The sequence below is a fragment of the Mesorhizobium sp. BH1-1-5 genome (assembly GCF_020165615.1).
Taxonomy (GTDB): Bacteria; Pseudomonadota; Alphaproteobacteria; order Rhizobiales; family Rhizobiaceae; genus Mesorhizobium.
On the sequence record NZ_JAIUIM010000008.1, the window covers coordinates 57,202 to 114,311 of the forward strand.

Genomic DNA, 57,110 nt, shown 5'->3' on the forward strand with positions numbered 1-57,110 from the left:
TCAGCGAGCCTTCCGAGCCATGAACCTCGAAGCCGGTGCCGGCGAATTTCGTCGTGAAGCCTTCATGCGATTGCGCGATGACGCCGGATTTGAAGCGCCAGATGCACATGGCGCCATCCTCCAGCCCGCTTCCAGCCATGCCTGCGGACTGCGTGAAGGCCGAAATCTCGACCGGATCGTCGCCGAGCACGAAGCGCAGCGTGTCGGCATCGTGCACGGTGATGTCGAGCACCACGCCGCCGCCGGCTTCCGGCTTTGTGATGCGCCAGCCCTGCAGGTTTTCCGGCAGGAAGACGGAGTGGAAGACGCGCGCCGCGACCGGCTTGCCGATGCGTCCGGCGGCTATCGCCTCGCGCATGGCGCGGTGGGCGCCGGCATTGCGCAGATGATGATTGGTGCCGAAGACGATGCCGGCCTTCCTGGCGGCCGAAACCATTTTCTTCGCATCGGCGCTGGTCAGCGCCAGCGGCTTCTCGCACAGCACATGCTTGCCGGCCTTGATCGCCGCCAGACCCTGCTCGAGATGCAATTCGTTGGTGGTCGAGATGTAGACGGCGTCGATGTCCGCGCCGAGCAGCGCATCGAGGGTCGAGACGGCGGCAGGTATGCCGTTCTCGCGGGCATAGGCCTCCGCGCGCTCGGGATTCGAGCTCATCACGGCCGCGATCTCGCCATCGGCTTGCGCGCGGATGGCGTCGATCATGAACTGTTTGGCGATCGTGCTGGCGCCGATCAGTCCCCATCGCACGCTCATGCCGCGTCTCCCACTTGGTTGTTGCGGTCCGGACCGCTGCTTTCCCGCACCACAAGGCTGACGGCGCCGATATGGTCCTCGGCGCGCGTCGTGCGCGACTGGATCATCTTCAGCATGACGTGCGCGGCGCGCTCGCCGAGGCCCGCGGTGTCGACGGCAACGCTGGTCAGCGCCGGGCTGTAGTGCTCGGCCTCGGCGACGTCGTCGAAACCGACGACGGCGAAGTCCGCGCCGGCCTCCAGCTTGCGCCGGCGCAAGGCCAGCATGGCGCCGAAGGCAACCGCGTCGTTGAAGCACAGCGCCGCCGTCGGCGGCTCGGCTGTCGCAAGCGCCGTCTCCAGGCAGGCCATGCCGCCCTTGCGGCTGGTCTCGCCTTCGACGATCAGCCGGTCGGAGGCCGGAATGCCGAGCGTTTCGCAGGCTTCGAGGAAGCCGCCCAGGCGTTCGTGATAGACGACGAGGTCCGATGAGCCGCCGAAGAATGCCAGGCGGCGATGGCCCCTGCGGATCAGATGCTCGGCGGCAAGCACCGCACCGCGATGATTGTCCGGCGCGATCACCGGGATGCGGCTGTCGGGCAGGCGGCGCATGGCAAAGACGATCGGCACGCCGGCCGTTTCAATGCGGCGGAAGGCGCCCGGCGTTGTGCCGCGCGCCGGCGACACGATCAGGCCGGCGACGCCCTGTTCCATCAGCGACTTCAGCACCTCTTCCTGGCGCACCGGGTTCTCCGCCGTGTTGGCGATGAAGGGCACCACCCCCGCCGCCTGGAAGACGCGCTCCATGCCGACGGCAAGCTCGGCGAAAAACGGGTTGGTGAGGTCGTTGATCACCATGCCGATGACGTTGGAATGCGCCTTGCGCAGATTGGCGGCGCCGCGGTTGTAGACATAGCCGACATCCTCGATCGCCTTGCGCACCTTGACCGCGGTTTCAGGCCGGATCAGCCCGCTGCCCTGCAGCACGAGCGACACCGTCGATTTGGACACGCCGGCCTCGCGGGCGATGTCCAGGATCGTCGCCTTGGCCCGGCTGGCCATCCTCGTCGTGTCTCCGTGTTTTTGAGCAAATTTATTGGAACGTTCTAATCACCGATCTAAATCGGAGTCAATCGCGATTCCAATGGAGGCTAGAAAAATTGATTGAAGCGGTTCAAAATTCCAGAGAATGCAAGGATTCAACCAAGGAGGCGCTGTGCCCGCCGACTTGGACGCCTTGAATCATAAAGCTTCTTGATTTATTGGAACGTTCCATTTATAGCGACCGCAACGGGAGAGCTCCATGGACATCACCTTGCCTGCGGAAACCGGAGACCGGGTCAGCTACCGGCTCGTCGGCAAACCGGTCGCGCCGAGTGAGGGCGCGCGTTTTTCGCGCATCGCCTATGCCGCCGCCCATGTCGTTGCCGACCCGATCGCGATGACCAATCCTTGGTCGCGGCCCGCGATCGATTGGGACAGGACGATGGCGTTCCGCCATCATCTGTGGCGGCTCGGCTTCCGCATCGCCGAGGCCATGGACACGTCCCAGCGCGGCATGGGTTTCGACTGGGCGAGCGCGAAGGAATTGATCCGCCGCTCGATCTCGGAGGCTAAAACCGTGCCGGGCGCCAACCTCGCATCCGGGGCAGGGACCGATCACCTGGCGCCGGCGGCGGCCAAGACGCTCGACGACGTCATCGGCGCCTATGAAGACCAATTCGCCTTCATCGAGGGCGAGGGCGGCAAGGCGATCATGATGGCGAGCCGCGCGCTGGCGGCGGTCGCCACGGGGCCGGACGATTACGCCCGCGTCTATGACAGCCTGCTCTCTCAAGCGTCGGGCAAGGTCATCCTGCACTGGCTGGGCGACATGTTCGATCCGTCGCTCAAGGGCTACTGGGGCAGCGACGATTTCGACGCGGCGCTCGATACGGTCGTCGCCATCATCGAGCGGCATGCAGGCAAGGTCGAAGGCATCAAGATATCGCTGCTCGATGCCGACAAGGAGGTGCTGCTGCGCGACCGATTGCCCGAGGGTGTGGTGATGTTCACGGGCGACGATTTCAATTATCCGGAACTGATCGCCGGCGACGGCAGGCGGCACTCGCACGCGCTGCTCGGCATCTTCGACGCCATCGCGCCGGTCGCCAATGCCGCGCTGGCGAAGTTGGCGGAGGGCGATCGTGCTGGCTACGACGCGCTGATGGCGCCGACCGTGCCGCTGTCGCGCAGGATCTTCGAAGCGCCGACCGAGTACTACAAGGCAGGCATCGTGTTCATGGCCTGGCTGAACGGGCATCAGGACCACTTCACTATGGTGGGCGGCATGCAGTCGGCGCGGGGCATATGCCATTACGCGGATATCTTCCGGCTCTCCGACCAGGCCGGCCTGCTGGCCGACGCCGAGCTTGCCACCGCCAGGATGAAGGCCCTGCTGGCAACGGCGGGCATCTGAGCCGATCCCCCGTGCGGGGGATTTGCGTTCCGCCGGCAAATCGTATTCGCTTACCGAAAATAAGCGCGGACGAATATGGCAATGGCGGACAAGGTCGCCCAGGCAGACAAAGTCGCCCTGATCACCGGTGTAACCGGGCAGGACGGGGCGTATCTGGCCGAGCTGCTGCTCGGCAAGGGCTATATCGTCCACGGCGTAAAGCGCCGGTCGTCTTCCTTCAACACCGAGCGCGTCGACGACATCTATGTCGATCCGCATGAGAGCGGCGCGCGCTTTTTCCTGCATCATGGCGATCTGACCGACGCGACCAATCTGATCCGCCTCGTCCAGGAGACGAAGCCCAGCGAAATCTACAATCTCGGGGCGCAAAGCCATGTCCAGGTGAGCTTCGAGACGCCGGAATACACGGCCAATGCCGATGCGCTGGGGCCGCTTCGGCTGCTCGAGGCCACTCGCATTCTCGGCCTGGAGAAGTCGGTGCGCTTCTACCAGGCTTCGACCTCGGAGCTTTATGGCGAGGTGACCGAAACTCCGCAGAGCGAGAGCACGCCGTTCCGACCGCGCTCGCCCTATGCGGCGGCCAAGCTTTACGCCTACTGGATCACGGTCAACTACCGCCAGGCCTACGGCATGTTCGCCGCCAACGGCATCCTGTTCAACCACGAGAGCCCGACGCGCGGCGAGACCTTCGTCACCCGCAAGATCACGCGCGCCGTCGCCGCGATCCACCACGGGCTGCAGGACACGCTCTATCTCGGCAATATCGATGCCCGTCGCGACTGGGGCCATGCGCGCGACTATGTCGAGGGCATGTGGCGCATCCTGCAGCATGGCGAGCCCGACGATTTCGTGCTCGCGACCGGCGAGGCCCATTCGGTGCGCGAATTCGTGGAACTCGCCTTCGCCGAGGCCGGGCGCACCGTCCGCTGGGAGGGCAAGGGCGCCGAGGAGGTTGGTGTCGATGCGGCAACCGGCGCCGCGCTGGTGCGGGTCGATCCGCGCTATTTCCGGCCGACCGAGGTGAACACGCTGGTTGGCGACGCCACCAAGGCAAGGAAGGTTTTGGGTTGGTCGCACACGGTGGGCTTCAGGGATCTGGTGGCGGAAATGGTCCGGGCCGACCTGGCGCGCATCGGCGGCGCGAGACGTAAGGGTCGTTTCACTTAGAGATAGCGTTATGGACAAGAGCTTCGATCTCAAAGGAAAGCGCATTTTCGTCGCCGGCCATCGCGGCATGGTCGGCTCGGCGCTGGTGCGCCGTCTGGCAGGCGAGGATTGCGAGATCGTGACCGTGGCGCGGAGCGAGCTCGACCTTCTCGACCAAGCCGGCGTGCGCCGCTGGATGGAGGACCGGCGGCCGGACGCGGTGATCATGGCGGCCGCCAAGGTCGGCGGCATCCTCGCCAATGACAGCTTCCCGGTGGATTTTCTTTACGAAAACCTCGTCGTGCAGACCAACGTCATCGAGGCTGCCTTCCGTAGCGGGGTGCAGAAGCTCCTGTTCCTGGGCTCGTCCTGCATCTATCCGAAGCTTGCGCCGCAGCCGATCCCGGAAGACGCGCTACTCACCGGCCCGCTCGAACCCACCAACGAATGGTATGCCGTCGCCAAGATCGCCGGATTGAAACTTTGCCAGGCCTACCGGCGGCAATATGGCGTCGACTACATCTCGGCCATGCCGACCAATCTCTACGGTCCGGGCGACAATTTCGACCTCGACAGCAGCCATGTCGTGCCTGCGCTGATGCGCAAGGCGCATGAGGCGAAGCTTACCGGGCAAAAGACCCTGCAGGTGTGGGGGTCGGGCCGGCCGATGCGGGAGTTCCTGCATGTCGACGACGCCGCCGACGCCTTTGCCTGGCTTTTGCAGAATTATTCCGGCGACGGCCATGTCAATGTCGGGAGCGGCGAGGACGCCACCATCGCGGAGCTTGCCGGCACCATCGTCTCGGTCGTCGGCCTGAACGCGGAGATCACCTTCGATCCGACGAAGCCGGACGGCACGCCGCGCAAGCTGATGGATGTGTCTCGCCTGTTCGCGACCGGCTGGCGCCCGAAATACGCGCTGCGCGATGGATTGAAACAGACCTATGCGTGGTTCCTCGAGCATGTCGAGAAGGGCGGCATCCGTCTTGGCGCCGTCTGATCCAGCCTCGACACTGATTGCCGCCACCAGGATCGACGGGCTGGGCGGCCGCCTTCTGGCAATGGCGAACGCCAAGGCGCTGGCCGACACCTTTGGTTACCGGTTCGGCTTCACCTGGAGCCGAAGGGGCGCGGCCGAGAAAGTGTTCCACAGCGTGGAGGCCGTCGATAGGATTTTTTCGCCCGATTTCATTGAAAGGCATTGGCTGGGCGAAAAGATCAAGACCTCCGGCTTCGGCATTCTCGACGAGGCTGTTCTCGCCGGGCGCAGCCTCGGCGAGGTCGCCAAGGAGAGGAAATTGCGCGGTTGGATTTGCGACGATCTCCGCATCCTGAGGCATTATCGCGGCGAGCCGACGCAGCTTGTCGGCCAGGCAGCGACATTGCGCAGCTTCGACTATTCGACGGCAGTCAAAGAAGCGATCGCCAAGGCCGATGAAAGTCGTTTTCCGAGCCCGATGGCGGCCCTTCACCTGCGCAGTGGCGACATCGTGCATGGCAGATATCGCGCGAGCCTCGTCTATGCCAGAAAGGTCATCCCCGCGACCCTTGCCAGGGCGATCGTCTCGGAGCTTTCGCGATTGGGCATGGCGACCTTGCTGATCGGGCAGCACCGCGCGACGCTCGACTATCTGAAGGCCGAGACCGGGGCGATGCTGACCGGCGATTTCGGCGCCGACGCGTTCGCGGACGAGACCCTGAAAGCGTTCTTCGAGATGGCGCTGATGGCGCGCTGCCGGCGGATCCACGCGGGACTCAGCATCTACGCCGAGATAGCGTCGCTGATGGGCGATGTGCCTCTCATGCCCTCGTCCTCGCTCTACGATGCGCCGCAATCAGCCGGGATCATTCTCAACGAATTGAAGAACCACGAGGCGGACTACGATCCGCGTGAAGCCGCCTTCGGCTATCAGTCCGCGTTCCTGGCCATCGAGCAGACCGCTTCCCCCGGCCAAGCGCGAGAGGTCCTGGAGAAGGCACGCGCCCTCGATCGGGACAATGATGCCTATGCGTTGAAGATAGCGTCGGCCTATTTTCGCGAGCGCGATTACGCTTCGGGCGAGGCCGTGTTGAAATCCGTGGTGACGCGGCAATTTCAGGCGCGCCGCAAGATACCGGTGACGATCATGCGGCTGCTTGGAGAGATGCTGTCGCACAGGTATCCCTATGCCACGGATTTCGAATTCTTCTTTGCCGCCGGTGAAGCAGGCTATCCCTATGCCGCGGCATGTTCGGCCTGGATACTCCAGGAAACGGCGGCGGACCGCGAGAGGGCGGTTGCGATGGCGCATCGGGCGGTCAAGGCTGCTCCGGCCGATCCGATCGTGAGGAAGGTCCGGCAACGCATCGTGCAGGGCAAGAGACCGAGGTCCGGGCTGATTGCCAAGGCAAGGTGGCGGATCGCCTGGCTGCGTGGTCTTGGAGCGAGGTAGTCAGGGGCGCCGCCATATCCAGAATGGCGCAATCGCGCAGTCCGGATGGAAGACCGGCTTCGTTGCTTGCGGCTGCGCGCCCGCGGTTTCGTCATGCCGCGCCAGATCGTCCAGCAAGGGCTCGATGCACTCCTTGTCGAAAGTTTCGCCCGGTATCGTGGTCAGCGTATCGGCATGCGCCGCCACCCAGCGCAGAGCTGCGACCAGCCCCTGTCCGTCCTTCGCCCGATATGCCCAGAGATCGTCGCCGAGCGAGGACAGGATTCGCGCCAGCGATGTCCAGCCCTGCAAGGCAAACATTGCGTAGTGCCTTGGGCGGGTGCGCGACAACTCCTCCGGCAAGGAACCGTCGACCGCGATCTGGTCGGCGATCCTTTCGCGGGCATGGAGGCCTGCCTTCGCAAGCGCCGCGCCGTCACCCAGGAATGCCGCGATGGCGGCCCGCTGCAGGTCGAAGAAAACGCCGTGATTGTTCAGCCGGTAGAATTCGAATTGCGCGGCCGGCGCGGTGTCCAGCCATTCGCAATATGACCGCAGCCATGCCCTTAAGGCCTGACTATCCCGCTCGTCCAGCGCTCCGGCCCGCTCGATGAGCCTGACCGCATCGAGAAAGAAGTAGAGATCCGCGAGCTCGATGATGCCATATCCCGGGCCTTCATTGTTGTCGCGGCCCCAACGCACCTGCGCGTAGCGCATGTTCGGGTTCATTCTCGTTGCGGGGTCCAGGAACCATGTCCGGACGAGCCGCGCGGCATGATCGGCATAGCGTGGCTCGCCAAGCACGGTCGTCGCCAGGGCAAGCACGGTGGTGTCGTCGAGAAGACGTTGCAGGCGTGTCCGGTCATAGGCTTCGCTGCCCGCCGCATACAATGCAGTGCCGGGGGCGTGCTCGCCGTCGCGCCGGATATAGGGAAGCCCATCCGGCCTGCGCGGATCCGGCCACCAATATGGGGCCGGCTGGAAATAGTCGTGCGGGTCGCCGCTGGGTGCACGGCCGCTCTTGTCCATGACGCTGAACGGACCGCGCAGAAGCGCCTGCTCCGCGCAGGCGCGCAGCTCCTGTCGGACATGCGGGTCCTGCCCTTCTCGGGCCGCGGCGAGCCTGGCCTCGTCGTAATAGGCCAGGCGCGCGGGATCGAGCTTTTGGGCGATCGCGGCGGCGTCGCAGCGGTCGAGCATGGCGACGATCGCCTCGTCGCGCTTGCCCAGTCGCGCGCGGAAACCGGCGCGGCCAATTTCCAGATGCGAATGCCCTGAATCCAGGCGCGCAACCCAGCCCGCAGTCTGGAAAAGCCCGGCATCCCTCGAAAAGCCCGGGCGCGGGAAATCCCATGCGTCGTCGCGAAAGCGGTCCCATGGTCCGGGGACGCCGAGCCGCCACAGCATTTCGATCTTCGGCCGGCGCCCATAGCCGTATTGTTCATCGAACAGCTCGGCCGTGTCGCTGCGAAAAATGATCTGCGGCTCTTCCGTCGCGGCCGGCTTGAATGTCTCGTCGAGGACCAGCGCGTTGTCGACGATGCGCGCCATCGGCACGATGACATAGTGAAAATATGGGTTCTGCCCGATCGCCGATCGGATCTCCTGGAAGGCCGACTGTGTCAGATAGCAATTGCCGTCCCAAGGCATCAGCCATTTGGCACGCCCCCGGGCCAGCTCCAATGCCGCGTTGCGCGCGGTGTTGGCGTTCATCACATGGAGGTTCTTGCGGTGGCGGAGATGCGTTTCGTAACGCGATGCATTCTGTCCGCCTGGCCGGCTGTCGGCATTGGTGAACCTGGATTGGTTCCTCGCAAGCCCGTCAGTGTTCCAGGGAACTTGCCGGTAGGCGTCGAGCTCGAACGGGATTTTGTGGAAGCTCTGGCCGCGGCTTTGCAGGAGATCGACGATGCGCGCCTCCTCCTTGGGGTCGACGATGCGGTTGACGATCCAGAATTTCTCGCAGTCCGGGAACTCAGCTTCATTGTCCAGGATGAACCTGACATTGTCGTATGACTGGCCCTTCCTATGCCGCGGCTCCAGGTCATTGCCGATGATGCGGACGAGCATGAAGCTGTCCAGCCCGGGGGCAGACTGCGACGCCTCGTGGGCTCTGCGGGCGGCATCGACGCGCTGTCGTGCCAGGCGATCGCGGGTGGCTTGCCTTGCCGCCCGTTCGCGAATCCGGGCGAGGGTGGCAAGCGGCGCGCCGGCGCGTTTGCCTGCGCGCTTGAGCTCACGATAGAGGCGCAACCAGATACGACGCTTTTTCGGGCCAGAGCTCATATGTCGAGACCCGCGATTGGAAATCGCAGTCCGCAGGCCGTTGCCGGCCGACCAAAGAGCAGAGCCCCTGTTGAAATTAGTGCGACCCCCCGCCTTCAGCCTTGCGTAGCCGGTTATTCGGGCCGTGTCACGGTTCTATCGGCTGCGGACCATGGCGGCTTGCTTCCTGGTGGAGCCTCGGCTTTGGTTGCTCATCTTGCAAAGCGACCGGTCCGAACTGGAGACGGTCCATCAGCGCGATTGTGACCAGAGGTGAGCAAATGGAAGTTCCCGGCTTGAAGGGGCGGGTAGCGGTCATTACCGCGGCCGGTCAAAACATCGGCAAGGCCATTGCCCTGGCGCTGGCCCGAGCGGGGGCGCACATCGTCATAACCGGGGGCAGCGACGCGGCCAAGATCGAGGCCGTCGCTGACGAGGCGCGGTCCCTCGGCGTCGAGGCGCTGGCAGCTGTTTGCGACGGCACCGACGAGATGGCCATGAACGCCTTGATCGAAAGAGCGGTCGCGGAACTGGGCGGCGTCGACATCGCGGTATCCTGCGTGGGGATAAGACCTCATCAGCGTATCGAGGATATTACCTTCCAAGACTGGCAGAAGGTGATCAATACCAATCTCGGATCGGCTTTCATCCTGACCCAGGCGGTGCTGCCGCACATGCGCAGGAGGAGGTATGGGCGCCTGCTCTACATGGCGGGCACGGATGCGCTTTTCCCGCTGGCAAACAGGGCGCATGTCGTCGCCGCCAAGCACGGCATGCACGGACTGGCGAAGGCCGTGGCGCTGGAATGCGGGCCGGACGGGGTGACCGCCAACAGCATTGCCCCGGGATGGCTGGATACCGACAGGAACGCGGCGTGGTATCCCGACCTCGCGGAAACCTACGCGCATGTGAAAGCGACGGTGCCGCTAAGGACGCTCGGCACCGCCGAGGACGTCGCCAATGCCTGCCTCTATCTCGCGTCGGACATGGGCAAGTTCGTCACCGGACATTTGTTGCACATCAATGGCGGCGAGTTCATGGTGTAGGCCGGCAATCATCAGGGAGCGCTTCAGCGTGAAGGGATATTGGCTCATCGTCGGAACCGAAATTTCGGACCAGGAGGCGCAGGCCGAATACAGCCGCCTCTGGAAGCCCATCGGCGAAAAATACCAGGCACGGACCAACACGACCAAGCGGCCGCCCATGCTCGTCGAGGCGCGCGACGCCAAGCGCATGGTCCTTGTGGAATTCCCGTCGCTGGAGATCGCCGACCCGGCCTATGAGGAAGCCATGCGCTTCGCGCTCAAGGCGTCGAATCGTGTGCTCGTCATGTTCGAAGGGGAGCTCGGGTAGCCAGCGGCGTAGGGCCGCTGGAGGATCGCTAAACTCGTCGATTCCGGATAGCTATCGCCATGCGCGGACCGGTCGTCTACTTAAATTATTGGAAGGATGGTGGGCGTGACAAGGATTGAACTTGTGACCCCTGCAATGTCAATGCAGTGCTCTCCCGCTGAGCTACACGCCCATCCGAAGCCGCGCATACACCACTTTTGATCAGGCGCGTCAATAGCGCGAATGTGGAAAGACGGCTTCCGTTTGTCGCATCGGCGAAGTGCTTGCCGACGCAAGCTCCGATGCAGGTCGAAGGCGGCTCAGGCCGCCTGCAACATCTTCTCGACCTCGTTGACGAGATCGCGCAGGTGGAAGGGCTTCGACAGCACCTTGGCGTCCTTGGGCGCCTTGGAATCGGGGTTGAGCGCGACCGCGGCAAAGCCGGTGATGAACATCACCTTGAGGTCCGGGTCGATCTCGGTGGCGCGGCGGGCGAGCTCGATGCCGTCCATCTCGGGCATGACGATGTCGGTCAGGAGCAGCGAGAAAGGCTCCTCGCGCAGCCGCTCATAGGCGCTGGCGCCATTGTCGAAATCGCTCACCTGGTAGCCGGCGCGCTCCAGCGCCTTGACGAGGAAGCGGCGCATATCGTCATCGTCTTCCGCCAGCAGAATGCGTGCCATCGTGTCCCGTCCGAATCACCCGCCCCAAGCCTGCCGCCGGGCAAGGCCGTTAACCATCCTGTATATGAGGTGGAGCCGGTAAACATCAAGTGAATGAAGGGCATCCAACATGTGGTTCGTGGCGTGGTTTCACCGCCTGAAATGCTGGACATGCCGGGCGCAAGGTGGCAAGTTTTGCGACATGATGCAGTGCTGTTTCCTGGTTCGTACAAATTGAAGACGGCAGCCGAGGATTTTTCGGTCGTTCCACCCTTCGAAATCCGATCGGGCGCCGAACAGCGCGTCCCTTTCCTGTTCAATTCACCGCATAGCGGCCGCCACTATCCGGAGCGCTTCCTGGCCATGGCGCGCCTCGACCGCAACGCCATACGCAGGTCGGAAGACTGCTATGTCGAGGAGCTTTTCGGCGGCGCCGTGCCGCTCGGCGCGCCGCTGCTGGCGGCCAATTTTCCGCGCGCCTATCTCGACGTCAACCGCGAGCCCTGGGAACTCGATCCGCGCATGTTCGCGGAGCCGGTGCCGTCCTTCTGCAACATCCGCTCGGCGCGCGTCGCCGGCGGGCTGGGCACGGTGCCGAAGCTGGTCGGCGAGGGGCTCGATATCTATCCCGGCCGCCTGCCGCTGGCCGAGGCCGTGGCGCGCATCGAAGCGGTGTACAAGCCTTATCACGAGACGCTGAAGCGGCTCCTGACCAGGACGCATGCCAGATTCGGCTATGCCGTGCTGATCGACTGCCATTCGATGCCGGCCTCGATCCGCGTTGGCGACAATGGCGTGCGGCCCGACTTCATCATCGGCGACCGGTTCGGCATCTCGGCCTCGCCGGCGCTCACCGAAATGGCGATCAGCCTGCTTGTCGGCATGGGCTACACGGTCGCGCACAACAAGCCCTATGCCGGCGGCTTCATCACCGAGCATTACGGCAGGCCGGCGCGGCATCTGCATGCGCTGCAGGTCGAGGTCAATCGCGGGCTTTACATGGATGAACGGACGTTCCAGAAATCGGCAGGCTTCGACGCCTTAGCCTGCGACCTGACCCGCTTCTCGGCCGACCTGATGTCGATGCCCGACCATCATTTCGTCGATTTGCCGCTCGCGGCGGAGTGACGGCGCGGTCGAGGCGCCGAGTTCTTTATAAACGCAATTCCGGACGGAAAACCGCTTCACACTTTTCCAGGAATTGCTCGAAAAAAAGACCGCATCGTTTTCACGACACGGTCGAAGTCTAGGGAGGAAACGCCCAAGGAGGGCATGGACAGGAAAACCTGTCCGATGACAAAATTATTGTGCGCCGCACAAATGTCAATCGACAGCGGGCTTTTTTAATTCAATATGATGTGGAAATTCCGCTTCGGCGGTTCAGATGTGGCATTCGGGCAACAGAAAGCGGGCGCCTGACCGGTTTTCAGCGCGCCTGTTCTGCGAGAAAGAGCGGCTGGCAAGAGCCGCGATGGTGGAGAACGAGTTGGATATCAGCACCGATTTCATGCGGCGCATCGCGCATGCCGCCGCCGCCGAGACCTTGCCGCGCTTCCGCAGCCAGGGGACGGTCGCCAACAAGGAGGCGGGAAGCTTCGACCCGGTAACGGAGGCCGACCGCGAGGCCGAGCGCGTCATCCGGGCGCTGATCTCCGCCGAATATCCCGAGCATGGCATCCTCGGCGAGGAGCATGGCAGCCAGAACCTTTCCAGCCGGCATGTCTGGGTGATCGATCCGATCGACGGCACCCGCGCCTTCATTTCCGGCATCCCGGTCTGGGGAACGCTGGTCGGGCTGACCGTCGATGGCGATGCGGTCGCCGGCATGATGTCGCAACCTTTCACCGGCGAGTTGTTCTACACCAACGCTTCCGGTTCGCACTATGAGGGACCGGGCGGCCCGCGCAGGCTCGCGACCCGCAAGACGACCGATCTTGCGCAAGCGACGCTGTTCACGACCACGCCGGCCCTGTTCAAGGGCGATGCGCGCAAGCGCTACGACCAGTTCGAGACAAAGGTCCAACTCGCCCGCTACGGCACCGATTGCTATGCCTTCGCCATGCTGGCGGCCGGCAGCATCGACATCGTCGCCGATCCGGGCCTGAAGCCCTACGACATCGTCGCGCTGATCCCGCTCATCGAGAAGGCCGGCGGCGTCATCACCACTTTCGAAGGCGGTCCGGCCGAGAAGGGCGGCGACGTACTGGCGGCCGCGACGCCAGAACTGCACGCGGCGGCGATGGCGGCGCTGCGCGGTTGATCCACGGCGCCGCGACGGCCGGCCGCCGCCGGATTTCGATCGCGCTCAGGGAGCGTCGCCGGTGCCCGGAATGAAGGCGTCGAAAGCGGCCAGGAGCTGCTCGCGATAGATGTCCTTCTCCTGCAGGATTTCGTGCTCGGCGCCGTCGATCATCAACAGCGAGCCGACGCGCAGTTTCCTGGCATAGGCTTCCACCGCCTTGGTCGAGACCACCCGGTCGGCGCCGGCGGCGACGATCAGCATCGGCACCTTGACCCTTGCCATGAAATCCGGATCGCTGACGGCTTCCGCGGCCGCCGCTGCCGCTTTCAGCCAGCGGATCGTCGGGCCGCCGAGCGCCAGCTGCGGCCAGGCCTCGTAGATGCCGACATTGCGCCGGTAGCGTGCGGGATCCGAAGTCACCTTGTTCACTTCGAAGGCGGGCGGAACTTTCGGCCGCGGACCGAGCACGGCGTAGAGCCTGCCGAGGCCCAGCGCGCAGAAAATCGCGCAGACGCGCCGCACCGTGCTTATCGAAACCTGCAGGTCTGGCACGGCGAGGAAGGGTGCCAGCAGCACCATGCGCCGCACGCGATTGACCATCGACGGCGAGGCAAGCAGCGCAATCACCGCTCCCGTGGAATGGGCGAGGATGTAATAGGGGCCGCGGCAGTCGGGCAGCACGATCTCCTCGAAGAATTGCTCGAGGTCGCGCATGTAGTCGCGGAAGCTGCGGACATAGCCGCGCTGGCGGTCGCGCAGCAGGCGGCTGGAATCGCCCTGGCCGCGCCAGTCGAGGACGGCGACGCCGAAGCCGCGATCGGCGAGATCGCGGATGGTTTCGAAATATTTCTCGATGCATTCGTTGCGCCCGGTCAGCAGGACGACAGTGCCTTGAAGCGGACGGGCCACGGCGGCGAAGATGCCGTAGCGGATCTTCTTGCCGTCAGGCGTGGTGAAGAAGCCGCCCGCGGCATTCTGCGGCGCGGGATTGTCCTCGGTCAGATGGAAAAGATCCGTCATTCGGCGCGTCGTTGCTTGTTCTTTGCCCGGACGGGCGAGGCGTCGGCATGGTGATAGACGGCCAGACGGCAAAAGCAAAGGCGTTGCGAGGATTTACGCGGCAACTCCCAAAGGAAGGCCGGAAGTGCCTCCGGCGCACTTCCGGCCTCTGTCGATCCGGGAGGAAGGGACGTTGCACCCGGTTCGGCCCCGTCGCGGCGCGGAAAAAGAGGCGGCGCCGCTTGTCTGTCTGTCTCAACGCAATTCCGGACGGAAAACCGCTTCACACTTTTCCTGGAATTGCTCGAACTTGACCAAAGCTTAAGGCCGGCCGGCTGAACGGATGCCGAAGCCCGAGTTCATCCGCCGTTCATCAACGTGGCCGCATTGCGACCGCGGCGAAAACCTTGAAATGGGTTTTTGAGCTTCCCAAATGAGGGTTGCGGCCGCCGATTGTCGGGGTCGCTGGCCTATCCGGAACGCCTTGCGAGGGTTTCGCACCGGGCCACACGCAAACCATGTTGCTCAACAGGAGAACACCTTATGCGTCACGTTGATTTTTCCCCGCTTTATCGCTCGACCGTCGGCTTCGACCGGCTGTTCACCATGCTCGACTCGCTCGGCCAGCCCGAGACCGCGCAGACCTACCCGCCCTACAATATCGAGCGTACCGGCGAGAACGCCTATCGCATCTCGATGGCCGTTGCCGGCTTCTCGGAAGACGAGATTTCGATCGAAGCCCACCGCAACGTGCTGACCGTCAAGGGCGAGCGCAAGGAAGAGGGTAATGACGAGGGTTCCGAGCTGCTCTATCGCGGCATTGCCTCGCGCTCCTTCGAGCGCCGTTTCCAGCTGGCCGACCACGTCGAAGTGGATGGCGCCACGCTGAAGAATGGCCTGCTCTTCGTCGACCTCAAGCGCAACATTCCCGAGGAGCTGAAGCCGCGCAAGATCGCGATCACCCAGTCCTCGGAAAAGGCCAAGCAGATCGAGGCCAAGGCCGCCGCGTAACCCGCGGACCGCATCAAAGACGACGTCTCCCTCCCGAGACGGAAGCGGCGCCGAGAGGCCCCGCTTTTTGTTGTGCCACCGGCAACGAGCCTTTCTGGCTCTTTTGGAGCGTGCAGCGACGGATCATGAAGGGCGATGTCCGATTTTTCCCTGCTGCTGACAGCCACGGTCGCAATCACTTTCCTGCTCGCCGGCATCGTCAAGGGCGTGACCGGCATGGGCCTGCCGACGCTGGCGATGGGATTGCTGGGCGCCATCATGCCGCCGGTGACGGCGGCATCGCTGCTCATCGTGCCGTCCTTCGTCACCAATGTCTGGCAGCTTTTCGCCGGCCCGAGTTTTTCCGCGATCCTGCGCCGGCTGTGGCTGATGATGGCGGGCATCCTGATCGGCACCGTCGCCGGTTCGCGGCTGCTCGCCAGCGACAACGTCAAATGGACGACCGCCGGCCTCGGCGCGGCATTGATCGTCTATGCCGCCTACAGCCTGCTCGCGCGGCAGCCGACGGTGCCGGCATGCGCCGAGCGCTGGTCGTCGCCGGTCGTGGGTTTCCTCACCGGCCTGGTCACCGGCGGCACCGGCGTCTTCGTGGTGCCCGCCGTCCCCTATATCCAGGCGCTGGGCTTGAGCCGGGACGACCTGATCCAGGCGCTCGGTCTTTCCTTCACCGTGTCGACGATCGCCCTGGCGTTGGGCCTCGCCTCGCATGGCGCCTTCGAGGCCGGACATCTGGCGATGTCCGCGCTTGCCGTGCTGCCGGCCTTGCTCGGCATGTGGCTGGGGCAGGTGCTGCGCCAGAAAATCAGCCCGGCGACTTTCCGCCGCTGGTTCCTGATTTTTCTGATCCTGCTCGGCGTCGAGCTGCTGCTGCGGCCCTTGCTGGCCTAGCGCGCATTACCGGCGCTTGCCGCGAGAACAGCCTCGACATTCTGCCGGTGAACGGCTTCGTATGGCGCGAAATATTCGGTCGCCGTCGTGGCAAACATGTCGTTGCCGAAGGTCCTTAGATCCTGCTTCGCCAGGTCGGGGTCTTGCCGGCAGGCAAGCAGCTTTCGAACATAGGCTTCGGTCGCTTCGATGAAACTTCTGTCGTAGCCGCCCGCTTCGATCGCCTGCAGAGAACCGTGGTTGGGCAGGATGCGGTCGAACTGCCAGCCGGCCATGCGCTCGAGGTCGACCAGATGTTCGCTCAGGCGTTCCGGTTCCGAGACATAGGTGACGGAATCTTCCAGCGTGTCGCCGGCCAGAAGCAGGCCGGCGTCGGGCATCAGCAGCACCGTGCCGTCATGGCTGTGGATTTCGACCTGGCGCAGCTCGACAGCAACAGTGCCCACCGTCAGGCTGAGGCTGTCCTCGAACATCCTGTTGGGCAGCACGAGCGGCCTGATCGGCGGATTGCTGCTTTCGATGTCCGTCCGTCCGCGTTCAAGCGCCGAGGCGGTGAGGTTGTTGGCGATGATCTCGCAATCCTGGAACACTTCGTTGCCGGCGATATGGTCGTCATGCCAGTGGCTGAGAACGACACGTATCGAGGTCGCGCCCATGTCCTCGAGGGTGCGCCGGATGAAGCGGGCATGGGGCAGGGAGACGTGCGTGTCATAGACGAGCGCCTGCGATCCATCGACGATCGCATAGGTGCAGATGCCGAGCATATAAGCGCCGTCGTCGAGCCAGTTCGGCTCGTCCGACCAGATGCGAACGCCATCGACACGACCATCATAGAAGCCCAGCACATTCGGCGCCGGCAGGACCAGCCGCATCGTCGAGCCGAGAGGCGGTCTGGTCATCAGTTTACCCTCAAGCCAGCAACCGGCCGAGATGGTCGATCTCCTGCGCCGTCGTCGCGAAGCTGGCGACGAAGCGGTAGATCGCTTCGCTGTCGCCGATATGACCGTCGAAGCCCTGCGGCAAGCCCCATTCGTGGAATTTGGCGCCGGCCGCCTGCAACTTCCCGGCGGTCTCGCGGTTGAGGATGGCGAACACCTCATTGGCCTGCGGCAGCCAGGCGAGCTTGCCCGCCGGCGCATCCTCGATCGTCTCGGCCAGGTGTGCTGCCATCTGATTGGCGTGGCCGGCCATCCGCAGCCACAGATCGTCGGTGAAATAGGCCTCGAACTGGGCCGAGATGAAGCGCGCCTTTGAGAAGGTCTGCCCGGCGCGCTGGCGCAGCAGGCGCAGGTCCTTGCCGACATCCGGATTGAGGATCACCACCGCGTCGGCCATCCAGCAGCCATTCTTGGTGCCGCCGAAGGAGATGAGGTCGACGCCGCTCTTCCAGGTCATTTCGGCCGGGCTGACGCCGGTCGCCGCAATCGCATTGGCGAAGCGCGCGCCATCCATGTGCAGCGGCAGCTTGTGGCGGCGGCTGACCTCGGCGATCGCCTGGACGTCGTCGACGCTGTAGACCGTGCCGACCTCGGTTGCCTGGGTGACGGTGACCGCCATCGGCTGGCCGGCAGGGGCCAGATCCTGCGAATAGCGTTTGATGGCCCGGTCGAGAGCTTCAGGGTTGATGCGTCCCAGTGGTCCCGGCACCGGCGCCATGCGCGCGCCGCCGGTGTAGAAACCCATCGCGCCGAACTCGTCGACATTCATATGCGCTTCGGAATGGCAGAGCGCGATGCCGCCGATGCGGTTCAGCGCAGCCATCGAAAGCGCGTTGGCCGCGGTGCCGGTCGCGACGAAGAAGACCTGCACCTCGCGCTCGAAGATCTCGCTGAAGCGGCGATAGACGGCGCGGTCCAGATCGCCGTCTCCATAGGCGACAGCGGTGCCGGCGGCATGGCGCGAAAGGTTGGCCGAAATGTCGGGGTGGACGCCCGCCCAGTTGTCGGATGCAAAGAACATCGAGAAGTCCATATCGTGATTGGCAAAAGCGGCGGGACTTGACCGCTTCGCCAGTCGAAGCGCAAGGGCCAATCGTCGGCAAAGCGGTGAAGCCAGCGCGTCGCCTCGACAGGCCTGGACCAAAGCTTGCGTTTCCGGCGCCCGTCACGAAATTTTGTGTCGTGGTGACACCAAGTTTTTTGTGAATCGGTCTTGTGTGCCTCCCTGATTTCTGCCATAAAAAATTTAGGACAGTAGTGCTGTCTTATTTTGTCGCACAAAACAGGCTGGACTGGCGTATCATCATTGCCATTCCGGCCATTGTCGCGAGCGGCGGGTAGACGGCCCGGCTCTGGCCTGTACGATACCGGATGCGAACCGGGCGTATAGCCTTATGGTTCGATGGATTTCGCGAGACGTGCAGCAGGATCAAAGGGGAAGCACTCTCGCTTCCCAAGGCAAACCAGCGCCCTGAGACAGTCGGGGTCAAGGTGGAGAACGGAGGATAGGACGATGACGGAACTGACGCCATCTGCGATCAACGGCCAGGCCGCGCAGACGAAAGCGGCAGCCGTTAAACGCCCGACTCATACCACCGCCAACGGCATGGTTGCGCAGGGCCTCTATGATCCGCGCAACGAGCATGACGCCTGCGGCGTCGGCTTCATCGCCAATATGAAGGGCGCGAAGTCGCACGGGATCGTCGAGGACGGCCTGGCGATGCTGGAGAACCTCACCCATCGCGGCGCCGTCGGCGCCGATCCGCTGGTCGGCGACGGCGCCGGCGTTCTGGTGCAGATCCCGGACGGCTTCTTCCGTGAGGAAATGGCCGCCAAGGGCGTCGACCTGCCGCCGGCCGGCCAATATGGCGTCGGCCACTGGTTCATGCCGCAGGACCCAACGCTGCGCGCCCATATCGAAGAGATCATTGCCGAATCGGCGCAGTCGGAAGGGCTGCCGCTCATCGGTTTCCGCGACGTGCCGGTCGACAATTCATCGCTGTCGAAGGCGCCGGGTATCGTCGCGTCCGAGCCGTTCCACCGGCAGGTGTTCATCGGCCGCACGGCCGACATTCCCGACGACGAGGAATATGAGGCGCGGCTCTATTTGCTGCGCAAGGTGATCTCGGGCCGCATCTACGCCGAGAATGACAACAAGGATATCGGCGCCTATTGCGTGTCTCTGTCGGCGCGCACCATCGTCTACAAGGGCATGTTCCTGGCCTACCAGGTCGGCGCCTACTACAAGGACCTCAAGGATCCGCGTTTCGAGACGGCGCTGATCCTGGTCCACCAGCGCTTCTCGACCAACACCTTCCCGTCGTGGAAGCTGGCGCATCCCTACCGCATGGTCGCGCATAATGGCGAGATCAACACGGTGCGCGGCAACAACAACTGGATGGCGGCGCGCCAGGCCTCGGTCGATTCCGAGCTGTTCGGCAACAACATCTCGAAGCTGTGGCCGATCTCCTATGAGGGCCAGTCTGACACGGCGTGCTTCGACAACGCGCTCGAGTTCCTGTTCCAGGGCGGCTACTCGCTCAGCCACGCCATGATGATGCTGATCCCGGAAGCCTGGGCCGGCAACAAGCTCATGGACGCCGACCGCAAGGCTTTCTACGAGTACCACGCGGCGCTCATGGAGCCGTGGGACGGACCGGCGGCGGTGGTGTTCACCGACGGCCGCCAGATCGGCGCCACGCTCGACCGCAACGGCCTGCGCCCGGCGCGCTACATCGTCACCGATGACGACCGCGTCATCATGGCTTCCGAAGCCGGCGTGCTACCGGTGCCGGAGGAAAAGATCGTGCAGAAGTGGCGGCTGCAGCCCGGCCGCATGCTGCTGATCGATCTCGCGAAGGGTCGAATCGTCTCCGACGAGGAGATCAAGTCGGAGATCGCGACCAGGCATCCCTACAAGACCTGGCTCGCCAACACGCAGCTCATTCTGGAAGACTTGAAGCCGGTCGAGCCGCGCGCGCTGCGCAAGGATGTCAGCCTGCTCGATCGCCAGCAGTCCTTCGGCTACACGCAGGAAGACACCAAGCTTCTGATGGCGCCGATGGCCACCACCGGCCAGGAAGCGGTCGGCTCGATGGGCACCGACACGCCGATCTCGGCGATGTCGGACAAGTCGAAGCTGCTCTACACCTATTTCAAGCAGAACTTCGCCCAGGTCACCAACCCGCCGATCGACCCGATCCGCGAGGAGCTGGTGATGAGCCTGGTGTCGTTCATCGGGCCGCGGCCGAACATCTTCGACCTCGTCGGCACGTCGCGCCGCAAGCGGCTCGAAGTGCGCCAGCCGATCCTGACCAATGGCGATCTGGAGAAGATCCGCTCCATCGGCCACACCGAGGACCGTTTCGACACCAAGACGATCGACATCACCTACGGTTCCAACGAGGGCGCCGCTGGCATGCAGGGCGCCATCGACCGGCTCTGCGAGCGGGCGGAAGCGGCGGTCGCCGGCGGCTACAACATCATCATCTTGTCCGACCGCCAGGTCGGACCGGACCGCATCGCCATCCCTTCGCTGCTGGCGACGGCGGCCGTGCATCATCACCTGATCCGCAAGGGCCTGCGCACCTCGGTCGGCCTCGTGGTGGAGACTGGCGAGCCGCGTGAAGTGCATCACTTCTGCTGCCTCGCCGGCTATGGCGCCGAGGCAATCAACCCCTATCTCGCCTTCGACACGCTGCTCGACATGCACAAGCGCGGCGAGCTGCCGGAAGAAGTCGACGAATACGAGGTGGTCTCGCGCTACATCAAGTCGATCGGCAAGGGCATCCTCAAGGTGATGTCCAAGATGGGCATCTCGACCTACCAGTCCTATTGCGGCGCGCAGATCTTCGACGCCATCGGGCTGAAGTCGGACTTCGTCGAGAAGTATTTCACCGGCACGGCGACGCTGATCGAAGGCGTCGGCCTGGACGAGATCGCCACCGAGACGCTCAGCCGCCATACGGACGCCTTCGGCAGCGATCCGGTGCTGCGCAACAACCTCGAGGTCGGCGGCGAATATATGTACCGCATGCGCGGCGAGGCCCATATGTGGTCGCCCGATGCGGTCGCCAGCCTGCAGCATGCCGTGCGCCAGGGCTCGTGGGACACGTTCAAGGACTATTCGGCGCAAATCGACAGCGCGACCGCGCGGGCCCAGACCATCCGCGGCCTGTTCAAGATCAGAACAGCGGACGAGACCGGGCGCAAGAAGGTTTCGATCGACGAGGTCATGCCGGCAGCCGAGATCGTCAAGCGCTTCTCGACCGGGGCGATGTCGTTCGGCTCGATCTCGCGGGAGGCGCATACCACGCTGGCGCGCGCCATGAACGCCATCGGCGGCAAGTCGAACACCGGCGAGGGCGGCGAAGAGGCTGACCGCTATCTGCCGCTGCCCGGCGGCGGCAAAAACCCGGAACGCTCGGCGATCAAGCAGGTCGCTTCCGGCCGGTTCGGCGTCACGGCGGAGTATCTAGTCAATTCCGATATGATGCAGATCAAGGTCGCGCAAGGCGCCAAGCCCGGCGAGGGCGGCCAGCTGCCCGGACACAAGGTCGACGCGACCATCGCCAAGGTCAGGCATTCGACGCCCGGCGTCGGCCTGATCTCGCCGCCGCCGCATCACGACATCTATTCGATCGAGGATCTGGCGCAGCTGATCTACGACCTGAAGAACGTCAATCCGGCGGCCGACGTCTCGGTCAAGCTGGTGTCGGAGGTCGGCGTCGGCACGGTCGCGGCGGGTGTCGCCAAGGCGCGCGCCGACCACATCACCATCTCGGGCTATGACGGCGGCACCGGCGCCTCGCCGCTAACCTCGCTCAAGCATGCCGGCAGCCCATGGGAAATGGGCCTCGCCGAAACGCACCAGACGCTGGTGCTCAACGGGCTGCGCTCGCGCGTCGCGCTGCAGGTCGACGGCGGCTTGCGCACCGGGCGCGACGTCATCATCGGCGCGCTGCTCGGCGCCGACGAGTTCGGCTTCTCGACCGCGCCGCTGATCGCGGCCGGCTGCATCATGATGCGCAAGTGCCATCTGAACACTTGTCCCGTCGGCGTCGCGACGCAGGACCCGGTGCTGCGCAAGCGCTTCAAGGGCACGCCCGAGCACGTCATCAACTTCTTCTTCTACGTGGCGGAAGAGGTGCGGGCGCTGCTTGCCGAGATGGGCTTCACGCACATCGACCAGATCATCGGCGACAGCGACCTCCTGGAGAAGCGCGACGTCATCCAGCACTGGAAGGCGCGCGGGCTCGACTTCTCGAAGATGTTCTTCAAGCCGGATGCGCCGCATGAGGCGCTGCACTGGACCGAGCGGCAGAAGCATCCGATCGACGACGTGCTCGACCGCAAGCTGATCGAGCTGGCGAAGCCGGCGCTGGACGCCAAGCAGCCCGTCACCATCGAGCTGCCGATCCGCAACGTCGATCGCTCGACGGGCGCGATGCTGTCGGGCGAGGTCGCCAAGCGCTTCAAGCACAAGGGTCTGCGCGAAGACACGATCCAGGTGAAGCTCACCGGCACCGCCGGGCAGTCGTTCGCCGCGTTCCTCGCGCGCGGCATCTCCTTCGAGCTGGTCGGCGCCGGCAACGACTATGTCGGCAAGGGCCTGTCGGGCGGGCGCATCGTCATCCGCCCGCCGGAAGAGGCTAGAATCGTCGCGGCGGACTCGATCATCGTCGGCAATACGGTGCTCTACGGCGCGACCGAAGGCGAGGCTTACTTCGCCGGTGTCGCCGGCGAGCGCTTCGCCGTGCGCAATTCGGGCGTCGCCGCCGTCGTCGAGGGCGTCGGCGACCATGGCTGCGAGTATATGACCGGCGGCATCGTCGTCGTGCTCGGCAAGACTGGGCGCAACTTCGCGGCCGGCATGTCGGGCGGCGTCGCCTATGTGCTGGACGAGAAGGGCGATTTCGCCGAACGCTGCAACATGGCGATGGTCGAGCTCGAGCCGGTCCCGGAAGAGGACGATTTGATGGAGAAGCTGCTCCATCATGGCGGCGACCTCGACCATAAGGGCCGCGTCGACGTCTCCGGCGACATGACCAGCCATGACGAGGAACGGCTCTACCAGCTGATCTCGAACCACGTGCATTTCACCGGTTCGGTGCGTGGTCGCGAGATCCTCGACGACTGGCAGAATTTCAGGCCGAAATTCCGAAAAATCATGCCGGTGGAATATCGCCGCGCGCTGATCGAGATGGAACGCATGCGCATGAGCGTGGCGGCGGAATAGTTTCGGGCATGGCCGGGATGACGACTTCCCGGCCGGCATCCTCACCAACAATCCTGACCCCGTACCGCGGTTGCCATGGCAGCCCTAAGGGGTTAACGGGTGCGCGACAAAAGCGTGCCTTCGGACAGCAGGGACTGGACTATGGGCAAGGTAACAGGCTTTCTCGAGATCGACCGGCAGGTGCACAAGTACCAGCCAGCCTCCGACCGCATCCGGCATTTCCGAGAATTCACCCTGCCGATGTCGGACAAGGAGGTCGAGAAACAGGCCGCGCGCTGCATGGATTGCGGCATTCCGTTCTGCCACGGGCCGACCGGCTGTCCGATCCACAACCAGATCCCGGACTGGAACGACCTCGTCTACAATGGCGATTGGGACAACGCGATCCGCAACCTGCATTCGACCAACAATTTCCCGGAATTCACAGGCCGCATCTGCCCGGCGCCCTGCGAGGAAGCCTGCACGCTGAACCTCGAGGACATTCCGGTCGCCATCAAGACGGTCGAGCAGGCGATCGCCGACAAGGCCTATGAGACCGGCCATATCCGGCCGTATCCGCCGGAAAAGAAGACCGGCAAGCGGGTCGCCGTCATCGGCTCCGGCCCGGCCGGCATGGCAGCGGCGCAGCAGCTCGGCCGCGCCGGCCACGACGTGCATGTCTATGAGCGCGAGAGCCGCCCCGGCGGGCTGATGCGCTACGGCATTCCGGACTTCAAGATCGAGAAGCACTATATCGACCGACGCATCGAGCAGATGCAGGGCGAGGGCGTGACTTTCCATTGCGGCGTCAATGTCGGCGTCGACATGAAGGTGGCCGATCTCATCGAGGAGTTCGACGCCGTGCTTTATTGCGGCGGCTCCGAAACGCCGCGCCCGGCCGGCATTCCGGGCAGCGACCTCAGCGGCGTCTATGACGCCATGCCCTATCTGGTGCAGCAGAACCGCCGCGTCGGCGGCGAGCCGATCCAGTCGGTGGCGTGGCCCTCGCACCCGATCATCGCGGGCGGCCAGCATGTCGTCGTGGTCGGCGGCGGCGATACCGCGTCCGACTGCATCGGCACCGCCTTCCGCCAGGGCGCGGTACGCGTGACCCAGCTCGATATCCGTCCGCAGCCGCCGGAGAAGGAAGACAAGCTGTCGGTATGGCCCTACTGGGCGACGAAGATGCGCACGTCCTCCTCGCAGGCCGAGGGCGCCGAGCGCGAATTCCAGGTGGCGACGCTCGAATTCATCGGCGAGGAAGGCCAACTGACCGGCGTGCGCTGCTGCGAGGTCGACGACAAGCGCAAGCCGATCGCCGGCAGCGAATTCGTCATCCGCGCCGATCTCGCCTTCATCGCCATCGGCTTTGCCGGACCGGCGGGCGACAGCCTGATGAAAGAGCTCGACGGCAGGATCAAGGTCGTCACCGACAGCCGCCGCTCGAACAATGTCGAGGCCAATGACCGCGACTACCGGACCAGCGTCGACAAGCTCTATGCCGCCGGCGACGTGCGCCGCGGCCAGTCGCTGGTGGTGTGGGCGATCCGCGAGGGTCGCCAGGCGGCGCGCTCGATCGACGAGACGCTGATGGGATCGACGGTGCTGCCGCGCTGAAGGGGGCTAACGAGCCGCAGCCTTTCGCGAAGCGCCGCTCTAGCTGAGCAACAGCTTCATCGCCCAATAGAGGCCGATGGCCATCTGGACCGCGAACGCTGAAAACCGAGCCTTGACTGCGGTCGGGCTCGTCGACGTCAAATGAATGGCCGACTGCACCAGCCGGGCGCCGAGAAACCAATATGCGAGCGGATCGGTAATCGAGGCGCGCGAACTCATCATGGCCACGGCCATGAGACCCCCGAATATGGGAAGGCCCTCGATGCAATTGGCGTGGGCGCGCGCCAGCCGCTGCAAGAAGGGCGAAAGGCCGGCATTGTCCGGTGCGAAGCCATTCGCGGGGACGCGGCCGCTCAGCACAAGATGGGTGCGCAGGATTTCCATCCATGTGAGCAATAAGAGGGACCAAGTCACGAACCCAAGCAAGGCATAGCCCGTTGCCGACATATTCGCCCCCGACTTTGACTTCGGCCAAAATCCAACAATGCCATTGTTCGGCTTGGCGCGAAATTGCCGCAAGAGCGGTTCACCGTTTCGTGGAAACGCCGAACCGCTCTATCCTCTTGTTTTACGCAATTCCGGACGGAAGGTTAGGGCGAAGACGCCGAACTTAACCGCTCACAGTTTTCCTGGAATTGCTCTACGCAGGAATATCGGTCAAGGAGTTGCCGGCGTCTGGCCGGGATCGACAGCCGCGGTCGCCGGCGGCTTCGGCGGCCAGGAGAAATCGTCGGCGCGGCCTGGCGAGGCCGCCGGCGCCTTGCCTTCCAGGATCAGCTTTTCGCCGGGCAGATTCGGATCGGCTCTGGCCGGTTGCGCGGCGCCGAGCAGTTCGGTGCCGCCATCGAGCGACGGATCGCCCAGCAGCATCGGCGCGGTGCGGTCGACGATGACGGGCGCGGCGGCCGGCTTCGGCGCCTCGACTGGGGCACCGGCTGGCGCCGACACGGTCGTGACGCTTCCCGGCGCCGCCAGGCCGAGGATCTTGGCCAACGGCTTTTCGGTGTAGAAGGCGAGCTTGCGCTTGCCGGCCTTGGTGACGTTGATGCCGTCGTCGGAACGCAGGCGAACCGGCTGGCCGTTGATGTCCGGACCGGAGGTGACGAAAGCGCCGTTCTCGTCGACGAAGCCGTCCCAGACATCGACGAACTCGCCGCCGTGACTTTGGGCGGCCGAATGATAGATGTCGTTGAAGGCAAGCATGTCGGAGTTCATCTTCGACACACGGAAAGCCGGCATGCCGACCCATAGGAACGGCACCTTGGTGTCCTGCAGGGCCTTGCCCAGCGCATCGGTGCGGCGCTCATACTCCTTGGTCCAGTTCTCCGAGCGCGGCTGCTCGCGCACGTCGCCGACCTTCATCTGCTGGCGGTCGTTGGAGCCGAGCATGACGATCACGGCGGCCGGCTTCTCGGTCTCGATCAGCGATTTGATCTCGGCCGGCCAGTTGTAGACGTCGTCGCGCACGAACCCGGACGAGCCGTTGGCGCGGGCGACGATCCGGACGGCGGGATTGTCGGCAAAAGCGGTGTCCAGGCCTTCGGCCAGCCCGCCTGCAAGGAAATCGCCGACCACCAGCACGACGCGGGCGTCGTTCGTCTTCTCGACGATCGGCGTTTCGGGTTCGGCCGGCGGGCGCGGCTTGGGCTTCTTCTTCGGTTTCGGCCTTGCCTTCTGGACTTCGACCGGCGGCTCGACGCGTTCGCTGCGGCGCGGGAACAGGAGATCACGCAGCGACCAGCCGCGGCTTTCCTCCTGCGCGAATGCCGGTGCGTGGAAGGCGCCTGCGGCCGTGACGACCAGCACGGCAAGGGCGAGAATCAGGATCGGCGCCCGACGAATGCCCTGCCTGATACGCGCGACCGACACCAAACACCTCTCCATCCCTTGGCGTGGCCCAAGGTCACGCACAGGTGTGAAGCGCTAGAGCATCCGTGCCGCCTTCGAAAGGATGCCTGGCGCTCCCGCGAGCCCTACTGCTTGCGGAGCCATTTGAGCACTTCCATGCTCGGATAGCCATCCTGGGTCAAGCCGACCTTGGCCTGATAGGCCATGATGGCGGCCTTCGAGCCGTCGCCGATCTTGCCGTCGAACTTGCCCTCATAATAGCCGTGATCGGAAAGCCGCTTCTGCAGCTCCTGCCGTTCCTCGAAGCTGAGCTTGGTGAAAGGCCGTTGCCAGTCCTGCACCAGGCCAGTGCCGCCGGCGATCTCGTCGGCCAGAAGGCCGACGGCCAAAGCGTATTTGTCGGCATTGTTGTAGGCCTTGATGACCGAGAAATTCCTGATCATGAGGAAGGCGGGGCCGCCCCGGCCGTCCGGCACTTTCAGCGTCGCCTTGTCGGTCAGGTTCTTGAACGGCTTGCCGCTGGCCCGGGCGACGCCGAGCGCCTGCCACTGCGCGATCGTCTTTGCGCCGCCGGGCAGCTTGCCGGCCGGTATGGTCACTTCATAGCCCCAGGTCTTGCCGGCCTGCCAGCCGTTCTTCTTCAAAAGGTTGGCGGACGTCGCCAGCGCGTCGGGGATCGAATTCCAGATGTCGCGCTTGCCGTTGCCGTCCATGTCGACCGCGTAGCGCTGATAGCTGGTCGGAATGAACTGGGTCTGGCCCATCGCGCCGGCCCAGGAGCCCATCAGATGGCTCTCGTCGATGTCGCCGGTCTGCAGGATCTTCAGCGCCGCGATCAACTGGGTGCGGGCATATTTCGAGCGCTTCGCGTCGCCATAGGCGAGCGTGGAAAGCGAACGGATGACATTGCGCATGATGTCGTCGCGCTTGAGGATCTCGCCATAGTTCGATTCCATCGACCAGATCGCCAGAAGGATATTGCGGTCGACACCGAACCGCGCCTCGATCCGATCGAGCCAAGGCTTCCATTTCTTCGCCATCGCCTGGCCGTTGGCCACCGACTGATCATGCACGCGGTTGTCGAAATAATCCCAGGCGGGGGCGCTGAACTCCGGCTGTGTACGGGCCTTTTCCAGCACGACCGGGTCGGGCTCGATGCCTCTCATAGCCTGGTCGTAGACGGCGCCCGAAACACCGCCCGCCACCGCAGTGGCGCGAAAGCCCGCAACCCACTGGCGGAACCCGGCATCGGCGAAAGCGGGGCCGGCGGGCATCAGCAAGGCCAGCGTGAGGCCGGCGGCGGTCACCAGTGCCGCCAGGCGTCTCGCGGTGTTGCGAACGGACATCATTTCCTCCTTCGTCAAATCAGGAAGGATCATTCAACGCCGAACCGGGTTAGTATTTAGTTTACCATAGGTGCCGCCGGGAACGAAAAGAGGGATCGCGGCTTTAGCTCTCACGCTCACTGCTCGCTCGTCAACCCGACATTCCGGCGTGAAAATGGAATTCCGGAGTGAAAATGAATTCGGGAGTGAAAATGTCCGGGGGGATTGCGAAGCGCGCCGCCGAGCGGATAATTGGCCGAAACGCAAGGGTGGCGCAGCATGAAACGAGTTCGCAAGGCAGTTTTCCCGGTCGCAGGCCTCGGCACGAGGTTCCTCCCGGCCACCAAGGCCATCCCGAAGGAAATGCTCACCGTCGTCGATCGGCCGGTCATCCAATATGTGGTCGACGAGGCGCGCGAGGCCGGCATCGAGCATTTCATCTTCGTGACCGGGCGCAACAAGGCGGTCATCGAGGATCATTTCGACGTCCAGTTCGAGCTCTACGACACGCTCGCCCAGCGCGGCAAGGACGACCAGCTCGCCCGCCTGCAGCGGCTGCAGCCGGTGCCGGGACAGACGAGCTTCACGCGCCAGCAGGTGCCGATGGGCCTCGGCCACGCCGTCTGGTGCGCCCGCGAGCTGGTTGGCGACGAACCCTTCGCGCTGCTTCTGCCGGACATGATCATGCAGTCGGAAAAGAGCTGCATGAAAGACATGGTCGAGCTCTATGCCGAGACCGGCAACAACATCATCGCCGTGCAGGAATGCGACCCGGCCGAGGCGCATAAATACGGCATTGTCGGCCGTGGCGAGGACACCCATCACGGCTTCCGTATCACCCAAATGGTGGAGAAGCCGAAGCAGGGCACGGCGCCGTCCAACCTCTTCATCAACGGCCGCTACATCCTGCAGCCGGAGATCTTCGGCATCCTGGAAAGCCAGGAACGCGGCGCCGGCAACGAGATCCAGCTGACCGACGCGATGCTGAAGCTGGAGAAACAGCAGCCCTTCTACGGCTATCATTACAAGGGACGCACCTTCGACTGCGGCTCGCCGGAAGGTTTTGTGGAGGCCAATGTCGCCTTCGCGCTGTGGCGCAGCGACATGAATGGAAGCATGGCCGGCGTCATCCGCGCGCTGCTCGATGAGATACGGCCGGTAGAGCGTCGCGGGGCGGCGTTCTAGCCTATGCCGATATTCAGCTGAGGCCGGCCTGCGAACGGCAGGTTCCTGCGCCGCCGGTGCTCACGTAGTTCGAGCGCGTTCCGCGCCGGTCCTCGGTAGCTACCGTTCTCGGTGCGGCCGTCGGCGCTCAGCGCTGGACCTTCAGGCCGAGATAGATGCTGTTGGCGGTGTAGTCGCGTCCGGGCAGGTTGCTGGTAAGCTTCTCCGTCCTCACCTTGGTGGTGACCCCGGCATTGCGGTTCAGCCACCAGGTCAGTCCGGCCTCGGCGCTCAGGATCATGTCATGGCCGTCGGAGCCGGTGTAATCGCGCCAGTCGAGGCCCAGCGCCGAATTCGCCGTCAGATTGGCGCGGATCTGGCGCTCGCCGGTCAGACGGCCGGAGTAGAGGATATCGCCGCTCTGGTCTGCCGTCGTGGTGGTCTCTACTTCGGTCTTTCCGGTGAGCCCGATCGTTGTGCCGCGCTCGGGCGACCATTTGAGGTCGGCATTGACGGACGGCCCGGCGATCGCAGGCAGCCGGCTGTCGTCGAGCGCCTCGCGCAGCCAGCCGACGGAGAATTCGCCCGAAAGCTTGTCGCCCATATCGAGTTCGACGCCGACGCGCGCGCCAACCCTCTTCGAGGCGCGGTCGAAGCCGTCGGTGTCGAGGCGCAGATCGTAAACCCGGCGGCCGAGCTCGACTTCCGTGAAGGGCGTCAGCGCCGGCGATATCTGGTAGCCGGTGCGCAAGGTTGCCGTGTAGAGCGTGTTGTCCTGATCCTTCTGCGACAGCGTGGTGCCGTCGGTGAGCTCGGCGTCGCCATAGAAGTCGTGCGAGACCGCGCCGGTCAGCGTGTAACGCATCTTGCCGACATCCTTTTCGATGCCGAGGCTGCCGTCCACCGTCTGGCGCAACGGCTGGTGGTCTACGCCGGCGACAGCATCCGGCGCGGAGGCCGATTCGGGTGCCGCTTCGTAGCCCAGCTTGGCGATGGCCCGCAGCTCGTTGTCGAGGTCGATATTGAGCTGGCCTTCGATGCGGCCCTGCGCATCTTTGATCTTTTCGCCCGAGACGCTGTTGCGGAACTGGCCGTAGCCGGTGATCAAAGCCGAATTCTCGCGCCAGTCGGAGGTCGCGGTGAAATGCAGCGCGGTCTCGGACAGGACCGCCGATTTGCCGGTGCTGCTGGAATCGGCGTTGGAGGTGGCCGTGAAGCCTTGCTCGAGCGTCGGCCGGAAGACAAAGGTGCCGACCTTGACACCGGGAGCGGCGAAAGGATCGACCTCCAGCTTGACCTTCTGGCCATCGATGGATGCCGTGCGTTCCTGGCCCGGGTCGAGCTTCTGCTTGTCGACGCTGTCGATGGTGACGGCGCGGCGGTTGCTGCCGTCGTCGTCGGTCGCTGCCGCATCAGCCTGGTCGTCGGTGGAGGTGGTCGCGCCGGTGGTCGTGCTGTCGGTAGCCTCGCCCGCTTTCTTCTTGGCCTTCTTCTTGTCGGCGGTCTTGGTATTCGACTTGGTGTCGGCCTTGGCGTCCTGAGCACGCTGGGCAGCCGTCGAGGGCCGGCGCGGTTTTGCCGGCGCCTTCGTGCCGGCCAATGGATCGTCTGTCGCCTGCGGCTGGTCGAAGATGCTGTCCGTCGCGCCCGCCGCCTGATCGTCATCGGCAACGGCGCCGGGGCTCGACGGCTGGTAAGTCGTGGGTGCCGTGTCCTGGGCGGCCGCGGCGGCGGGCGGGGTCTGATCGAGCGACCCTTGCGCTCTCAACTGCCTGGCCTTGCGCTGCTGGTCGGCGAGTATGGCCGATTCGGAGACCTCGCCGCGCAGCTCGGTTTCCTGCGAAAATGCAGGCGCCGGGCGCAGCAAGGCAAGCGCGCTTGCCGTCAGCAGCAGTGCTGCAACGGCAATGCCCCTCCGACCGAATTTCGTTTCAGGCTGGCCCCCGGACATCGTCACCACTGCTTGCGCGGCGCGGTTGCGCCATACTTACCGAACCGTAAATGCGGATGGTTAACGGAGGGTTGAGACGGGAGCTCCAGAGCCGCCCGGATCGGCAGACCGCGGCAATTCTGTTGGACAGGGGAGCGGCAAAGCGCTAATCGCTTGCGCCATGCATGCGGGGTCCCCAGAAAGAAAGCAGCCGGACAGGCAGGCTGCGATCGAATCGGCGCTGAGAACGGTAGCGACGGAGCAGCACGGTGTGGCGGCGCTCGCCGCCGCGCTCGCAAACGGGCTGGCAGAGCCTTTTGCCGCCGCGATCGACCTGATCTCGCGGATCGAGGGCCGCGTCATCGTCACCGGCGTCGGCAAGAGCGGCCATATCGGCTCCAAGATCGCCGCCACGCTTGCCTCGACCGGCACGCCAGCCTTTTTCGTCCATTCGGCGGAGGCAAATCACGGCGATCTCGGCATGATTGGCCGCGACGACGCCATCATCGCCATGTCATGGTCCGGGGAAACCAAGGAATTGATGGGCATCGTCGCCTATTCCAGGCGTTTTTCCATCCCGCTGATTGCCATTACGTCCGGCGAAACCTCCGCTCTGGCACGTGCCGCCGACGTGGTGCTGCTGCTGCCTGTCGTGCCGGAGGCCTGCCCGCACGGGCTGGCACCGACGACGTCGACGCTGCTGCAACTTGTCATGGGCGATGCGCTGGCGATCGCGCTGCTCGAGGCGCGCGGCTTCACGCCGGACCATTTCCGCACCTTCCACCCGGGCGGGCAGCTTGGCGCCAATCTGACCCAGCTGCGCGAGATCATGCATGTCGGCGAAAGGCTGCCTCTCGTGCCATCGGGCACCGGCATGCGCGAGGCAATCCTGGAATTGTCGCGCAAGGGCTTTGGCTGCGTGGCGATCACCGCAGCCGACGGCGCCCTGATCGGCATCATCACCGACGGCGATATCCGCCGCCATATCGGCAACGACATTCTGACGATGAGCGTCGATCAGGTGATGACCAAGAAGCCGAAGACGGCAAACCCGGACACGCTGGTGGCGACGGCGCTGCAGACGATCAACACATCCGCCATCACCAGCCTTATGGTCGTCGAGAGCGGACGCCCGATCGGTCTGGTTCATTTGCACGATCTGTTGCGCATCGGCGCTGCCTAAAGCGCGTCGCGATCTTTCAGATTCGCTCCATGCGTTTTAGGTTTTTGATTTTGCGCATGTCTCCCGAAACCGGTTACCACTTTCGGGAGACATGCTTTAGACCCCACCGATGCGCAGGGCACCCGGGGTGCCGTCGCGGATCAAATCGCCTCGACAGTCAGCTCCAGATCGGTATCCGCCGCCCCGGTCACGCGGACCTGCGCGCCGACCGGCAGGTCGGGACCGGAGACGCGCCACAGCGTGTCGCCAAGCCGAATGCGGCCGCGGCCGTTCTTGATCGGCTCGGCCAGCGTCGCCGTGCGGCCGACCATCTGCGCGCCGCGGCGGTTGAGCAGCGGCTGGTCGACGGTGCCCTGACGGCTGACGGCGATCTGCCGGCCGACATAGGCCGAGACGACGGCCAGCACGAGGAAGGCGAGGACCTGGACCTGCCAGGTCCAGAAGGCGGCGTCCCAGATCGCCAGCGACACCGCGCCGATGATGAGGGCCGCGATGCCGATCCACAGCATGAACACGCCGGGCGCCACGACTTCCATCACCAGCAGCACGATGCCGAGAACCATCCAGTTCCACGGGCCGAGTTCGGAAACAATACGGTCAATCATAATGCCCACCTATTGGAGCAATTCCGGGAAAGGTGTGAAGCGGCTTTCCGCCCGGAATCGCGTCAAGACAAAGGGAGAGCGGTTCGGCGTTTCCATGAAACGACGAACCGGTCCAGACATCAGTTCTCGTTCGGGCGTACCACTGGCGGGCGCGCCGCTTGCCGCTGCGTGCCGGTGCTGCCGTCGTTCTTGAACACTTCCTTGGCTATTTCGCCGATACCGCCGAGCGTGCCGATCAGCGACGAGGCCTCCAGCGGCATCAGCACGATCTTGCTGTTCGTAGCCGAGCCGATCTTGGTCAGCGCCTCGGTGTATTTCTGGGCGATGAAGTAGTTCAGCGCCTGGACGTCGCCCTTGGCGATGGCTTCCGACACGACCTGCGTCGCCTTGGCCTCGGCCTCGGCCGAGCGCTCGCGCGCCTCGGCGTCGCGGAAGGCGGCTTCCCTGCGGCCTTCGGCCTCGAGGATCTGCGACTGCTTCAGGCCTTCGGCGGCGAGAATCTGGGCACGCTTGTTGCGCTCCGCGGTCATCTGCCGGCCCATCGATTCAATGAGGTTCGCGGGCGGATTGATGTCCTTGATCTCGACGCGGGTGATCTTGATGCCCCATGGATGCGCGGCCTCGTCGACGACGCGCAGCAGGCGTTCGTTGATGGCATCACGGTTCGACAGCAATTCATCGAGGTCCATCGAGCCCATGACGGTGCGGATGTTGGTCATGGTGAGGTTGAGGATGGCGTTCTGCAGTCCCGCAACCTGGTAGGCCGCCTGAGCGGCGTTGAGGATCTGGTAGAAGGCGATGCCGTCGACGCCGACGATGGCGTTGTCGCGGGTGATGATTTCCTGCGTCGGGACGTCGAGCACCTGCTCCATCATGTTCATCTTGGCGCCGACGCGCTCGAAGATGGGGTTGATGATGTTGAGGCCAGGGGTCAGCGTCTTGGTGTAACGGCCGAAGCGCTCCACCGTGTAGTTGTAACCTTGCGGTACCGTCTTGATACCCTTGAAAAGAAGGATGATAACCAGGAAAACAAGAACAATGATGGCAATGTCGAAACCGCTGAAGCCCATTTCGTATCTCCCTCAATAGGCACCGACTTCACGGAATCACTTAAGTGTGTTTCCGCAGCGTTACAATCAGGTGATCGCGAATATTGGTTAGCGAAGGCTTTTGCGTACCAGTTTTCGCAGCAGCCGCCAAAGGCGGTTAAATCCAGCCCGACAATTCCCGCCGCACCAGCGCCTCGACCACGGCCATGCCCTCGGCGCTGTCGTTGAGACAGGGGATATGGGCGAAATTCCTGCCGCCGGCGTGATGGAAGGTTTCGGCAGCCTCGCGACCGATCTCGTCCAGCGTCTCGATGCAGTCGACGGAGAAGCCTGGATTGACGACGGCGATCGACTTTACGCCGTCCTTGGCCAGCTTCTCGACGGTCACGTCGGTATAGGGCTGCAGCCATTCCTGCGCGCCGAAACGCGACTGGAAGGTGGTGATGAGCTTCTTCTCGTCCCAGCCGAGCCTTGCCCGAAGCAGCCGCGTCGTCTCCAGGCAGTGCGCCCGGTAGGGATCGCCCCTGTCGGAATAGGGTTTGGGGATGCCATGGTAGGAGGTGATCACCGCCTCCGGCACGAAATCGAGCGTCTCCAGATGCTTCTCGATCGAACGGGCCAGCGCCTCGATATAGACCGGTTCGTCATAGTAGGGCGGCACGCTGCGGATCGCCGGCGCATGCCTGATCTTCATCAGCGCGCGGAACAGCTGGTCGTTGGCCGTCGCCGTTGTCGTCGCCGAATATTGCGGGTAAAGCGGAAAGGTCAGTATGCGCTCGCAGCCCTGGTCGACCAGTTTTTGAACGACGCTTGCCGTCGAGGGATTGCCGTAGCGCATCGCCCAGTCGACCACCACATCGGGCAGGTCGGCAAGCGCGGCGGCCAGTTTTTGGCCCTGAGCGCGGGTGAAAGTGCGCAGCGGCGATTCATTCTTCTCCCTGTTCCATATCCGGGCGTAGTTGGCGCCGGATTTCTTTGGCCGGGTGGTCAGGACCAGCCCATAGAGGATCGGGTACCAGATCGCCTTGTTGAGCTCGATGACGCGCGGGTCGGAGAGGAATTCCCTGAGATACCGCCACATCGGCTTGAAGTCGGTGCCGTCGGGCGTGCCGAGATTGACCAGCATGATGCCGATCTTGCCCGCCATGACGGGCGCGGCGTCGGCGGACAGCGAACCGACGGCCTTAGCGGCTTTGGCATCGGTGGGGCTGGCAAGCGTCATGAACAGTCTCCGGTAGCGCCGCGAAACTAGCGATGCCCTGCCGGTTTTCAATGCTGCGTCTGGCCGCACCTTATCGTGTTTGGGCCCGGAAAAGGAACACCCGCCCGGTTGCCCGGGCGGGTGCCATGAATTCGGCTGGTCGATTACTTCGCGGCCGGCGGAATGGTCAACGTCGCGCCGAGCGGCAGGCGGCGTGGTTTATAACCCTTGTTGGCTTCGGAGATGAGCTTCCACTTGGTGGCGTCGCCATAGGCCTTCTTCGCCAGGTCCCAATAGGTATCGCCGGCGGCGACCGTATGGCTGGTTTCGGCCGGCTTGGTTTCGGCGGGCGCAGCCGCTGGCTTGGCCGGCTCGGCGGCTGGGGCCGGAGCAGGGGTCGCCGGGGCGGGTTCAGCCGGCTTCGTGCCCTCCGATGCCGGAGCGGCCTCGGTCGAGACACTCGGCGGCGTGCCGGCGATGTCGCTGGAACCCGAAGGCAGAGCCGGCATTGACGGTTCGCTCGCAGCCGGCGTGGTCTCTGCCGGTTTTGCTGCCTCGGCTGGTTTTGCCGGCTCGGCGGCCGCGGTCGTTGCCGCAACCTCGGTGATGCGGCCGTCGAGCTTCGGCGTGTAGGGCCGATGCGCGCCGAGATAGTCGGCCACCACCTGCTCCAGGCCGGGGCCGTAGTCATAGGCGTCGGTCGCCTTGTCGGCGAAGACCTTGTAGCCGTCGCCGCCCTGGCGGACATAGTTGTTGGTGGCGACGAGGTACTGCTTGTCGGGATTGATCGGCGTCCAGGCGCCGTTTTCCATCACCTCGACCGATTTGACGCGGCCGGCATTGGGCGCGACCGACTTGTCGAAGGAATATTTGATGCCGGCAACCTGCGGGAAACGGCCGGCGCCGTCCTCGATCTGGCTGAGGCCGCTTTCGAGGCCGGCGACCAGGTCCTTGCCCGAGATCTTGAAGGTCGCCAGCGTGTTCTGGAATGGCAGCACGGTCAGCACCTCGCCCATGGTCACGGTGCCCTGGTCGATCGAGGCGCGCAGGCCGCCGCCGTTCGAGATGACGATCTCGACGCCTTGGCCCTTGGTGCGGTCGAGAATGGCGTCAGAGACGAGATTGCCCATCTCGCATTCATGCGCGCGGCAATTCTCGCGGCTGCCGTCGATCGGCTTGGTGGTCTCGGCCACCTCCTTGTTCTTCAGCGCCTCGATCGGCGCCCCGAGTTCCTTGATGCGGGCAAGCACGGCCGGATCGGGGACGATCGACTTGTCGAGATAGATCGGCGCGCCGCTGGCCTCCTTGACGTTGCCGTTGTCGTCGAACACGACCTTGAACTCGCCGAGATATTTCGAGTAGGAGGCCGCCTGCACCACCGGCACCTTGTAGCCGTCGGGGTTGTCGACCATCGTCGGGTAGGGGCCTGCCGCCTTCGGATCGGTGTTGGACAGAAGCGTGTGGCTGTGGCCGCCGACCACCACGTCGATACCCGGGATTTTCGCTATGACGTCGCGCTCGCGGTTATAGCCGATATGCGTCACCGCGATGATCTTGTTGATGCCTTGCGCCTTCAGCTTCTCGACCTCGGCCGTGATCGATTTGACATCGTCGGCGATGGCGATGTTCGGGCCGGGCGAGGCGAGTTCCAGCGTGTCGTTGGTGACGGCGCCGACGATGCCGATCTTCTGGCCGCCGACCTCGACGACGATCGACGGCTTGATCTTGCCCGCGGCGCCGGACTTGTCATTGGGCACGACATTGGCGCTGACGATCGGGAATTTCGCCTTGTCGAGGTAAGGCACAAGCGCGGTCTCGCCGTCGTCGAATTCGTGGTTGCCGAGCGTCACGGCGTCGGGCTTGATCTCATTGAGGAATTCCTCTTCCACGGCGCCCTTGTAGGTGGTGTAGAACAGCGATCCCTGGAAGCTGTCGCCGGCATTGAGCAGCAGCACGTTCTGGCCTTCGAGCTTCTTGCGCTCCTGGGCAATCGCGGTGACCAGCCGGCCGGCGCCGCCGATGCACTCGCCCTTGGTCTCCTCGTCGGCGGAACAGGTCGACTCGTATTTGTTGTTGCCTTCGATGCGACTGTGCCAATCATTGAAATGCAGGATGTTCAGCGTGTAGTCGGCAAAGGACACGCCTGCCGACAGGCCGAGGGTCGAGGCGGACAGGGCTAGGACGGCGGCAATCTTCTTCATTCTCGTCTCCCGGATAAGCTGACCTGGAACGTGCTTAAAGCCCTCGCTTGACTGGAAAATAACAGTCAGCCTCGGGTCATGTTCACATCGGGTTCCGGTCGATGCAAGCACAAATCAGGGAGATGTTTGCCGGCACAAAAAAGGGCGGTGGCCCGCGCCGCCGCCCTTTCCGCTGGATATCGCGGGCCCTCAAGCCCGGCGCGTCAGCACGAAATTCTGGCCGCTGGCGCTGGTGCAGTTGAGCTGGCTGGTGGAGACCATCAGGCAGTTGAAGCTGACCGGCGTCTGGCGGATCAGTGAGGTGCCGTGGATCTCGACCGAGGTCGCTCCGGTCATGGTGTAGCTGCCTTCCGACAGCTTCTGGCCGGTGTCGGTGGCAACGGTGGTGAACTTGCCGCCCGCGAAGGTCGACAGGCCGGTGCCCTTGGCATCGATCCAGTTGCCCTCGACGCCCTTGGGGGCCGCCATGGGCGGGGGCTCCGAGGGACCGGTGGTGGTGCAGGCGGCCGCAGCCAGAAGGCTAGCCGCGGCGCCTGCCGAAAGCAGTTTGCGCGCAATGGTCATTTTGAAAAATCCTCTCCTCAGTCCGCTCCTTTCAATCGCCCGATTTCCGGGCGATTGCAAGGCGGCGAGGCAGAGCGTCTTGCCATTTCACGGAAACGGCGAGGCGCTCTATCTCCTTGTTTTTGCGCAATCCCCGACGGAAAACCGTTTCACGCTTTTCCTGGAATTGCTCTGGCAGGCAGACTGCTATCGCAGCAGAATGTTGCGGAACTGCCACGGATCGTCCTTGTCCAGGTCTTCCGGGAAGAGGCCCGGCCGGTTGTCCAGCGGCGTCCAGTCGGTGTAGTAGCCCCTGACAGGCCCGAGATAAGGCGACTGCACTTCGAGGCAGCGCCGGTAGTCCATCTCGTCGGCCTCGACGATCCCGGCCGTCGGGTTCTCCAGCGCCCAGACCATGCCGGCGAGCACCGCCGAGGTGACCTGCAGGCCGGTGGCGTTCTGGTAGGGGGCGAGCTTGCGCGCCTCGGCCAGCGACAGCTGGGAGCCATACCAGTAGGCGTTCTTGTCGTGGCCGTAGAGCAGCACGCCGAGCTCATCGACGCCGTCGACCAGCTCGTTCTCGTCGAGCACGTGGTGAACCGGCTGCGGCTTGCCGGCGGCGCCGAACATCTCGTCCAGCGACAGCAGGGCGTCGTTGCAGGGATGGTAGGCGTAGTGGCAGGTCGGGCGGTATTGAAGCTTGCCCTTCTTCGAGCGCACGGTGAAGAAGTCGGCGATCGAGATCGCCTCGTTGTGCGTTACCAACAGGCCGTATTGCGCGCCTGGTGTCGGGCACCAGCTGCGCACGCGCGTGTTGGCGCCGGGCTGCTCCAGATAGATCGCCGCCTTGGAGCCGTGCTTGTGCTTCTTGCCGTTCTTCGGCATCCAGTTCTCATGCGTGCCCCAGCCGAGCTCGGCCGGCTGCAGGCCCTCCGAAATGAAGCCTTCGACCGACCAGGTGTTCCAGAACACGTTCATCGGCTTCGGCTTCTTCGTGCGCTGTGTGTCGCGCTCGGCGATATGGATGCCCTTGACGCCGGCCTTCTTCATCAGCCTGGCCCAGGCCTCGCGATCTTCCTGCGCAGGCTCGGAAAAATCGAGGCCGAGATCGGTGGCGAGGTTGACCAGCGCCTTCTTGACGAACCACGAGACCATGCCGGGATTGGCGCCGCAGGTGGAGACCGCCGTCGGGCCGCCGGGCTTGTCCTGCTTTTCCTTGATCAGCGCCTCGCGCAGCGCGTAATTGGTGCGGCTGGCGTTGTCGGCCTCGGCGTCGAAATAGAAGCCGAGCCACGGCTCGACGACGGTGTCGATGTAGAGCACACCGAGCTTGCGGCACAATTTCATCAGGTCCACCGAGCCGGTGTCGATCGACAGGTTGACGCAAAAACCCTGGCCGCCGCCATTGGTCAGAAGCGGCGTGAGCAGCTTCTTGTAATTCTTCTCGGTCACGGCTTCCTGGACGAAGGCGATGCCACGCTCGTCGAGCAGCTTGCGGTCGGTATCGCGCGGGTCGACGACCGTCATGCGCGACTTGTCGAACTTGAAATGGCGCTCGATCAGCGGCAGCGTTCCCCGCCCGATCGAGCCGAAGCCGATCATCACGACAGGACCGGTGATTTCACCGTAAACGGGCCAGTTTTCATTCGCCATTTTTTCGAGCACTCCTTCAAACACGCGCAAAACCGGGCGCTTTTCGCCCGACGGCCAAGCGCTACACCACAGATCATTGTCATAAACCAGCGAAAAGCGCCAATCGCCGGTCAAGCCGACTTGACCTGTGGTTAAGCCGATCTGTCGATGCCGTTGAGGTATGCAACCAGGCGGTCGCGGTCGGCGGTCAGGCCCTTGTAGTCGAGTTGTTGCTGGTCGAGGGCCAGGAGCTGCTCCGCGAACGAGGCCGCCAGCGTCGCCCGGTCCGGATGCCGTGCCAGCACGGCGAGCGGATCGAGGTGGATGCGGATGGTGAACAGGATGTCGCGCGACTCCGGCAACTTGCGCAGCGTCTGGCGTTCGACGCGGATGAAGGCGTGGGCGTCGATATCACTGTCGGGGAAGCGGCTCGGGCGGTTGGTGGCGCGATCGATGCGCTCGACATTGGAAAGCGGATGATAGAGCCTGTCATCCGCCTGGATCGACCAGTTGAAGCGTTCGACCGCCTGGCCCTGCAAGCCGTCGAACATGCGGTTGATGAGTTCGGCTGGCCGGGTGCCGGGTCCGAATCCTGGCACCGGTTCGTGGATTTCCTGCAGCGGCTTGCCGAATTTCTCCTGCAGCGACCAGGACGAAGGGAAGCAGAGCGAGCCGGCGGCGAGCCGCCAGCCGCGCTCGTCGCGGCGCATCAGGATCAGGTCTTCCTGGACGAGCAGCGAAGCCTGTGCGAGCGGCGCCTGGCGCAGGGCAGGAGGCAGTCGGTCGATCGCCGCCTCGAAACCGACGGGCTCGACATCCGCTCCATTGCGGCGGTGCGTGCCGGGATGCGCGGCTTCGAGGTGGGCTACGAGCAGGTCCAGCACTTCGCGCTGAGCGTCGCGGGTGCCGTCTTCCTCGACAAAGACCTTTTCGGGTATCTCCGCATAGAGCCGCCGCTTTTCGGCCAAATGCGGCAACAGGAATTCATCGACTTCGATCCAGAGAGCTAAGTCGAGCGGCTTCAGCCCGATGGTGAAGAGTTTTGAAGACCCGTCATAGGGCGTATGGGTCGGCTGGCGAATGGTCATGCATTCTTCAAACAGAAAATCGTCGGCTGCTCCAGTCAGCCGAGCGTCGCAGGGATCAGCCCGCGCAGCGAATTGCCGACGAAGATCGCCTTCGCCGCCTTCAGGTCGTCGAAGCTGTAGATCGCTTCCACGGCGCGGCCTTCGTCCAGAAGCGCGCCGCGCAATATTCCAGGCAAGAGGCCGCAGTCGAGGCGGGGCGTGGCGAGCAGCCCGTCGCCGAAGTCGGCGAAGAGATTGGTGATCGTGCCCTCGCAGAGCTCGCCGCGCTCGTTGGCCAAAACCACTTCGTCGGCGCGGGTGGCGAGATATTCCGCGCGCGCATGCTGGTAGGTCTCGCGGCGGCTTGTCTTGTGGCGCAGCAGCATGTCGCCGGAATCGAGCCGGATGCGCGCCAACTGCAGCCGCCAGACCTTGTCGACCGGCAGCGGTTCGTAGGCTTGAGCGGCAGCCGTCGCTTCGCCGTTACGCTGCAGGGCAAGGCGCACGCGCAAGGCAGTCCCGTGCCCGCCAACGGTGTTCGACAGCACTTCGCCGATCCGCCCGGGATCGCAGGCGAAGCCGAGTTCGGCGGCGGACGCATAAAGCCTGGCGAGGTGGCGCTCGAAGCGCAGGAAGCCGGAACCCGGTTCCCAGCGCATGGTCTCGATCAGCTCGAAGCCGGCACCGTTCCCGTCGCGAAGCGCGCTTTCAGCAGACACTCCTTGTACTCCTCCTCGGCGGTCGAATCGAAGACGACGCCGCCGCCGACATTGTAGACGGCCTCGCCATCGGCAAAGAGCGAGATGGTGCGGATCGTCACCGAAAAACGCATCCTGCCGCCTGGCGCGATCCAGCCGATGGCGCCGCAATAGACGTCGCGCGGTGCGTCCTCCAGATCGTGCAGGATTTCCATCGCGCGGATTTTCGGCGCACCGGTGATCGAGCCGCATGGAAAGAGCGCTGCGAAGACCTGGCGGATGCCGATGTCGGGCAACAGCTTCGCCCGCACGCGGCTTACCATCTGGTGCACCGTCGGATAGGTCTCGATGCGGAACAGTTCCGGCACGTCCAGCGTGCCGACCTCGCTGATCAGCGAGATGTCGTTGCGCAAAAGGTCGACGATCATCCGGTTCTCGGCCTGGTTCTTCTCGTCGTTGCGCAGGAAGGCTTTCAGCCGCGCGTCCTCGGCCTTGGTCGCGCCGCGCGGCGCGGTGCCCTTCATCGGGTGCGTTTCGATCATGCCGTCGGCATCGATCTCGAAGAACAATTCGGGCGAGCGCGACAGGACGATCGGGTCGCCGAGCGAGACCAAAGCGCCGTATTTCACCGGCTGGCGTTCGGTCAGCGCGTCGAAAGCGGCGAGCGGATCGCCGGACCATTGCGCGCGAACCGCGAAGGTGAGGTTGCCCTGGTAGCAATCGCCCTTGCGGATATGGTTGTGCAGACGCGCGAAGCGGACGGCATAGTCCTCGGCGGACCATGTCGCCCTGGCGTCGAAGATCGGGCCGTTGCGGACAGGGCCCGCGTTTTGCGGCACCGCCTGCTCGACAGGCGCATCGAAGACGCCGAGGCAGACCAACGGCGCACGGCGGCCTTCGGGCAGCAGCGGCACCAGTTTCGGCTCGAGCAGGTAACCGGCTTCGTATGAGAAATAGCCCGCCAGCCATTTGCCGGAGTCCGAGGCAGCCTGCGCCCTTTCAAGCGCCGGCGTGAACTCTTCCGCGTCGTTCGCGACGATGATCTCGCGCGGCCGGTCGAAGACCGTCTGACGAGCGGTCGCGTCGTTGCGGAAAATGGCTGCGGGCAGGGACATGGGCCTCAGGGTGCGGACAAAGCGCCGTCGACCGCTCTATATGGGGGCCCCGCGTGGCGCAATCGAGAGAGCGGCGTCGGGCGGCGCAAAGGCGGCTGGCCCAAAACAAAGACGGCGCCCGTAAGGACGCCGCCCTGCTGCCAACAGGCAGGGTGTTCAGGTGTTGCTTGCGGTTCCGGCCGTCGGGAACTGGCGGGCGAATTCGGCCTCGTTGCCGGCGGCCAGCAGTTTCGCCTGCTCGATCCATTTTTCGCGCGCGATACGGCCGTCGAAATTGAGTACCTCTTCGATGCGTTTGACGTCGTCGGCGGTCCAGGCGGCGATCTGGGCATAGGTGGTGACGCCCAGGCCTTTGAGCAGTCTTTCATTGACCGGGCCGATGCCGATGAGGCGGCGCAGATTGTCGGCCTTGCCGGTCGCGGCCTGCGGCGCGGCGGCTTTCTTGGCCGCGGGCGCTGCCACCTTCTTGGGTGCGGCGGACTTGGCCGCAGGCTTCGCCGACGCAGTCTTCTTTGCCGCGGCCGGCTTCGCCGGGGCGGCCTTCGTCGCTGCCGAGGTCGCGGCAGCGGGCGTCGACATCAGCGCAGCCGCCGGCGCAGCGGTTTTGTCGGTGCCGGCCTTGCCGGAAGGCGCGTCGCGCAACCGGCTTTCGAGATCGGCGCGGGCACGGCCACAGGCGTCGAGCTCGCCCTTCAACCGATCGCTGTCGGCGCGCAGCCTGTCGCGCTCGCTTCGGGTGCGGTCGAGATCGCCACGCAGACTGTCGAGTTCGCCGCGCAAGCGGCCCCAGATGAACCAGCCAACCAGGATGCCCACAACGAACGCCAGGAGCATGTAGAAGAAAGTGCTCATTTCCCTCTCCAGTCCGATCTGTCGGTCGAGGCCCGGAAAGACGAGCTCACGCCAAGGATCGTCAAAGGTTCCGTGGTCGGCGGAACCGCCGGCTTCAATCGAGCCATCGGCGTGCGGCCTTGTCCGGAGCCGACGGCCATCATCGCATTCGCCGTAGCGTAGCGGCCGGCCATCTCTGGCCTGCGCGATGCGTCCGGCTGAGCTTGAGGCCGGACGCTATCATATGGCTTGTCGAAAGCTAGTTGAAAATGCGCCGGAGAGTTATTCAAGAACAGCTATTTAGCGCAAGAATAGATCTTTGCTAATATGCGTTCCGGCTAAACTATTGCGGCCGATGCCTGCGCTGTTGCTGTCGTCAATTGTCGAGCGCCTCCAACTCGTCGATCAGCGAACCGATCACGCCAAGGCCGATCTGCCAGAAAGCGGGGTCGGTGGCGTCGAGGCCGAAGGGGGCCAGAAGCTCGGAGTGATGCTTCGTGCCACCGGCGCGCAGCATCTCGAAATATTTCTCCTGAAACCCGCGCTCGGCATTCTGGTAGACGGCGTAGAGCGAGTTCACCAGGCAATCGCCGAAGGCATAGGCATAGACGTAGAAAGGCGAGTGGATGAAATGCGGGATGTAGGTCCAGAAGACCTCGTAGCCCTCGCGCAGCTTGATCGCCGGCCCCAGGCTTTCGGCCTGCACCTCCAGCCAGAATTCGCCCAGCCTGTCCGAGGTCAGCTCGCCGTTCTTGCGTTCGGCATGCACCTTGCGCTCGAACTCGTAGAAGGCGATCTGGCGCACGACAGTGTTGATCATGTCCTCGACCTTCTGGGCGAGCATGGCTTTGCGCTCGCGCTTGTCGCTGGTCTGCTCGAGCAGCGAGCGGAAGGTCAGCATCTCGCCGAAGACGGAGGCGGTTTCGGCGAGCGTCAGCGGCGTCGAGGCCATCAGCGCGCCCTGGCCCGCGGCCAGCACCTGGTGCACGCCATGGCCGAGCTCATGCGCCAGCGTCATCACATCGCGCGGCTTGCCCATGTAGTTGAGCAGCACGTAAGGATGCGCCGACGGCACCGTCGGATGGGCGAAGGCGCCGGGCGACTTGCCCGGCCGCACCGGCGCGTCGATCCATCTGCGATCGAAAAAGCCGCGGGCGATTTCGGCCATGTCCGGCGAGAAGCGCTGGTAGGCCGAAAGCACCGTGTCCCTGGCGTCGTCCCAGCTGATCACCGCCTGCGGCGTCTCCGGCAGCGGCGCGTTGCGGTCCCAGTGGTTCATCACTTCCATGCCGAGCCAGCGCGCCTTCATCGCGTAATAGCGGTGCGACAGCCGCGGATAGGCCTCACGCACGGCCGCGGCCAGCGCGTCGACCACATCGCGCTCGACGCGGTTGGCGAGGTGGCGCGAGTCGGCAATATCCTGGAAGCCGCGCCAGCGGTCGGAGATTTCCTTGTCCTTGGCCAAAGTGTTGGTGATGAGGGTGAAGGTGCGCAGGTTCTTGCGGAAGGTCGCGGCCAGCGCCTCGGAGGCGCGGCGGCGCACCTCGCCGTTCGAATCCTGCAACCGGTTCAACGCCGGCTCAAGCGTCAGTTCCTCGCCGTCGACCTCGAAGCGCAGGTCCGTCATCGTTTCGTCGAACAGGCGGTTCCAGGCGCCGCGCCCGGTGACCGACTTTTCGTGGAACAACTGCTCGACGCGGTCCTCGAGCTGGTAGGGCTTGTCCTTCCTGAGGTCGAGCACCCAGGGCCGGTAATGGCCGAAGGCCTTGTCGGCGGCCAGAGCGCTCTCGATCGCCGCATCGTCGATCAGGTTGAGCTCGAGCGCGAAGAACAGGAGATGCGCGCTGGCATCCGTCATCTTTTCCTGGACGTCGCCATAGAGCTTGGCGCGCTGCGGGTCGGCGGTGTTGCCGGCATAGACGAGGCCGGCATACGAGACGATGCGACCGATCAGTTCCTCGAGTGCCTCATAAGCTTTCAGCGCCTCGCCCAGCCGGCCGGCGGCGCCGCGCCCGGCTTCCGCGGCCAGCGTGCCTTTCCAGCGGGTCTCGAAGGCGATGGCTTCGCTGGCCGCCCTGGCGATGTCGCGCTTCAACTCGGGCGCTTCCATGCCCGAATAGAGATCGGCAAGATTCCACTCCGGCAGGTCGCCAAGCCCCGCCGCGCCCTGGCCGGACGACGCCGCAAGCCGCTGACCAAACATCATGCGCATCAACGATACCTTTTTTGAACCAAGGAGCCAGAATCAAAGGGAAAGGAGAAGCCGGTCAAATCCTAAGGAATTCGTTCACCGGGTTTTTTGAAACCTTATTTAGAACCCTGTGCCAAGATGATCCATGGGGATTTTCTCGGGCGGACAACTCAAACAGTCATGACAGGTTCCATACTCATAGTCGATGACGATCCGGTGCAGCGCAGGCTGGTCGAGGCCGCGTTGACCAAGTTCGGCCACAGCGCGATCGTCACGGATAGCGGCGAGGCCGGCCTCGACGTGCTCGACGGGCCGAACGCGCGCGAGGTCTCCGTCGTCATTCTCGATCTCGTCATGCCCGGCCTCGACGGCATCGGCGTGCTGAAGGCCATGCGCGAGCGCGCCATCAACATCCCCGTCATCGTGCAGACGGCCCAGGGCGGCATCGAGACCGTCGTCTCGGCGATGCGGCACGGCGCCTTCGACTTCGTCGTCAAGCCGGCGTCGCCCGACAGGCTGCAGACAGCGATCTCGAACGCGCTCAAGGTGGAGGCCGTCGAGGACGAGATGAAGCGCGTATCGCGGCGACGCGGCGGCGGCCATCTCACCTTCAAGGACATGATCACGCGCAGCCAGGCTATGGAGCGGGTGATACGCCTTGGACAGAAAGCGGCGGCCTCCAACATCCCGATCCTGATCGAGGGCGAGTCCGGCGTCGGCAAGGAACTGGTGGCGCGCGCCATCCAGGGCACCGGCGACCGTCGCTCGAAGCCGTTCGTCACCGTCAATTGCGGCGCGATCCCGGACAATCTCGTCGAATCGATCCTGTTCGGCCACGAAAAGGGTTCCTTTACCGGCGCCACCGATAAGCACACCGGCAAATTCGTCGAGGCGAATTCCGGCACGCTGTTCCTGGACGAGATCGGCGATCTGCCGCTCGACGTCCAGGTCAAGCTGCTGCGCGCCGTGCAGGAAGGCGAGGTCGATCCGGTCGGCGGCCGCTCGACCGTCAAGGTCGATATCCGCCTGATCTCGGCCACGCACCGCAACCTCCTGCAGCAGGTCAAGGACGGCAAGTTCCGCGAGGACCTGTTCTACCGGCTGAACGTCTACCCGATCTTCGTGCCGCCGCTGCGCGATCGCCGCGACGACATTCCCTACCTTGTCCGGCATTTCATGGAAAAGGTCGCTCCGACCGATCCGCGCCGCCGCCTTGCCGGCATATCGGCCGCGGCGCTTGCGATGCTGCAGGCCTATGACTGGCCGGGCAACATCCGCCAGCTGGAGAATGCGGTCTTCAGGGCGTCGGTGCTTGCCGAGGGCGATGTGCTGACCGAGGAGGAATTCCCGCAGATCCGGGCGCAGGTGGAAGGAACGGTAAATCTCGGAGCGGAACCGGCATACGCCGTCGCCGAGACGACCGCGGACGTGATCCGCCAGGCGGACGAGGCCGTTTCCGAGGCAATGGCGGTCGGCTTGCCCGATGGCCAGGCGCCAGCCAGGCCGCAGCCGCGGTTCGGAACGCTTCGGGCGTTGGACGAGCGCGGCAATGTGCGGGCGCTGGCCGATGTCGAGCTCGAGATGATCAAGCTCGCGATCGATCATTACAATGGCCAGATGAGCGAGGTTGCCCGCCGGTTGGGCATCGGCCGCTCGACACTCTACCGCAAGTTGAAGGAATATGGCATTGACCCCGAAGCTGGCCGCGTCGACCGGCTCGCCTCATGACAGGCAAGCCTCGAGCCAGCTTACCCGCCTAAAATCCGAGTCAAATTGTCGCTTTTGACGTGAAAACCATGGGTTTTCAGCGGTTGGCGTTGGCGGGGATCACGCATTAACGCTAACGGTAACAGATCGTGTTCTGGCCGAGGCCGGATTCTTGATCTAAACCAGCGGTTTACCACGAAATGCTGTGCATCATTTTTGACGGGATATCGCCACGGTATCACCGCATTTCGGCTTCAATAAACGATGATTAACCATTAGGATCGATATTCGGATGTGAAAACGACGCATCCGTTTGGTCAAATCCGGGGACAAACGGCAGCCTGAAAGCCATTTGATTTGAGCAAAATCGAACGACACAAAAACGGGCGGCATTTTCACATGAGCGTCTGGCCTAGGTGGCTGACGTTCGTGATTTTGGCCGTCGGATTCCTGTCCGCGGTGGCGTCAGGCGCCAGGGCTGAGGTGCGTACGCTCAAGCTCTATCACCTGCACACGCATGAAAAGGCCGAGATCGTCTACAAGCGCAATGGCCGCTACGATCCGGAAGGCCTGCGCAAGATCAACATCATTCTGCGCGACTGGCGCCGCAACGAGCCGACCAAGATGGATCCGCGGCTGCTCGACCTTGTCTGGGAAGCCTATCGCGAAGCCGGTGCGACCGACTATATCCAGGTCGTCTGCGGTTACCGCTCGCCCTCGACCAATGCGTTGCTGCGCTCGCGCAGCCGCGGCGTCGCAGAGAAAAGCCAGCATATGCTCGGCAAGGCGATGGACTTCTACATCCCCGGCGTGCCGCTGAAGAAGCTGCGCAACATCGGCCTGAAGATGCAAGGCGGCGGCGTCGGCTATTACCCAACCTCTGGTTCGCCCTTCGTGCATATGGATGTCGGCAATGTGCGCCATTGGCCGGGCATCAGCCGCCAGGAGCTGGTCAGCCTGTTCCCGAACGGCAAGACGCTGCATGTGCCGAGCGACGGCAAGCCGTTGCCCGGCTATCAGCAGGCCTTGGCCGCCTATCAGTCGCGCAAGGGTTCCGGCACGCCCAACATCGAACTGGCCAGCGCCGGCGGCTCGACCAAGCGGTCCGGCGGCCTGTTTGCCTGGTTCGGCGGCGGCGCCGACGAGGCCGACGACGACGCCGATGAGAGCGCCCCGGCGCCTCAGCAGAAAGCCGTGAAGCAGGTCCAGGTCGCGAGCGCCGCCACGGCACGCAACAGCAGCCTTCCGGGCATCGCGATTGTCTCGCCGAAGGATGCCAAGCGCGCCAACATCCCGCAGATCGCGGATGCCAGCGCCGACGATTCGCAGCAGCCGGAGCAGGATACGCCGGAGACGATCATCGCCGCGCTGCCGCCCAAGGAAATCCCGCTGCCCGACTTCGCGCCGCGTCCTAAGGTCGATGTCGGCCAGCAGGTGCCGCAGAACGTGCCGTTCGCCACGGCGGATGCCTCGGCGACGACGGAGCAAGCGGTTGCGACGGCCCAGGCGCCCGTGCCGGACAAGGTTCCGTTCGGCACAGCCAGCGCCGCGGAGGCCGCGAGCACCGATCCGGTGCGGGTGGCGGTCAACAACATCCCGCTGCCGACCTGGCGTCCCGACCGCTCGACGCCGGCGGAATTCGCGCCGAAGGACAAGAACGTGCTTCTGGCGCTGGCCGAAACGGCTTCGCAGGACAAGAGCGCGACCGACGCGTTCTCCGTGCTGCCGACAGCACGGCCGCAGCCCGGCAAGCAGGATGAGGTCAAAGCCGTTCTCGAACAGGCCAATGCAACCGTTGGGGCCGATGGTGGCGGCGCCGAATACCAGCTCGCGTCGCTGACCGAACCGGAGCCGCGCTCCGCCTTCAACGATCCGTCGGGCGTCGACGCAGCCTCGCCGCGCCAGGCTATCGCCGCCCTCCCGGCCGGGACCAATCCCGCGCAGGCGATCGGCGGCAATGTGAAAACGACGGCCAAGGAAGGCAGGGCGTCCGCCCACGATCTGAAGCCCGGACCCAAGGCCATGGTGGTGGCGACGCCGCCGCAGGCCGCGCGCTGGGCGCTGGGCAGCGGTGCCAACATCGCCTCGGTTTCCGACCCGACGACGGCGCCGCGCTATGCCTACAACATCGTGCACACGCCGCCGAGCGAAGTGTATACCGCCGGCTTCCAGATGGATGGCCAGGTGCCGGACGCAAGCCGCTTCACCGGCAACGCGGTGAAGTTCCTCTCGGTCGCGCGCTTCCAAACGAAATAGGCGAGCCAACGTGCCCGCCGCAAAGCCGCGTTGGTCCGCCAGCGCGGCTTTTATCTTTCATTGGCATGCGCCCTGCCTGTTTGGCCAACCAGTCTTCCCGCTTCGTCTAATGGTAGGACAGCGCCCTTTGAAGGCGTGAATCGTGGTTCGAATCCATGAGCGGGAACCAGATATGGCGACCTGAATCGGCGTTCCCATGTCTGCATGTTCACGCCAGGCTAAACTTCCCGTGAGGTTGGAACGCGATCCCCATTGATGGGTTAAAACGAGTTCGTTCCAAACTGAGGATATTCATGAAGAAGATTGTATTGGCGTCAGCTCTGGCGCTGGCTGCGGCATCGGCGGCGGTCGCTCCCTCGCAGGCCGAGACCGTGATCATCAAGACCCACAAGCATCATTGCGTCACCAAGCTGGTGACGCATTGGCGGCACGGTCACAAGGTGATCGACAAGGTCAAGGTCTGCAAATAACCGCATTCCAGGCAACTGACCCGGTCGGCGCAAGCCGACCGGGTTTTTCATGTTCAGTCGATCTCCAGCGCAGCCGCTTCGCCCTTCGATAGAAGCCGCGCGGCATCTCGCGCGGGCGGCAGTCCGAACTGGCGCGCATATTCGCGGCTGAACTGTGAGGCGCTTTCGTAGCCGACGGTGAAGGCGACATGCGCGGCGCTGCCCGGTTGCGCGATCAGCAGATGGCGCGCCTCCAGCAGGCGGAGCTGCTTCTGGTACTGGATCGGACTCATGGCCGTCGCTGCCTTGAAGTGGCGATGAAAAGCGGCGTTGCTCATATGCGACAGCTCGGCCAGTTGCGTCACGTCGATCGGCTCGTTGTAATGCGCCCGGATCCACGCCGTGGCGCGGCGGATCTGCGACAGGCGGCCGTCGGCGCGCGCGAGCTGGCGCAGCTTCTCGCCCTGCGGACCTTGCAAAAGCCGGAACGCGATCTCCCGTTCGAGCATGGGCGCGAGGACAGGAATCTCGGCCGGCCGGTCGAGCAGCCGCAGCATCCGGCGCCACGCATCGAGCAGCAAATCGTCGACTTGATTGGTCACGAAGCTGTCGCCATCGATCGCCGGCTTGTGGTCGATGAGCAGGCCGGCGATCAGCTCGGTATCGAGGGAGAAGGCAATCGCCATATAAGGCTGCGCGGCGCTCGCCTCGACCAACTGGCTGGTGGCCGGTGTTTCAACCGCATAGACGAAATAGCTGCCGGCGCTGTAGGCAAGCGTGCGATCGCCGATCAGGACCGTTTTGGTTCCCTGCAGGACAAACAGCGTGGTCGGCTGGCAAAGCTCGGGCAGCGGCGGCGTCGGAACCTCGCTGCGGCCGATAGTGACGCGCGGGATGGCCGTCTTCGTCCGTCGCCCGCGCGCATGGCGGCCGGCGATCGAGATCAATTCCTGAAGCGCTTCGTTCATCGTTTCAGCATTGCCGATCCACCGCGGCCAAGCAACCAACTGAGGCGGTGACTCATTTCCGGTTGAGAGGATTAGGCAAGAGGCTGAGAGCTTTTGGCGCGCAAAGCTGGCCGGTTCACGTCATCTCTGGGTCATCGAAAAGGAGACATGGATATGACGACGAAGAGCGCGCTGGTGACCGGCGCCAACAAGGGCATCGGCCTCGAGACCGTCCGCCGGCTCGCGGCACTGGATTACAAGGTGTGGCTGGGCGCGCGCGACGCCGAGCGCGGCGAGACCGCTGCGCTAGCGCTGCGCGGCGAAGGGTTGGACGTCGAGTGGCTCGCGCTCGACGTCGCCAGTGATGACAGCGTGGCGGCCGCGGCCAAGGCAGTCGCGGCGCAGTCGCCTGGCCTGGAGGTGCTGGTCAACAATGCCGGCATCGCTCCCGGCTATGTCGACGCGCTTGGCCCGGACGGTCGCTACCAGCGGCCGCCGAGCCGCGAGGGTGTCGCCGATATGCAAGCCACCTATGACGTCAACGTCTTCGGTCCGGTGCGGGTCACCCAGGCATTCCTGCCTCTGCTTTTGGCGGCGCCCGCTGCCCGCATCGTCATGGTGAGCAGCTATCTCGGATCGCTGGCGCGCGCGGCCGGCAGCAGCCAGTCGCCCAATGTCATGGGTTATGGCAGTTCGAAGACCGCGCTCAACGCCGTGACGCTGGCCTTTGCGCGGGAGCTTGCGCCGCGCGGCGTCATGGTCAACGCGGCTGCTCCCGGCTACACGGCGACGGACCTCAATGCGCACAGGGGCGGCCGCACGGTGCGACAGGCGGCCGAGATCATCGTGCGGCTGGCGACGCTGGAGCCGGGCGGACCGACGGGCGGCTATTTCGACGAGAACGGCGCGCTGCCCTGGTGAAGGCGCCGATTACTTCTTGAGCTTGCTCGCCTCACGTGCCAGCGCTTCGATCTCGTCCCATTTGCCGGCCTTGATGAGATCGTCGGGCGCAACCCAGGAGCCGCCGACGCAGATGACGTTGGACAGGCTCAGATAGTCGGCGGCGTTCCTGGCCGTTATGCCGCCGGTCGGGCAGAATTTCACGTCGGCGAGCGGCGAGGCGAAGGCCTTCAGCGAAGCGATGCCGCCGGACTGCTCGGCCGGGAAGAATTTCAGGAAGCGCAGGCCGGCTTCGCGCGCGGCCATGATCTCGCCGGGCGTGATGGCGCCGGGCAGCAGCGGCACCGGGCTGTCCTTGGCCGCGTCGAGAAGCTGGCTGGTGATGCCGGGGCTGACGATGAATTTCGAGCCGACGCTTGCCGCTTCGCCGAACTGCCTGGCATCGAGAATGGTGCCGGCGCCGACGATCGCCTCCTCGACCTCGGCGGCGACGCGGCGGATCGCTTCCAGCGCATCGGCGGTGCGCAGCGTGATCTCGATGGCCCGCAGACCACCTCGCGAAAGCGCACGGGCGAGCGGCACGGCATCGGCGACATTGGCGATCTTGAGCACCGGGATAACCGGCTGACCGTTGAGGAGCGACAGGAGCTTTTCGGTCTTGCTGGTCATATGCTGGTCTCCATTTCGATCGTTTTAAACCGATTAGCAGAAGGGATATGGCAAGTCCACGAAGGGCGGCGTGTCGTGATGTCACGTGGTCATGCGCCGGCAGTGTCCGCCTTGAAACGGCTTTCAGCACGGTCTAGTGGCATTGCCATGACAATAGCTAAGGAAATCCAGCCAGTCCGCGTCGCCGCCCTCTACAAGTTTGCCCGGCTCGACGGACACGAGGCCCTGCGCGCGCCGCTCGCTGCCTTCTGTTGCGGGCGCGGCATCAAGGGCACGCTGCTTCTGGCGAAGGAAGGCATCAACGGCACCGTCGCCGGCAGCGAGGAGGCGATTGCCGCGCTGATGGATCACCTCGAAGCCATCGAAGGCCTTGCCGGGCTGGAAGTCAAATACAGCAGCGCCGCCGAAATGCCGTTCCACCGCATGAAGGTGCGGTTGAAGCGCGAGATCGTCACCATGGGCGTCGAGGACATCGATCCGGCGACCAGCGCCGGCACCTATGTCGCGCCGGCAGACTGGAACGCCCTGATCTCGGACGCCGACACCGTCGTCATCGACACGCGCAACGCCTATGAAGTCTCGCTCGGGACTTTCAGGGGCGCGGTCGACCCCAAGACCACCAGCTTCCGCGAGTTTCCCGCCTGGCTCGAGGAGCACCGCGGAGAGCTTGAAGGCCGCAAGGTGGCGATGTTCTGCACCGGAGGCATTCGCTGCGAGAAGGCGACGGCCTATGTAAGGTCGCTCGGCCTCGAAAACGTCTTCCATCTCAAGGGCGGCATCCTGAAATACCTGGAGGACGTCCCGACCGAGGAGAGCCTGTGGCAAGGCGAATGTTTCGTCTTCGACGAGCGGGTGTCGGTCTCGCATGGCCTGACCGAGGGCGAAGCAGAACTCTGCCGCGCCTGCCGCCACCCGCTGACCGTCGAGGACCGGCTGTCGCCGAAATTCACCGCCGGCGTCTCATGCCCGCACTGTTTTGAAACGCGCTCCGACGAGGATCGAGCGCGCTATGCCGAACGCCATCGCCAGGTGGAACTGGCGCAAGCGCGCGGCGGCAAGCGCCATATCGGCAGCTAGTTCTTTGTCAGACGCAATTCCGGACGGAAAGCTACGGCGAGGTCGCCGAGCCTAACCGCTGCGCACTTTTCCTGGAATTGCTCAGAAGGCGACCGAATAACGGTCGATCGCCCAGAGCCATGTTCCGTCGCTCTGACGACGTGCGACCTCGCTGGTTATGCTGCCATCGGACAGCCTCGTCGACGTCAACGCCAGGTCGCCGTTGACCAGGGCAGGGCGCTGATCGCCACGCTGGAATTTGCGACCCGCGGCGATGCCCTGCTGGAACAGCGCGCGGATCGCGTGCCGGCCGCGAACCGGTTCGTCATCGCCGCTGTCGACGACGGCGTCGGGCTCGAACAGAGCCAGCATGCCCTCGATGTCGCCGGCCCATTGCCGATCGATCAGCAGACGCTCGAGATCCTGCGGATCGCGTGCCGGCTCGCGGCTTTCTGCATTCGTCATCCAATCGCTCCTTTCCGAAACCGGTGTGATCCTATTCGAAGCATTCCGCCGTTTCGACACATGACGAGTCCGCCCGGCAGCGGCGCCGTACGAGCGAAATGTCCGCAGTCATTGTAATGTCAAAGCGCGGGGCCTACCTCTTGCCGGTCCGAAACCTTGCCCGCGCGCATTCGGCCGGGCCAATTCTGGAGGCATTGATGCTCGACCCCAAGAAGCTGCTCGACGACCTTCTCGGCTCGCAAATCCCTGGGACCGGCTCGACTGTCCGCGACAAGGCGGGGCAGGCGGTGCAGATGGCGAAGGACAATCCGCTCGCGGCCGGCGCGCTTGCCGCCGTGCTGCTCGGCACCGGCACCGGCCGGCAGGTGACGGGCGCGGCCGTCAAGCTCGGCGGTCTGGCAGCCATCGGCGGCCTCGCCTACAAGGCCTACCAGAACTACAAGGCCGGCAAGGAACCGGCGCAGGCGCCGCCTGCCAGCGAGCCTGAATTGCTGCCGCCCCCGGCGGACACCGCCTTCCATCCCTCGCAGGCGCCGCAAGGCGAGGCCGAGTTCACGCTGACGCTGGTCAGAGCGATGATCTCGGCGGCGAAGGTCGACGGCCATGTCGACGATGGCGAACGCAAGAAGATCGCCGACAAGCTCAAGCTCGCCGGCGTCGGTGCGGAAGCCGAGAAGTTCCTCATTGCAGAGCTCGAAAGCCCGCTCGATCTCGACACGCTGGTCGCCGGCGCCAAGACCGATGCGCAGAAGCTCGAGCTCTACACCGCCTCGCGGCTGACGATCGATCCCGACACGCGCGCCGAGCGCGGCTATCTCGACCTGCTGGCCGGCCGGCTCGGCCTGCCGGACGCCCTGGTCGATCATGTCGAGGCGACGGTTTCGGCGGCAAAGGTGCCGGCCGGAAGCGCGCCCAGTTCACCGTGGTGAATCAGCCTTGGTAAACGCCATCGGGCGAGCCCTTGCCGGTCGTTAATCTCTCGTTAACTCAGCAAGCGCATCATTTTAATCAGTCGGACCGGCTTATCCTCCTCCCAAGCACGGTTCAGATCGGGGCGGTCGCCAATGGCCGCCCTTTTTGTTGGCCCCTGCTTTATCGCCAACAGTTGCTTGCCATGATCGCTTCCATTTGCGATGCCACGTCTTTCCAGTCATGACCGGGAGGACGGCGATGACAGCCATAGCAGAGAAGACCGCCATCGTTACCGGCGCCGGCACCGGCATCGGCAAAAGCGTCGCCACGGCGCTGCTCAAGGCAGGCTGGAATACGGTGTTCTGCGGCCGCCGCAAGACGGTGCTGGAAGAGGCGATCGCCGAGGCGGGGAAGACGCAAGCCAAGGCGCTGGCCGTCGCCTGCGACATCAGCAAGGCCGCGGAAGTCGATGACATGTTCGAGACTGTGCTCGAAGCCTTCGGCCGCGTCGACCTGCTCTTCAACAATGCCGGCATGGGCTACAAGTCGACGCTGATCGACGAGATTCCGGTCGAGGTCTGGAACGATGTCGTCGGCGTCAACCTCACTGGCTCGTTCCTGTGCGCCCGCGCGGCCTTCGGCGCCATGCGCCGGCAAAAGCCGATGGGCGGCCGCATCATCAACAACGGCTCGGTGTCGGCCTATGCGCCGCGCCCCGGCTCCGCGCCCTATACGGCGACCAAGCATGCGATCACCGGGCTCACCAAGACGCTGGCGCTCGACGGCCGGCCTTTCGATATCGCCTGCGGCCAGATCGACATCGGCAATGCGCTGACCGAGATGGCGCAGCCGATGACGGTCGGCGTGCCGCAGGCCAATGGCTCGATCGCCGCCGAGGCGGTGATGGATGTGCAGCGCGTCGCCGACGCGGTGCTGCATATGGCGAGCCTGCCGCTCGACGCCAACGTGCTGTTCATGACGGTGATGGCGACGAAGATGCCGTTTGTGGGCAGAGGTTAGAGAAAAGCCCCCTCACCCGGATTGCCAACCGAATTGCGAAGGGCAATCCGACCTCTCCGCGAGGGGAGAGGAGATCGTCAGCACCGGCGCCAACCTCTTCTCCCCAACGGGGAGAAGGTGGCCGCGAAGCGGCCGGATGAGGGGGTCACTTCTTCAAGAAAGCTTCGATCCGCTCCAGCGCGCGCAGGATGTTCTCCTCGGAATTGGCGTAGGAAAGCCGGATATAGCCTTCGCCGAGCACGCCGAAATCGGGGCCGCCGATCAAAGCCACGCCGGCATCCTCCAACAGCGCCGAGGCGAGCTTCTTCGCCTTCCAGCCGGTCTTCGAGACATTGGGGAAGGCATAGAAGGCGCCCTTCGGCGTGATGCAGGAAATGCCAGGCAGCGCATTCAGCCCCTCGACCACGATCTTCCTGCGGTTGTCGAAGGCGCGCATCATCTTGTCGACGTCGTCCTGCGGGCCGTCGATCGCGGCGATGCCGGCAAACTGGCTCGGCGCGTTGACGCAGGACCAGCAGTTCACCGCCAGCTTGCGCACCTTGTCGTAGAGATGCGCGCCCTTGTCGCCATTCGGCCAGATCGACCAGCCCATGCGCCAGCCGGTCATCGCCCAGGTCTTCGACCAGCCGTTGAGCACGATCAGCCGGTCGCGAATCTCGGGGAAGTTCAGCAGCGAATAGTGGGTCTCGCCGTCGTAGGTCATGACGTCGTAGATCTCGTCCGACATGATGGCGACCTCAGGGTGCTTCTCCAGGCCCTTGACCAGCTTCTCGATTTCGGCCCGGGGGGTGACGCCGCCGGTCGGGTTGGCGGGCGAGTTGAGGATCAGCAGCCTGGTTTTCGGCGTGATCAGCGCCAGCGTCTCGTCTGCCGAGAAGGCAAAGCCGTTTTCCTCGCGGACCGGCACCGGCACCGGCGTGGCGCCGGTGAACTCGATCATCGAGCGATAGATCGGAAAGCCGGGATCGGGATAGAGGATCTCGGTGCCGGCCTCGCCGAACATCAGGATCGCGGCGAACATGGTCGGCTTGCCGCCGGGCAGGATCATCACATTCTCGGGCGACACCTCGACGCCGGTGGTGGTCAGCGTGCGGCGCACGACCGCCTCGCGGGTGGCCAAGAGGCCGTTTGCCGGGGTGTAGCCATGTTGGCCGTCGCGCAGCGCCTTGATCGCCGCCTCGACGATGTGCTGCGGCGTCTTGAAGTCGGGCTGGCCGATGCCGAGATT

At 64.3% G+C, this 57,110-nt stretch carries 47 protein-coding genes and 2 tRNA genes (2 of these 49 only partly in view); 22 read left to right on the top strand and 27 right to left on the bottom strand.

The window, feature by feature from the left end; genetic code table 11:
• Positions 1 to 754 carry the 5' portion of a Gfo/Idh/MocA family protein gene (locus LB572_RS12815; protein WP_224667957.1) on the bottom strand. It extends 263 nt beyond the left edge of the window, so 754 of the gene's 1,017 nt are visible here — the first part of the coding sequence; it begins with the start codon at positions 752 to 754; its stop codon lies off the left edge, out of view.
• Positions 751 to 1,794 (bottom strand): LacI family DNA-binding transcriptional regulator, encoded by a 1,044-nt coding sequence (locus tag LB572_RS12820; protein WP_140807257.1) that lies wholly within the window; start codon positions 1,792 to 1,794, stop codon positions 751 to 753. Before LB572_RS12820 ends, LB572_RS12815 begins: the two co-directional genes overlap by 4 nt.
• Positions 1,795 to 2,035: 241 nt before the next feature.
• On the opposite strand from LB572_RS12820, the gene LB572_RS12825 reads away from it, so the two are divergent.
• From LB572_RS12825 to LB572_RS12840, 4 genes are all read left to right on the top strand, one after another.
• The gene (locus tag LB572_RS12825) at positions 2,036 to 3,190 is read left to right on the top strand and encodes a dihydrodipicolinate synthase family protein (protein ID WP_224667958.1); all 1,155 of its coding nucleotides are present in this window, start codon (positions 2,036 to 2,038) and stop codon (positions 3,188 to 3,190) included.
• 81 nt (positions 3,191 to 3,271) lie between these two features.
• The gene (gmd, locus tag LB572_RS12830; RefSeq protein ID WP_224667959.1) at positions 3,272 to 4,357 is read left to right on the top strand and encodes a GDP-mannose 4,6-dehydratase; all 1,086 of its coding nucleotides are present in this window, start codon (positions 3,272 to 3,274) and stop codon (positions 4,355 to 4,357) included.
• A gap of 10 nt (positions 4,358 to 4,367) precedes the next feature.
• Positions 4,368 to 5,336 (top strand): GDP-L-fucose synthase, encoded by a 969-nt coding sequence (gene fcl / locus LB572_RS12835; protein WP_224667960.1) that lies wholly within the window; start codon positions 4,368 to 4,370, stop codon positions 5,334 to 5,336.
• Positions 5,323 to 6,768 carry a hypothetical protein gene (locus LB572_RS12840; RefSeq protein WP_224667961.1) on the top strand — a complete coding sequence of 482 codons (1,446 nt, stop codon included), beginning with the start codon at positions 5,323 to 5,325 and terminating at the stop codon, positions 6,766 to 6,768. The genes fcl and LB572_RS12840 overlap by 14 nt, the downstream gene beginning before the upstream one ends.
• Here LB572_RS12840 and LB572_RS12845 read toward each other — a convergent pair whose 3' ends face one another.
• Positions 6,769 to 8,817 (bottom strand): alginate lyase family protein, encoded by a 2,049-nt coding sequence (locus LB572_RS12845; protein WP_224667962.1) that lies wholly within the window; start codon positions 8,815 to 8,817, stop codon positions 6,769 to 6,771.
• A 476-nt stretch (positions 8,818 to 9,293) separates the two neighbouring features.
• Between LB572_RS12845 and LB572_RS12850 the strand changes: the two genes are divergently transcribed.
• Complete coding sequence (locus LB572_RS12850; protein WP_224667963.1) at positions 9,294 to 10,058, top strand: SDR family NAD(P)-dependent oxidoreductase; 765 nt, start codon at positions 9,294 to 9,296, stop codon at positions 10,056 to 10,058.
• Between the two features lie 28 nt (positions 10,059 to 10,086).
• Positions 10,087 to 10,365: a DUF1330 domain-containing protein gene (locus tag LB572_RS12855; RefSeq protein WP_224667964.1), complete on the top strand. Its 279-nt coding sequence runs from the start codon at positions 10,087 to 10,089 to the stop codon at positions 10,363 to 10,365.
• Between the two features lie 97 nt (positions 10,366 to 10,462).
• On the opposite strand, the gene LB572_RS12860 is transcribed toward LB572_RS12855, so the two are convergent.
• A tRNA-Val gene (locus tag LB572_RS12860) sits at positions 10,463 to 10,537 on the bottom strand.
• A 127-nt stretch (positions 10,538 to 10,664) separates the two neighbouring features.
• Positions 10,665 to 11,027 carry a cell cycle two-component system response regulator CpdR gene (cpdR, locus tag LB572_RS12865; protein ID WP_006199474.1) on the bottom strand — a complete coding sequence of 121 codons (363 nt, stop codon included), beginning with the start codon at positions 11,025 to 11,027 and terminating at the stop codon, positions 10,665 to 10,667.
• A 150-nt stretch (positions 11,028 to 11,177) separates the two neighbouring features.
• Here cpdR and LB572_RS12870 point away from each other — a divergent pair, with 150 nt between their 5' ends.
• The gene (locus tag LB572_RS12870) at positions 11,178 to 12,134 is read left to right on the top strand and encodes an N-formylglutamate amidohydrolase (RefSeq protein WP_224667965.1); all 957 of its coding nucleotides are present in this window, start codon (positions 11,178 to 11,180) and stop codon (positions 12,132 to 12,134) included.
• A 358-nt stretch (positions 12,135 to 12,492) separates the two neighbouring features.
• Entirely contained in the window at positions 12,493 to 13,266 is a 774-nt protein-coding gene (gene hisN / locus LB572_RS12875) for a histidinol-phosphatase (protein ID WP_224667966.1), read from the top strand.
• Between the two features lie 45 nt (positions 13,267 to 13,311).
• Here hisN and LB572_RS12880 read toward each other — a convergent pair whose 3' ends face one another.
• Positions 13,312 to 14,268 carry an alpha/beta fold hydrolase gene (locus tag LB572_RS12880; RefSeq protein WP_224667967.1) on the bottom strand — a complete coding sequence of 319 codons (957 nt, stop codon included), beginning with the start codon at positions 14,266 to 14,268 and terminating at the stop codon, positions 13,312 to 13,314.
• A gap of 522 nt (positions 14,269 to 14,790) precedes the next feature.
• Between LB572_RS12880 and LB572_RS12885 the strand changes: the two genes are divergently transcribed.
• Entirely contained in the window at positions 14,791 to 15,258 is a 468-nt protein-coding gene (locus LB572_RS12885; RefSeq protein ID WP_140807267.1) for an Hsp20 family protein, read from the top strand.
• A 135-nt stretch (positions 15,259 to 15,393) separates the two neighbouring features.
• Positions 15,394 to 16,146, top strand: a complete 753-nt coding sequence (locus LB572_RS12890; protein WP_224667968.1) for a sulfite exporter TauE/SafE family protein — start codon at positions 15,394 to 15,396, stop codon at positions 16,144 to 16,146.
• Here LB572_RS12890 and LB572_RS12895 read toward each other — a convergent pair.
• Together LB572_RS12895 and LB572_RS12900 are read right to left on the bottom strand one after the other, a co-directional pair.
• The gene (locus LB572_RS12895) at positions 16,143 to 17,045 is read right to left on the bottom strand and encodes an MBL fold metallo-hydrolase (RefSeq protein WP_224667969.1); all 903 of its coding nucleotides are present in this window, start codon (positions 17,043 to 17,045) and stop codon (positions 16,143 to 16,145) included. The two genes, LB572_RS12890 and LB572_RS12895, sit on opposite strands and share 4 nt — an antisense overlap.
• Positions 17,046 to 17,055: 10 nt before the next feature.
• A complete protein-coding gene (locus tag LB572_RS12900) occupies positions 17,056 to 18,105 on the bottom strand; it encodes a threonine aldolase family protein (RefSeq protein ID WP_224667970.1) in 1,050 nt (349 codons plus the stop codon).
• A 492-nt stretch (positions 18,106 to 18,597) separates the two neighbouring features.
• Between LB572_RS12900 and gltB the strand changes: the two genes are divergently transcribed.
• On the top strand, positions 18,598 to 23,322 hold the full coding sequence (gltB, locus tag LB572_RS12905; RefSeq protein WP_224667971.1) for a glutamate synthase large subunit: 4,725 nt from the start codon (positions 18,598 to 18,600) through the stop codon (positions 23,320 to 23,322).
• Between the two features lie 141 nt (positions 23,323 to 23,463).
• Complete coding sequence (locus LB572_RS12910) at positions 23,464 to 24,918, top strand: glutamate synthase subunit beta (RefSeq protein WP_224667972.1); 1,455 nt, start codon at positions 23,464 to 23,466, stop codon at positions 24,916 to 24,918.
• A 39-nt stretch (positions 24,919 to 24,957) separates the two neighbouring features.
• On the opposite strand, the gene LB572_RS12915 is transcribed toward LB572_RS12910, so the two are convergent.
• The 3 genes from LB572_RS12915 to LB572_RS12925 form a co-directional block, all read right to left on the bottom strand.
• Complete coding sequence (locus tag LB572_RS12915; protein WP_224667973.1) at positions 24,958 to 25,365, bottom strand: MAPEG family protein; 408 nt, start codon at positions 25,363 to 25,365, stop codon at positions 24,958 to 24,960.
• A gap of 210 nt (positions 25,366 to 25,575) precedes the next feature.
• Positions 25,576 to 26,790 carry a DUF459 domain-containing protein gene (locus LB572_RS12920; RefSeq protein WP_224667974.1) on the bottom strand — a complete coding sequence of 405 codons (1,215 nt, stop codon included), beginning with the start codon at positions 26,788 to 26,790 and terminating at the stop codon, positions 25,576 to 25,578.
• 101 nt (positions 26,791 to 26,891) lie between these two features.
• Positions 26,892 to 28,112, bottom strand: coding sequence for a lytic murein transglycosylase (locus tag LB572_RS12925; protein WP_224667975.1), 1,221 nt, complete (start codon positions 28,110 to 28,112; stop codon positions 26,892 to 26,894).
• A gap of 258 nt (positions 28,113 to 28,370) precedes the next feature.
• Between LB572_RS12925 and galU the strand changes: the two genes are divergently transcribed.
• A complete protein-coding gene (gene galU / locus LB572_RS12930; RefSeq protein WP_224667976.1) occupies positions 28,371 to 29,276 on the top strand; it encodes a UTP--glucose-1-phosphate uridylyltransferase GalU in 906 nt (301 codons plus the stop codon).
• Between the two features lie 127 nt (positions 29,277 to 29,403).
• Here galU and LB572_RS12935 read toward each other — a convergent pair whose 3' ends face one another.
• On the bottom strand, positions 29,404 to 31,206 hold the full coding sequence (locus LB572_RS12935) for an outer membrane beta-barrel protein (protein ID WP_224667977.1): 1,803 nt from the start codon (positions 31,204 to 31,206) through the stop codon (positions 29,404 to 29,406).
• A gap of 160 nt (positions 31,207 to 31,366) precedes the next feature.
• Between LB572_RS12935 and LB572_RS12940 the strand changes: the two genes are divergently transcribed.
• Positions 31,367 to 32,368: a KpsF/GutQ family sugar-phosphate isomerase gene (locus tag LB572_RS12940; protein ID WP_140810614.1), complete on the top strand. Its 1,002-nt coding sequence runs from the start codon at positions 31,367 to 31,369 to the stop codon at positions 32,366 to 32,368.
• A 140-nt stretch (positions 32,369 to 32,508) separates the two neighbouring features.
• On the opposite strand, the gene LB572_RS12945 is transcribed toward LB572_RS12940, so the two are convergent.
• The 11 genes from LB572_RS12945 to LB572_RS12995 form a co-directional block, all read right to left on the bottom strand.
• The gene (locus LB572_RS12945; protein WP_224667978.1) at positions 32,509 to 32,973 is read right to left on the bottom strand and encodes an NfeD family protein; all 465 of its coding nucleotides are present in this window, start codon (positions 32,971 to 32,973) and stop codon (positions 32,509 to 32,511) included.
• A 119-nt stretch (positions 32,974 to 33,092) separates the two neighbouring features.
• Positions 33,093 to 34,043 carry an SPFH domain-containing protein gene (locus LB572_RS12950; protein ID WP_140810600.1) on the bottom strand — a complete coding sequence of 317 codons (951 nt, stop codon included), beginning with the start codon at positions 34,041 to 34,043 and terminating at the stop codon, positions 33,093 to 33,095.
• 136 nt (positions 34,044 to 34,179) lie between these two features.
• Positions 34,180 to 35,244 carry a ferrochelatase gene (hemH, locus tag LB572_RS12955; protein ID WP_224667979.1) on the bottom strand — a complete coding sequence of 355 codons (1,065 nt, stop codon included), beginning with the start codon at positions 35,242 to 35,244 and terminating at the stop codon, positions 34,180 to 34,182.
• Positions 35,245 to 35,387: 143 nt separating this feature from the next.
• The gene (locus LB572_RS12960) at positions 35,388 to 37,424 is read right to left on the bottom strand and encodes a bifunctional metallophosphatase/5'-nucleotidase (RefSeq protein ID WP_224667980.1); all 2,037 of its coding nucleotides are present in this window, start codon (positions 37,422 to 37,424) and stop codon (positions 35,388 to 35,390) included.
• 189 nt (positions 37,425 to 37,613) lie between these two features.
• Entirely contained in the window at positions 37,614 to 37,988 is a 375-nt protein-coding gene (locus LB572_RS12965; protein WP_040990409.1) for a hypothetical protein, read from the bottom strand.
• Between the two features lie 186 nt (positions 37,989 to 38,174).
• Positions 38,175 to 39,620 (bottom strand): homospermidine synthase, encoded by a 1,446-nt coding sequence (locus tag LB572_RS12970; protein ID WP_224667981.1) that lies wholly within the window; start codon positions 39,618 to 39,620, stop codon positions 38,175 to 38,177.
• Between the two features lie 131 nt (positions 39,621 to 39,751).
• Positions 39,752 to 40,687 (bottom strand): heme-dependent oxidative N-demethylase family protein, encoded by a 936-nt coding sequence (locus tag LB572_RS12975; protein ID WP_224667982.1) that lies wholly within the window; start codon positions 40,685 to 40,687, stop codon positions 39,752 to 39,754.
• A 35-nt stretch (positions 40,688 to 40,722) separates the two neighbouring features.
• Positions 40,723 to 41,385: an aminotransferase class IV family protein gene (locus LB572_RS12980; RefSeq protein ID WP_224667983.1), complete on the bottom strand. Its 663-nt coding sequence runs from the start codon at positions 41,383 to 41,385 to the stop codon at positions 40,723 to 40,725.
• Positions 41,334 to 42,479 carry an aminodeoxychorismate synthase component I gene (locus LB572_RS12985; RefSeq protein WP_224667984.1) on the bottom strand — a complete coding sequence of 382 codons (1,146 nt, stop codon included), beginning with the start codon at positions 42,477 to 42,479 and terminating at the stop codon, positions 41,334 to 41,336. The genes LB572_RS12980 and LB572_RS12985 overlap by 52 nt, the downstream gene beginning before the upstream one ends.
• Before the next feature lie 156 nt (positions 42,480 to 42,635).
• Positions 42,636 to 43,331, bottom strand: a complete 696-nt coding sequence (locus tag LB572_RS12990) for a proton-conducting membrane transporter (RefSeq protein ID WP_224667985.1) — start codon at positions 43,329 to 43,331, stop codon at positions 42,636 to 42,638.
• Positions 43,332 to 43,686: 355 nt separating this feature from the next.
• Positions 43,687 to 45,522, bottom strand: a complete 1,836-nt coding sequence (locus LB572_RS12995; protein ID WP_224667986.1) for a M3 family oligoendopeptidase — start codon at positions 45,520 to 45,522, stop codon at positions 43,687 to 43,689.
• A 159-nt stretch (positions 45,523 to 45,681) separates the two neighbouring features.
• On the opposite strand from LB572_RS12995, the gene LB572_RS13000 reads away from it, so the two are divergent.
• The 4 genes from LB572_RS13000 to LB572_RS13015 all read left to right on the top strand — a co-directional run bounded on the left by LB572_RS13000 (position 45,682) and on the right by LB572_RS13015 (position 49,934).
• The gene (locus LB572_RS13000) at positions 45,682 to 47,229 is read left to right on the top strand and encodes a sigma-54-dependent transcriptional regulator (RefSeq protein ID WP_140803170.1); all 1,548 of its coding nucleotides are present in this window, start codon (positions 45,682 to 45,684) and stop codon (positions 47,227 to 47,229) included.
• A gap of 378 nt (positions 47,230 to 47,607) precedes the next feature.
• Entirely contained in the window at positions 47,608 to 49,464 is a 1,857-nt protein-coding gene (locus LB572_RS13005) for a DUF882 domain-containing protein (protein WP_224667987.1), read from the top strand.
• A 95-nt stretch (positions 49,465 to 49,559) separates the two neighbouring features.
• Positions 49,560 to 49,633 (top strand) — tRNA-Gln (locus LB572_RS13010).
• A gap of 124 nt (positions 49,634 to 49,757) precedes the next feature.
• Complete coding sequence (locus LB572_RS13015) at positions 49,758 to 49,934, top strand: hypothetical protein (protein WP_224667988.1); 177 nt, start codon at positions 49,758 to 49,760, stop codon at positions 49,932 to 49,934.
• A gap of 53 nt (positions 49,935 to 49,987) precedes the next feature.
• On the opposite strand, the gene LB572_RS13020 is transcribed toward LB572_RS13015, so the two are convergent.
• Positions 49,988 to 50,881, bottom strand: coding sequence for an AraC family transcriptional regulator (locus tag LB572_RS13020; RefSeq protein WP_224667989.1), 894 nt, complete (start codon positions 50,879 to 50,881; stop codon positions 49,988 to 49,990).
• 153 nt (positions 50,882 to 51,034) lie between these two features.
• Between LB572_RS13020 and LB572_RS13025 the strand changes: the two genes are divergently transcribed.
• Positions 51,035 to 51,781 (top strand): SDR family NAD(P)-dependent oxidoreductase, encoded by a 747-nt coding sequence (locus tag LB572_RS13025; RefSeq protein ID WP_224667990.1) that lies wholly within the window; start codon positions 51,035 to 51,037, stop codon positions 51,779 to 51,781.
• 9 nt (positions 51,782 to 51,790) lie between these two features.
• On the opposite strand, the gene LB572_RS13030 is transcribed toward LB572_RS13025, so the two are convergent.
• Positions 51,791 to 52,429, bottom strand: coding sequence for a 2-dehydro-3-deoxy-phosphogluconate aldolase (locus LB572_RS13030; protein ID WP_224667991.1), 639 nt, complete (start codon positions 52,427 to 52,429; stop codon positions 51,791 to 51,793).
• A 147-nt stretch (positions 52,430 to 52,576) separates the two neighbouring features.
• Between LB572_RS13030 and LB572_RS13035 the strand changes: the two genes are divergently transcribed.
• A complete protein-coding gene (locus LB572_RS13035; RefSeq protein ID WP_224667992.1) occupies positions 52,577 to 53,506 on the top strand; it encodes a rhodanese-related sulfurtransferase in 930 nt (309 codons plus the stop codon).
• An 81-nt stretch (positions 53,507 to 53,587) separates the two neighbouring features.
• On the opposite strand, the gene LB572_RS13040 is transcribed toward LB572_RS13035, so the two are convergent.
• Positions 53,588 to 53,950: a YybH family protein gene (locus tag LB572_RS13040; protein ID WP_224667993.1), complete on the bottom strand. Its 363-nt coding sequence runs from the start codon at positions 53,948 to 53,950 to the stop codon at positions 53,588 to 53,590.
• Between the two features lie 197 nt (positions 53,951 to 54,147).
• Between LB572_RS13040 and LB572_RS13045 the strand changes: the two genes are divergently transcribed.
• Positions 54,148 to 54,879: a tellurite resistance TerB family protein gene (locus LB572_RS13045; protein ID WP_224667994.1), complete on the top strand. Its 732-nt coding sequence runs from the start codon at positions 54,148 to 54,150 to the stop codon at positions 54,877 to 54,879.
• 241 nt (positions 54,880 to 55,120) lie between these two features.
• On the top strand, positions 55,121 to 55,882 hold the full coding sequence (locus LB572_RS13050) for an SDR family oxidoreductase (RefSeq protein WP_140803162.1): 762 nt from the start codon (positions 55,121 to 55,123) through the stop codon (positions 55,880 to 55,882).
• A 145-nt stretch (positions 55,883 to 56,027) separates the two neighbouring features.
• On the opposite strand, the gene LB572_RS13055 is transcribed toward LB572_RS13050, so the two are convergent.
• On the bottom strand, positions 56,028 to 57,110 hold the 3' portion of the coding sequence (locus tag LB572_RS13055) for a pyridoxal phosphate-dependent aminotransferase (protein ID WP_224667995.1). It continues 102 nt past the right edge of the window; the window shows 1,083 of its 1,185 coding nt (coding positions 103–1,185); its start codon lies beyond the right edge, outside the window; its stop codon occupies positions 56,028 to 56,030.

What these genes read in the sequence shown, in the direction of transcription:
- LB572_RS12820 (WP_140807257.1), bottom strand. Translation starts at nt 1,794, where the DNA reads ATGGCCAGCCGGGCCAAGGCGACGATCCTGGACATCGCCCGCGAGGCC.
- LB572_RS12825 (WP_224667958.1), top strand. Translation starts at nt 2,036, where the DNA reads ATGGACATCACCTTGCCTGCGGAAACCGGAGACCGGGTCAGCTACCGG.
- gmd (WP_224667959.1), top strand. Translation starts at nt 3,272, where the DNA reads ATGGCGGACAAGGTCGCCCAGGCAGACAAAGTCGCCCTGATCACCGGT.
- fcl (WP_224667960.1), top strand. Translation starts at nt 4,368, where the DNA reads ATGGACAAGAGCTTCGATCTCAAAGGAAAGCGCATTTTCGTCGCCGGC.
- LB572_RS12845 (WP_224667962.1), bottom strand. Translation starts at nt 8,817, where the DNA reads ATGCTCGTCCGCATCATCGGCAATGACCTGGAGCCGCGGCATAGGAAG.
- LB572_RS12850 (WP_224667963.1), top strand. Translation starts at nt 9,294, where the DNA reads ATGGAAGTTCCCGGCTTGAAGGGGCGGGTAGCGGTCATTACCGCGGCC.
- cpdR (WP_006199474.1), bottom strand. Translation starts at nt 11,027, where the DNA reads ATGGCACGCATTCTGCTGGCGGAAGACGATGACGATATGCGCCGCTTC.
- LB572_RS12870 (WP_224667965.1), top strand. Translation starts at nt 11,178, where the DNA reads ATGCCGGGCGCAAGGTGGCAAGTTTTGCGACATGATGCAGTGCTGTTT.
- LB572_RS12880 (WP_224667967.1), bottom strand. Translation starts at nt 14,268, where the DNA reads ATGACGGATCTTTTCCATCTGACCGAGGACAATCCCGCGCCGCAGAAT.
- LB572_RS12885 (WP_140807267.1), top strand. Translation starts at nt 14,791, where the DNA reads ATGCGTCACGTTGATTTTTCCCCGCTTTATCGCTCGACCGTCGGCTTC.
- LB572_RS12890 (WP_224667968.1), top strand. Translation starts at nt 15,394, where the DNA reads ATGTCCGATTTTTCCCTGCTGCTGACAGCCACGGTCGCAATCACTTTC.
- LB572_RS12895 (WP_224667969.1), bottom strand. Translation starts at nt 17,045, where the DNA reads ATGACCAGACCGCCTCTCGGCTCGACGATGCGGCTGGTCCTGCCGGCG.
- LB572_RS12900 (WP_224667970.1), bottom strand. Translation starts at nt 18,105, where the DNA reads ATGTTCTTTGCATCCGACAACTGGGCGGGCGTCCACCCCGACATTTCG.
- gltB (WP_224667971.1), top strand. Translation starts at nt 18,598, where the DNA reads ATGACGGAACTGACGCCATCTGCGATCAACGGCCAGGCCGCGCAGACG.
- LB572_RS12910 (WP_224667972.1), top strand. Translation starts at nt 23,464, where the DNA reads ATGGGCAAGGTAACAGGCTTTCTCGAGATCGACCGGCAGGTGCACAAG.
- LB572_RS12915 (WP_224667973.1), bottom strand. Translation starts at nt 25,365, where the DNA reads ATGTCGGCAACGGGCTATGCCTTGCTTGGGTTCGTGACTTGGTCCCTC.
- LB572_RS12925 (WP_224667975.1), bottom strand. Translation starts at nt 28,112, where the DNA reads ATGTCCGTTCGCAACACCGCGAGACGCCTGGCGGCACTGGTGACCGCC.
- galU (WP_224667976.1), top strand. Translation starts at nt 28,371, where the DNA reads ATGAAACGAGTTCGCAAGGCAGTTTTCCCGGTCGCAGGCCTCGGCACG.
- LB572_RS12935 (WP_224667977.1), bottom strand. Translation starts at nt 31,206, where the DNA reads ATGTCCGGGGGCCAGCCTGAAACGAAATTCGGTCGGAGGGGCATTGCC.
- LB572_RS12940 (WP_140810614.1), top strand. Translation starts at nt 31,367, where the DNA reads ATGCATGCGGGGTCCCCAGAAAGAAAGCAGCCGGACAGGCAGGCTGCG.
- LB572_RS12945 (WP_224667978.1), bottom strand. Translation starts at nt 32,973, where the DNA reads ATGATTGACCGTATTGTTTCCGAACTCGGCCCGTGGAACTGGATGGTT.
- LB572_RS12950 (WP_140810600.1), bottom strand. Translation starts at nt 34,043, where the DNA reads ATGGGCTTCAGCGGTTTCGACATTGCCATCATTGTTCTTGTTTTCCTG.
- hemH (WP_224667979.1), bottom strand. Translation starts at nt 35,244, where the DNA reads ATGACGCTTGCCAGCCCCACCGATGCCAAAGCCGCTAAGGCCGTCGGT.
- LB572_RS12960 (WP_224667980.1), bottom strand. Translation starts at nt 37,424, where the DNA reads ATGAAGAAGATTGCCGCCGTCCTAGCCCTGTCCGCCTCGACCCTCGGC.
- LB572_RS12965 (WP_040990409.1), bottom strand. Translation starts at nt 37,988, where the DNA reads ATGACCATTGCGCGCAAACTGCTTTCGGCAGGCGCCGCGGCTAGCCTT.
- LB572_RS12970 (WP_224667981.1), bottom strand. Translation starts at nt 39,620, where the DNA reads ATGGCGAATGAAAACTGGCCCGTTTACGGTGAAATCACCGGTCCTGTC.
- LB572_RS12975 (WP_224667982.1), bottom strand. Translation starts at nt 40,687, where the DNA reads ATGACCATTCGCCAGCCGACCCATACGCCCTATGACGGGTCTTCAAAA.
- LB572_RS12985 (WP_224667984.1), bottom strand. Translation starts at nt 42,479, where the DNA reads ATGTCCCTGCCCGCAGCCATTTTCCGCAACGACGCGACCGCTCGTCAG.
- LB572_RS12990 (WP_224667985.1), bottom strand. Translation starts at nt 43,331, where the DNA reads ATGAGCACTTTCTTCTACATGCTCCTGGCGTTCGTTGTGGGCATCCTG.
- LB572_RS12995 (WP_224667986.1), bottom strand. Translation starts at nt 45,522, where the DNA reads ATGCGCATGATGTTTGGTCAGCGGCTTGCGGCGTCGTCCGGCCAGGGC.
- LB572_RS13000 (WP_140803170.1), top strand. Translation starts at nt 45,682, where the DNA reads ATGACAGGTTCCATACTCATAGTCGATGACGATCCGGTGCAGCGCAGG.
- LB572_RS13005 (WP_224667987.1), top strand. Translation starts at nt 47,608, where the DNA reads ATGAGCGTCTGGCCTAGGTGGCTGACGTTCGTGATTTTGGCCGTCGGA.
- LB572_RS13015 (WP_224667988.1), top strand. Translation starts at nt 49,758, where the DNA reads ATGAAGAAGATTGTATTGGCGTCAGCTCTGGCGCTGGCTGCGGCATCG.
- LB572_RS13020 (WP_224667989.1), bottom strand. Translation starts at nt 50,881, where the DNA reads ATGAACGAAGCGCTTCAGGAATTGATCTCGATCGCCGGCCGCCATGCG.
- LB572_RS13025 (WP_224667990.1), top strand. Translation starts at nt 51,035, where the DNA reads ATGACGACGAAGAGCGCGCTGGTGACCGGCGCCAACAAGGGCATCGGC.
- LB572_RS13030 (WP_224667991.1), bottom strand. Translation starts at nt 52,429, where the DNA reads ATGACCAGCAAGACCGAAAAGCTCCTGTCGCTCCTCAACGGTCAGCCG.
- LB572_RS13035 (WP_224667992.1), top strand. Translation starts at nt 52,577, where the DNA reads ATGACAATAGCTAAGGAAATCCAGCCAGTCCGCGTCGCCGCCCTCTAC.
- LB572_RS13040 (WP_224667993.1), bottom strand. Translation starts at nt 53,950, where the DNA reads ATGACGAATGCAGAAAGCCGCGAGCCGGCACGCGATCCGCAGGATCTC.
- LB572_RS13045 (WP_224667994.1), top strand. Translation starts at nt 54,148, where the DNA reads ATGCTCGACCCCAAGAAGCTGCTCGACGACCTTCTCGGCTCGCAAATC.
- LB572_RS13050 (WP_140803162.1), top strand. Translation starts at nt 55,121, where the DNA reads ATGACAGCCATAGCAGAGAAGACCGCCATCGTTACCGGCGCCGGCACC.